Below are 56395 nucleotides of genomic sequence, written 5' to 3' on the forward strand. Positions count from 1 at the left end.
GCCAAGTGCCAGCGCAAGGCCGCGTGCCAGAGGCACGCCACCAGCCAGTGCCCCCGTCTGCCCTGTCGTTTCGGCAAATCCGGGCAGGTCGGGCATGGTTCCCGCACCCCACGGCCATACGGCAAGGTCCATCCGGCTGCGTCTGAAAAGAACGTTCGCCTCCGTCATGGCGCGGGCCAGACGCGGGCAGTAGCTGTTCAGGTCGGCCTGCCCGGTGTCCGGCGTCATGCCGCATACGTCCTGCGGCCCGTCGCGCAGGACAGGCGGTTCAGTCCCCGCGCAGAGATGGCGAAACCCCTTGCCGCCCAGCAGGCTGTAGCCCTGTGTACCAAGCGCCCTGTCCAGCATTTTCCGGGCCGCAGTTTCTGTGGCGGCGTCAAGGAGTGGTGCCGGGTTGTAGTAGTTGCCCCGCGGGCCAAGACTGACAAGATTGAGTCGCCACACCGTCTCATGCGGGGCCACGGGGTCGCCTTGGGCGAGGGCCTCTACCGGGCCCCGTGCGATACTGGCAGCGGCTTCGCAACACAGCAGGGCCGAAAGTCCGGCCTCCGACCCCGGCACGGCCTCCGGCTGGATGACATGACAAAGGCCCGCCACGGAGTGGCGGGCCAGAGTGTCGCAATGGGGCGTGTGTGCCGCTGCGAGGGGCGTGACCCCACCCGCCGGAGGCGGCGGGTCGGCCATGCCGTCAATGATGCAGACGACAAGCTTCGCCATCACAGCACGCGGTAGCAGACCGGGTCGGCCGTGAGCAGACCGGCCTGACGAATCTGTTCGATGGCGTCGCTGATGGCGCGTGCCCCTGCCTCATGCGTCATGAACACCAGCGGCACGCCGCGCTTGTCCTGCCCCTTCTGGATGGCCTGTGCGATGCTGATGCCATGGTCGGCCATGGCACCTGCAAGGTCGCGCAGTACGCCGGGGTGGTCGGGCACCATGACGCGAACGTAGTAGGCGCTCACCGCGTCGTCGGGTGGCAGGATGCTGGCCTTGGGCGGCACCTGTCGCTGGAAGCCGGTGTTGTGCGGCGGGGTGGCGCGTGCCACCGCCATGAGGTCGGCAAGCACGCTGCTGGCCGTGGGCAGGCTGCCCGCGCCCTGACCGTGCAGGAAGACCGGCCCAACGGCGTTGCCTTCGATGCGGATGGCGTTGTACGCGCCGCCCACACGGGCGATGAGGTAGGTATGGCGCACGAGGGTGGGAAAGACCCCCGCTTCGAGTCTGCCGTCCACCTCACGCACCTGCCCAAGCAGCTTGATGCGGAAGCCGAATTCGCGAGCGAACTCGATATCCATGCGGTCTATGCCGCGAATGCCCTGCACGGGCATCTCGGCGTAGGGGTATTCGAGCCCGTAGGCGAGACGGATGAGCAGCACCAGCTTGTGGGCCGTGTCGTGCCCGTCGATGTCGAGCGTGGGGTCGGCCTCGGCGTAGCCGAGTTCCTGCGCCTGCGCGAGGGCCGTCTCGAAGTCGAGCCCGGCACTCGTCATCTCGGAGAGGATGTGGTTGGCCGTGCCGTTGAGGATGCCCACCAGCGAGGTGATGCGGTTGCCCGCGAGGCTCTCCTTCAGGGTCTGCACGATGGGTATGCCCCCGGCGACGCTGGCCTCGTAGTACAGCCCCACCCCCTTCTCCTCTGCAAGGCGGAAGAGGCCGAAGCCGTCTTCGGCCAGCAGGGCCTTGTTGGCGGTGACCACATGCTTGCCGTTCTCGATGGCGCGCCGGATGAGTTCGCGCGGCTTTTCGATGCCGCCCATGAGTTCGACGAGCACGTCGACTTCAGGGTCGTCCGTAAGGACGGCGGGGTCGTCCGTGAGGCTGGCCCCGTCAGGCAGGTCACGCGGCTTCGAAAGGTCGCGTACCAGCACATGCTTCACCTGAACGGCACGCCCCGTGCGCTCGACGATCCACTGGCGGTTCTCTTCGAGGACGCGCAAGAGGCCGCTGCCCACGGTGCCGCAACCGGCCATGCCGATGACCAGCGGTTTCATGCTATTCTCCACAGGGCTTGCCGGACAGCAGGTGGCGTATGCCGCGCAGGGCCTGCTTCGTGCGCTGTTCGTTCTCGATGAGAGCGAAGCGGACATGGTCGTCGCCGTGGGCGCCGAAGCCGAGACCCGGCGAAACGGCCACATGGGCCTCACGCAGCAGCAGCTTGGAGAACTCCACCGAGCCCATGGCGCGGAAGGGTTCCGGAATCTGCGCCCACACGAACATGGTGCCCTTGGGGGCGGGGACTTCCCATCCGGAACGGTTGAGCCCTTCGATGAGCACGTCGCGGCGCTTGCGGTAGGTGTCCACGATCTCGGTCATGCATTCCTGCGGGCCGTTGAGGGCAACGGTCGCCGCAATCTGGATGGGCTGGAAGATGCCGTAGTCGAGGTAGCTCTTGATGCGGGTGAGGGTGTTGACCATCTCGCGGTTGCCCACGCAGAAGCCCACACGCCAGCCGGCCATGGAGTAGCTCTTGGACATGGAGAAGAATTCGACACCCACGTCCTTGGCGCCGTCGGCCTGCATGAAGCTGGGGGGCATGTGCCCGTCGAAGGCGAGGTCGGCGTAGGCGAAGTCGTGGATGACGTAGATCTTGTGTTCCTTGGCGAAGTCCACGACCTTCTGGAAGAACTCGGGGGTGGCGAGTTCCGTGGTGGGGTTGTGGGGATAGCTGAGGAACAGCAGCTTGGGCTGCGGCCATGTCTGGCGGGTGGCCACCAGCAGGTCTTCGAAGAAGTCGCGCCCGCGTCCGATGGGGATGCGGCGCACGTCCGCACCGGCGATGACCGGGGCGTAGGTGTGGATGGGGTAGGTCGGGTCGGGCGCGAACACCACGTCGCCGGGAGAGAGCATGGCGAGCGAAAGGTGCGAGAGACCTTCCTTGGCGCCCATGGTGACCACCGCCTCGGTGTCGGGGTCGAGATAGACCCCGAAGCGGCGGGTGTACCAGTCGCAGATGGCCTTGCGCAGGTTGGGGATGCCCCGCGACACCGAGTAGCGATGGTTGTTGCCCTTCATCGAGGCTTCGACCATCTTGTCGACGATGTGCTGCGGGGTGGGCATGTCGGGGTTGCCCATGCCGAGGTCTACGATGTCCACTCCCTGGCGGCGAAGCTGCATCTTCAGCTCGTTGACCACGGCGAACACGTAGGGGGGCAGGCGGTGCATACGCGGGAACTGGCTCTGGCTCATGGCCTCAGGCCTCCGGACCGTTGGAGTTTTGCATTTGAGGCAAGCACCATATATACGGATGAAGCCTTGTGTAAAGCGGTGCGGCGCACATTGCCCCGCCGGAGATGAAGGCCGGAGGTTGTCATGGGGTCGGAAGTGTGCCGGGTCTTCCTCATCGGGGGCAGGGCCAGCGGCAAGAGTACGGTGGGCAGGGCGCTCGCCGCAAGGCTTGGATGGGATTTCGCGGATACCGACGCCATGGTGACGCGGCGTGCCGGGTGCGACATCGCCACACTGGTGGCGGAACGCGGGTGGGATGCCTTCCGTGACATGGAGAGTGACGCCCTGCGTGATGCCGCAGCGCGTGAACGTGTCGTCGTCGCCACAGGCGGGGGCATGGTGCTGCGTGCGGAAAATAGGGCGCTGCTGCGCGAGGCGGGGGTCACCGTGTTCCTGTCGTTGCCTGTCGAGGTCGTGGCGGCGCGGCTTGCCCGCAACCCGGAACATGGGCAACGCCCCTCACTGACCGGAAAGGCCGTGGCGGACGAGGTGGCGGACGTGATGCGCGAACGGGCACCTCTCTATGCCGAGGCGGCCCGCCATGTGGTGCGCGGCGATGCGCCCGTGGCGTGCATCGTCGAGGACATCACCGCGCTGCTTGCCTTTTCGTGAGGCAGGGTATCTGATACAAGGCAATCCCATGGACACTGTCGTCTGCGTCCGGACGGCAAACGAATCAACGAAAGCGATGGAAGGCACCATGCAGATACGCAAGATACTCGTTCCCGTCGACGGTTCCGAACATGCCCGCCGCGCCACCGTGTACGCTGCGGAGTTCGCAGCGATGGTCCAGGCTTCGGTGCTGCTCGTGCATAGCCGTATGAGCATCCCCCCGCTGCTGGGGCAGGCCGCCTACGATGAGGTGCGCAACTCCCTCAATGCGAGGGCCGAGAGCCTTCTCGAACCCTACCGCGAGATACTGCGCGGCGCGGGCATCTCCTTCGAGGACCGCATCCTCGAAGGCCCCGCCGAGACCGCCATCGTCGACGCCGTCCGCGCGGAGAAGTGCGACCACATCATACTGGGCTCGCGGGGCGTCTCCGAACTTGAGGGGTTGCTTCTGGGCAGCGTCACGCGCAGGGTGCTGCAACTGGCCCCGTGCCCTGTTACGGTCGTCCGCTAGGACGCCGTCCCCGTTGCGCAGGCGGTCGTCCGTCAGTCAGGCCACCGTCCCGTCGCACAAGGCGGTCTCCGCCGGAGGGTGCCCCTGAACTTTTGGGAGGCATCCGTCAGTGCTCTGTACGGCCGTCCCTTATGAGGGCCATTCCGGGCGCACGCCTTTCACAGCAACACGAGTCTTCACAGGAGACGACATGAGCGGCAACACACTGGGACGTCTTTTCAGGCTGACGACCTACGGCGAATCGCACGGCGCAGGGCTTGGTGGCGTCATCGACGGCTGCCCGGCAGGCATTGCGCTGGACGAGGCCGTCATCCAGCGTGAACTCGACCTTCGCCGCCCCGGTGGCAACTCCGCCTCGACCACCCGGCAGGAACCCGACAGGGTGCGTCTGCTTTCGGGCGTGTTCGAGGGGGTGACCACCGGAACGCCCATCGCCTTCCACGTGGAGAACGTCGACCAGCGTTCGCGCGACTATGGCGAGATAGCCCGGTTGTACAGGCCGGGTCATGCCGATTTCACCTACGACGCCAAGTTCGGCGTACGCGACTATCGCGGCGGCGGTCGCGCCTCCGGGCGTGAGACCCTCTCGCGCGTGGCGGGCGGTGCCATCGCGCAGGCGCTGCTGGCCCGCCATGGCATCGCGGTGCGGGCCTTCACCGTGGAACTAGGCGGCGTACCCGCCGACCTCGTGGACGTGGCGGGGGCGCAGCAACGTCCGTTCTTCTCGCCCGACCCCGATGTGGTGGAGGCGTGGGAGGACATGGTGCGCACGGTGAAGGGCGAAGGCGATACCCTCGGCGGCATCGTGCAGGTCGAGGCCACGGGAGTCCCCGCCGGTCTGGGCGAACCCGTGTTCGACAAGCTGGACGCCGTGCTTGCCTATGCGCTCATGTCCGTAGGGGCGGTGAAGGGCGTCGAGGTCGGCGCCGGGTTCGAGGCCGCGCGGATGCACGGCAGCGACAACAACGACCCCATCGTGCCCAGCGGTTTCTTCACCAACCATGCGGGCGGCATTCTCGGCGGCATCTCCAACGGAGAGACCATCGTCCTGCGCGCGGCGGTGAAGCCCATCCCCTCCATCGCGCAAGAGCAGATAACCATCGACCGCGATGGCAAGCCCTCGGCCCTGTTCATCGCCGGACGGCACGACATCAGCGCGATTCCGCGCATCGTGCCTGTGCTCAAGGCCATGACCGCACTCGTGCTGGCTGACATGCTGCTCATGCAGCGCCGCATGGCAACGCCGCAGCCCTAGGTTTCTGCACCGGAGAGCGTCTCCACAGCCTGCGGTTCTGGCCTCAGTCTCACCCCGCACTCGTGCGGCCAGCATGTACCGGCCTTGCAACGATTTGCCGGACTTGACGCGAAGGGGCGGGGCATATAGGCAGCAGGCACCCTTGTTCACGTCCAGCAACCCGCGAAGTACCATGCAGACCGGAAAGACCGCCACCACGGAAGAGCAGACCGCCGAAGCCCTTGAAGAACTGGAGGGCACCCTCGAGCGCGTCATCTTCCACAATGCCGAGAACGGCTACACGGTGTTCCGCTTCCAGCCCAAGGGCAAGGGAGGCGATGCCGTCAGCGTGGTGGGGCACATGGTCGACCCGCAACCCGGCGTGGGCTTGCTGCTGCGTGGCGGGTGGGTGAACAACCCCAAGTTCGGTCGTCAGTTCCGCATGGAGACCTTCGAGAGTGTTCTGCCCGCCACCGTAGAGGGCATCCGCCACTATCTCGGGTCGGGGCTGATCAAGGGGGTGGGCGAGACCATGGCCGCGCGCATCGTCGCCCGGTTCGGCGAGTCGACCTTCAGCGTGCTGGACGATGCGCCCGACCGCCTCATCGAGGTCGAAGGCGTGGGGGCCAAGACGCTGGAACGCATCAAGACCAGCTGGGCCGAGCACCGGGGCATCCGCGACCTCATCATGTTCCTGCAACCGCATGGCGTGAGCACCGCCTATGCCGTCCGCATCTACAGGTACTACGGCACGCATGCGCTCACCGTGGTACGCGAGAATCCGTATCGCCTCGCCATGGACATCCACGGCATCGGCTTCATCACCGCCGACGGGGTGGCCACCAAACTCGGTTTTTCCAAGGACAGCCCCCTGCGCGCCGAGGCGGGGGTGCTGTACATGCTAGGTCGTCTGACGGAAGACGGGCATGTCTACTTTCCCTTCGACGGACTGGTGACGCATACGGGTGATAAACTCGACATCCGTTACGACCTTGTCGAGGACGCCATCCACTCGCTTGAGCGAGAGGAGAGGGTCGTGCTCGAAGACCTTGGCGAAGGCGTAGGGGTCTTCCTCACCCGTTTCCACCACTACGAGACGAAGATAGCCTACTACCTGCGGCGCGTACTGGCTTCGCCCAAGGCCGTGCACTTCGAGAATCCCGACGCCGTGGTGGACAAGGTACTGGGCAAGCTCGACATCGCCCTTGCGCCGGAACAGCTTGAGGCGGTGCGCACCAGCACCCGCAGCAAGGTCATGGTGCTCACCGGGGGGCCGGGTACGGGCAAGACCACCATCATCAACGCCATCATCCGCGTCTTCGCCGAGGTGGGGGCACGCATCCTGCTTGCCGCGCCCACCGGACGCGCCGCCAAGCGCATGTCCGAGACAAGCGGGCGCGAGTCGCGCACCATCCACCGCCTGCTGGAGTTCAGCCCCAAAGAGGATGGCTTCGCCCGTAACGAGGACAACCCCCTCGCCTGCGGGCTGCTGGTGGTGGACGAAGCCTCGATGATGGACACCATGCTCATGTACCACCTGCTGAAGGCCGTGCCGCTAGGGGCGACGCTGCTCTTCGTGGGTGATGTGCACCAGTTGCCGTCGGTGGGGCCGGGCAACGTGCTGCGCGATGTCATCGTCTCCGGCGTGGTGCCGGTGGTGGAATTGCGCGAGGTGTTCCGTCAGGCCGCCGAGAGCGAGATCATCTGCAACGCCCACCGCATCAATCAGGGCGAGGTGCCGCCTCTCGAATCATCGCGCGACAGGCTTTCCGACTTCTATTTCATCCGGCAGTCCGACCCCGCCAAGGTCGTGGAGATGATCCTCGAACTGGTGCGCGACCACATCCCCCGTCGCTTCGGGCTGCATCCCGTCGATGACATCCAGGTGCTCACGCCCATGCACAAGGGGCTTGCGGGTGCGGGCAACCTCAACCTGCGCCTGCAGGAGGCCCTCAACCCCCAGACCCTCTGCGTGCAGCGGGGCGAGCGTCAGTTCCGTCTCGACGACAAGGTCATGCAGATACGCAACAACTACGAGAAGGATGTCTATAACGGCGACATCGGGCGTATCTGCTGCGTCAACGCCAAGGAGCGCGAGCTCACCGTCCGCTACGATGAACGCAATGTCATCTATGCGTGGGAAGAGCTTGACGAGATTGTGCCCGCGTACGCCATCTCGGTACACAAGTCGCAGGGGTCGGAGTATCCTGCTGTGGTCATTCCGGTGCTCACGCAGCATTACGTCCTTCTGCAACGCAATCTCATCTACACCGGGGTCACGCGGGGCAAACGGCTTGTGGTGCTCGTCGGCGAATCGCGTGCGCTTGCCATGGCGGTGAAGAACAACCGGATGCAGAAGCGTCATACATGGCTGGCGCACAGGCTGGCGCAGGGGCTTTCCACCCCCGGCGCGCTCCTCTGATACCGTCACATGAAGGCTGCCAACATGAGACGTCTCTTCGTGCTTTCGTTCCGTCTGCTTTCCTGCCTGTTGCTGGCGATACTGCTTGCGGCCTGTGGTGCCTCCCGTCCTGCGACTCCGCCCGTCACTCCCCCCTCACGCGAAGGGCATGTGGCCGACCTCGACCGCTTCCCGCAGGACCTTCGTGTCTATGCCATGAAGGCGGGGGCGGACAGGCAGCTTCTGCCGTTCACTGAACAGGCCGCACAGGATGCCCGCTGGAACCGGCGCTTCTTCGCCCCGTGGCGCATGACGCGCATCTCCGTGCCGGTGAAGGATGTGGCCGCGCCGTTCGGGACGGACGGGCGTCCGAGAGGCTACGCCGAGAACCTGCTGCCGTGGGATGTGACCCGATGGGGGGCGCTGGCGTCCGGTGCCGCGCTAGACCTCTACCCCTCGCAGGCGTGGAAGGGCATCGTCGTCTCCAACAGCGCCCTGCGCGAGGTGCCCACGCTGCGTCCCATGTTCACGGCCCCCACCCGCGCCGGACAGGGATACCCCTTCGACATGTTCCAGCGTACCGCCGTATGGATGGGTACGCCCGTGTTCGTGGGGCACGCCACGGCGGACAGGGCATGGCTGTATGTCGAGACCGCGTTCGCTGCCGGGTGGATGCCCGCCGCGGATGTCGCCCGTGTGGATGATGCGTTCATGACCCGTTACGAATCGGGCAGTCTTGCCGCCATCCTGCGGGATGACACCAGCCTCAACGGTGCGGACGGCACCCACCTCGCCACCGCCCACATCGGTACCGTATTGCCGTTGTCTGGCGCTTCGCAGGTGGGGCGCACTGTGCTGGTGCCCGTGCGCGCACCCGAAGGGCACGCCGTGGTTGTGCCTGTGCTGCTCACCAGCGGAGAGGCGGCGCAGAAACCCGTGCCCCTCACACCGGGCAACATGGCTGAACTCGGCAACCGGATGATGGGCCAGCCCTACGGATGGGGCGGGCTGTACGAAGACCGCGACTGCTCATCCACCCTGCGTGACCTCTTCACCCCCTTCGGGCTGTGGCTGCCGCGCAACTCCGCATCGCAGGCCAAGGCCGGGCGCTACGTGGATATCGCGAAACTTGATGCCGACGACAAGGAAGCACGCATCGTGGCGGAGGGGGTTCCCTTCATGACGTTGCTGTGGCTTCGTGGGCACATCACGCTGTATCTCGGGCTGCATGAGGGACAGGCAGCCATGTTCCACAACATGTGGGGCATCCGTACCCATCGTGGCGGCGTCGAGGGTCGTTACGTCCTCGGGCGGGCCGTGGTCACCTCCACGCGGCCCGGACTCGATGTGCCGGGCAACGACAATGCGGATGGACTGCTTGGACGCATGCAGGGCATGAGCATCCTTCCCGGCGGGGCGCAATAGCATGAAGGGCGCGACGACCTCGTTCCATGCCGCCACGTTCGGCTGCAAGGTCAACCAGTACGAGACGCAGTCGCTGCGAGAGGCGTGGCTGCGGCGTGGTTTCACCGAGGTGGACACCCCGGAGGGGGCTGACGTCATCCTCGTCAACACCTGTGCGGTCACGGCCCGTGCTGTAAGCGATGTGCGGCGTGCCATCGCCCGGCTGCACCGTGCGGCCCCGGCTGCGGGTATCGTGGTGACCGGATGCGCGGCGCAGGTGCTGCGCGAGGAATTCGCAGGACTGCCCGGCGTGGTGGCGGTGGTGCCGCAAGAGGCCAAGGCCACTCTCGCGGCGTACGACCCCGCAGCGGCCATCATGCCCCCCGTCTCGACGCATGCCGCTCACGGCGATGCCGCTACGGCGCAGGCGTCGAGTGCCACCTCTGGCGATGTCGTCCCTGCACAGGCGTCGGTCTTCCCGGACTTCCGCATCGAGGGCTTTCGCCGTGCCCGCCCCGTGGTCAAGGTGCAGGATGGCTGTTCGCACCGCTGCACCTATTGCATCGTTCCGCTCACGCGGGGGGCTTCACGCAGCCGCGAACCGGGTGAGGTCGTCGCAGAATTGCGTCGTCTGCTCGATGCCGGGTTCCGCGAGGTGATGCTGTCGGGCGTCAACCTGCGCCTGTACGGGCGCGACCTCTCCGGTGCGGGCGACTTCTGGGACCTGCTGCAACGGGTCGAACGCGAACTGGCCCCGGAGTGGGCCGGAAGGGCCCGCCTGCGCATCAGTTCCCTTGAGCCTGGGCAACTCGGGGTACATGCCCTCGACGTGCTCGGCGGGAGCAGGCTCGTCTGCCCGCAGTTGCATCTTTCGTTGCAGAGTGGCAGCCCCGATGTGCTTCGCCGTATGGGACGCGGGCACTACAGCCCTGCCCCCCTGCTTGATTTCTTGCGCGACCTCGGCGGAACATGGCCGGTCTTCGGCCTCGGTGCGGACATCCTGATGGGCTTTCCGGGCGAGAGCGAAGACGCATTCGCCGAGACGCTGGACTTCGTCCGTGCTTTGCCGCTCACATACGCCCACGTCTTTCCGTATTCGCGGCGTCCCGGCACTGTGGCGGCCTCTTTGCCGGAACACCTGCCGCAGGAGATACGCAAGGCACGTGCGGCGGCGGTACGTGACGTCGTGGCGCAGAAGCGGGCGGTCTTTGCCGAACGTCTTGCCGGGTTGCCTGCCCTTTCGGTGGTGCTTGACGGGGCGGGTGCACGCAAGGGAATATCAGAGTATTATGCCGAATGCCGGGTGCGCCGTGTGCCGCACGGGCATGACCACCGGGCCGTGCTGACTGTTCGCCCGGTGGGAGTGGAAGCCGGCTGCGTGGTCACCGAAGCCGTATAGGGCTCGTTCTCACGGCCCGGAGTATGCGCCGCTCCGTGCCGGATTCCATGGCGCGTGTCGTCATACGGCACTGGAGGATATGGTATGCTGCGCAGCATGACGGGCTTCGGCCGATGCTTCATTGAAGATGCGGGCTGGACGCAGACGTGGGAGGTTCGTAGCGTCAACGGGCGTCACCTCGATGTGAAGTGGCGTCTTCCCATGCTCCTGCGGGGGCTTGAGGCGCGTTTCGAGAAGGTGCTGCGCCGCTTCGGCACCCGTGGCAGGGTGGATGTGACCCTGTCGCTTCAGGCCCTCGGCGAGGGGATGCAGGGCGTGCGCTTCGACGCCGGACAGGCGGGTGCCATGCTCGACGCCCTGTCCGACCTTGCCGCCAGCCGGGGCGATACCTACGCGCCCGACTACAACCGGCTGCTGGGGCTGACCTTCCTGTGGGAGGACGCCGGGGCCGAACCCGATGAGGAGATGGTGGCTGCGCTCGAGGCGGGACTTGCCGCCGCGCTGGAGGACTGGAACGAATCGCGCGAGGCAGAGGCACGCGCCCTGTCGCGCGACATGGTGTCGCGGCTCATCCGCATGGACGAGTGGGTGTCGCGCATCGAGGAACGTGCCCCCGACATCAAGGAAGAGCGTTTCACGCTGCTGCGCGACCGTCTCTCTGAAGCGCTCGAGGGCATGGGCTCATCGCTGGAGGAAGGGCGCTTCCTGCAGGAGATGACCTTGCTCGCCGACAAGCTTGATGTCAGCGAGGAACTCACGCGGTTGCGCGCCCACCTCGACCGCCTGCGTGAACTGCTCGATGGCGGCGGCGATGCGGGCAAGCGGCTCGATTTCACGTTGCAGGAGTGCTTCCGCGAGATCAACACGTGCGGCAACAAGATTCAGGACGCGCAGATTTCGCGCCTTGTGGTCGATTTCAAGAACGAACTCGAAAAGTGCCGCGAACAGGTACAGAACATCGAATGACCATGCAGGGCAACAAGCTCGTCAATCTCGGTTTCGGCAACTTCGTGGTCGCCTCGCGCGTGGTGTCCATCGTGGACCCCGACTCATCGCCCATGAGGCGTCTGCGTGAGGATGCCCGCGACCAGGGGCGTCTCATCGACGTGACGCAGGGCCGCAAGACGCGCTCCATCATCATCACCGATTCGAATCATGTGATCCTCTCCGCCATACAGACGGAGACCATGGGCCAACGCTTCACGCAGGAGGACGAAGACTGATGGGTCGAGAACGCTCCGGCATCGTGCTGGTGCTGTGCGCCCCTTCGGGGACCGGCAAGACCACCCTGACCAGAAGGCTGCTGACGGAGTTTCCGCGTTTCGCCTTCTCGGTCTCCTACACCACGCGTAAACCCCGCAATGGCGAGGTGGACGGCAAGGACTACCATTTTGTCACCGTGGAGGCGTTCCTGCGCCTGCGCGACGCCGGATTCTTCGCCGAATGGGCCGAAGTGCACGGCAACTTCTACGGTACGCCCCTCAAAGCCACACTCGACCTTCTTGATGAAGGCCGCGACGTACTCTTCGACATCGACGTGCAAGGTGCGCGGCAGTTGCGTGCAAGCCTGCAACGCGGGCGCTACGTCTTCATCATGCCGCCATCGCGCGACGAACTCGAGCACAGGCTGAGGGCGCGCGGCACCGACGACGAGGAGACCATAGCCCGCCGTCTCGCCAACGCGGCCAAGGAACTGCGCGAGGCGCGCCGCTTCGATGCGTGGATAGTCAACGACGACCTCGAACGCGCCTACGATGAGTTGCGTGCCGCCTACATCGAGGAGACGCTGTCCCCGGAATGCCGTTCGGCGTTCCTTGACGGATTGCTGCAGGGGTGGAACGACTGATGGCCGAACTCGTTGTCGCACTGGATTTTCCCGCCGCAGACGTGGCGGTGGACATGGCAGGCAGACTCCGCGGCACCGCGCCGTGGATGAAGGTAGGCCTCGAACTCTTCTGCGCCGCAGGTCCCGATGTCGTGCGTGCCGTGGCAGACCTCGGCTTCAGGGTCTTTCTCGACCTCAAGTTCCACGACATCCCCAACACGGTGCGCGGTGCGGTGCGTTCGGCGGTGCGTTCCGGGGCGGACATGGTCAACATCCATCTCATGGGCGGCGAACGTATGGCCCGTGCCGCCGTGGAAGGTCTGCACGAGGGTGCCCAGACGACGGGTTCCGTACCGTTGCTCTTCGGGGTGACCGTGCTCACCAGCACCGCACAGGGTGAACTGCCGGGCATTTCGACGGACATAGGCGAGTACGCCGCCTCTCTCGCGGCATCCGGTGCTGCGTGGGGCTTGAACGGGGTCGTCTGTTCGGGGTATGAAGTGGAGAGCATCAAGAAGCGTTGCGGCGCATCGTTCCTGTGCCTCACTCCGGGCATCCGTCCCGGTGGCGGGGCAGGGGGTGACGACCAGCGCCGGGTGATGACACCCGCACAGGCGGTGTCCGCCGGTTCTGACTACCTCGTTGTGGGCAGGCCCGTGACTGGGGCTGCCGACCCCGCTGCCGCAGCGCGCGCCATCATGGCGGAGATGGCTGCGGTCAGGCGATAGCGGGCGATAGCAGGCGGGGCTGGCAGGGCATACCCGGTCGCGCACAGGTCTGACGGTCTGCCCCGGATGCGGTTGCCGCGATGAAGACGCCGAACGAGTTGGTCACACACGTTGCCACGCAAGGAGCGCACAATGACACAGACGCCCGTAACCCTTGACCAGAAGGTCGGTGAGAAGCGCGACCGCATGCGGGGTGTCTTCTCGACGCAGGAGATAAGGAAGGTCGGCACGGGCACCACAACCCGCAAGACCATCCAGAAGTCGTTCTGGTACGTCGACGAGGGTGACGACGGTGTCATCGAGGTGCAGCCGCTGAACAGCAACTACGTGCCCTCCGGCCCCAAGCGCAAGATCGACCGTGACGAACTGCTCGACAAGTTCGCACCCGAGCCCGAGTTCTATGTCCAGACGGTCTTCCCGAAGATGCGTGAGCTCAACAAGACCATCGCCCGCGCCGACAGGCATCGCCAGAAGGGCGAGACGTTCAGTGCCGAGTTCGAATACAACAACGCCCTGAAGGTCGACGAGGAGAATGTACGCGCCAACTTCGGCATCGGCCTCACGTATCTCGAGCGCGGCGAGACGGACAAGGCGGACAACATCTTCGAGCGGCTGGTCAAACTGGATGCGGCGTTCGAGGAAGAGCACAAGCACCTTTTCAACGAGTTCGGCATCAACCTGCGCAAGAGCAAGATGTACGATCAGGCCGTGGAATACTATGGCAGGGCGCTTGAACTCTCACAGGGTGACGAGAACCTGCACCTCAACGTCGCCCGCGCCTATCTGGAGAAACAGGACTTTCCACATTGCCTCGAGCACGTCCTGCGTGCCCTCATGATCAACCCCGCCCATGAGGCCGGGCTCAAGTTCCTCGCCTGGATGGAGGCCAAGAAGCTGGTGCCCGAAGACCAGCGCGCCGCCGTCGCCGAGGCGGTCGCCCGTGCCCGCTCCACTGGCGGGACTCCCGCGTCTGCAGCGAACGAGGGCTGAAGCCATGACCGATGCGCAGGGGTTTCTTGACGAACTGGCACGAAAGCCACCGAAGTTGCCGTTCGACCCGGGGTTGCTGCGCGAGGTGCTGAAGCTCACATCGGATGATTCCCGCGCCCCTGCCAACCGGCTGGCCGAAGTGGTGGGGCGCGATCAGGCCCTTTCCACACGGCTGCTGCGCATGGCCAATTCGGCCTATTACGGGCTCCAGTCGGAGGTACCGTCGGTGCAGCGGGCCGTGGCGGTGCTGGGCATGGCCGAGGTACGTGCCCTGATTCTCGCAGTGGCGGCCTCCGGCATCGCTGGCAGGCGCAATCTGCCAGCCACGTTCGACCTTTCCGGGTACTGGCGGCATCAGCTGTGTGTGGCGGCCTGCTGTCGCATGTTAGCCCGGCGCGTGTCTCCCGGTGAGGCCGATGTGCTCTACACTGCGGGGCTACTGCACGATATCGGCAAGCTGCTCATGGCGGGGCTGTGTCCTGACGCGTGGCAGGCGGTGCAGGCGCTCATGGCTGAAGAGCACCTTGAGACTGCCGAGGCAGAAGAGCGCCACTGGGGACTCGATCATGGCGTCATCGGTGCAAGGCTGCTGTCATACTGGGATCTTCCGCCCGCACTGACAGAACCCGTCAACTGGCATCATGCCCCGCAGTATGCGGGGGCTTACGAGCGCAACGCCCGGCTTCTCAACCTCGCCGACCGGCTTTTGCTGATGTACGAGCGCGGCGACGGGGTCATGCCTGTGACGCTGGCTGACGACCTTGCCACGTTCGGGCTCGATGCCCATGTCATGGCAGCGGACCTTTCGGTACTTCTCGAAGGCGAACGCATCGGGCAACTCGTCGCCCATCTCGCCGCATAACGCACGTTCTCTTCACACCTTCCCGGTGCATGGCATCGGCACATACATACGGACACATGAAACGCTGGATATACCGACCGGAGGTGGAAGGCGCACTGCCGCCATCCGCCTCTCTCGCCGAACGTCTCGGCATCTCGGACCTGCTGCTTCGCCTGTTGCTGCGGCGCGGCCTTTCATCCGTTCAGGATATGGACGTCTACCTCAGCCCGCAGTTGCGCCACCTCGCCCCGCTGGAGGAATGGCCCGGCCTTGCTGAAGCGGCTGGCGTCATCACGGCGGGCATCACCGCCGGGATGCCCTTTGCCGTATGGGGCGACTATGACGTGGACGGGGTGACCTCCACAGCCCTTGTGCATGACGTACTCGAGTTCCATGGCGTGGATGTGCGCCACCATCTCCCCGACCGGCGGGCCGAGGGCTACGGGCTGAATGTGGAGTGGATAGAGAGGCTCGCTGCCGATGGGGTGCGTCTGCTTCTCACGGTGGACTGCGGCATATCCGATGTCGTGCCCATCTCACGAGCCCGTGAACTGGGCATGACCGTGGTCGTCTCCGACCACCACCTGCCGCCGGAGGTCTTGCCGCCCGCCCATGCCATCTGCAATCCGCGTCTCGCCTGTTGTCCGTGTCCGGCGCTGGCGGGCGTGGGGGTCGCGTTCTTCGTCATGGCGGCGGTCAATGCCGCATTGGGAGAACGCTCCGGCAGGCGTTACGACATGCGCGAGGTGCTCGACCTTGTGGCGTTGGGGACGCTGGCGGATGTGGTCGACCTCGGTGGTCAGAATCGCATCCTCGTCAAGAACGGACTCCTGAAAATAGCCGAAGCCCGCAGGCCGGGCATGGCGGCGCTCAAGGCGGTTGCGGGCTACAATCCATCGGCCTCGCTGGGGGCGGGGCAGGTGGTGTTCGGGCTTGCGCCGCGCATCAATGCGGCTGGTCGCCTTGGCGAGGCGGAGATGGCACTGCAACTGTTGCGTGCCCGCAAACATGGTGAGGCGGCGCAGCTTGCGCAGCGCCTTGACGCCATGAACACCGACCGCCGTGTGGAGGAGGACCGCATCCTCGAAGAGGCGAAACGGCAGGCCGAGTCGCAAGCCGCGTCGCGCATGGGGTTCGTGCTCCATGGCGAGGACTGGCACCCCGGCGTCATCGGCATCGTCGCCTCGCGCATCGTGGAGGCCTACTACAGGCCCACACTCATCCTGTGCACAGAAGGGGAGACGTTGAAGGGGTCGGGGCGTTCGGTGTCGGAATTCGACCTGCATGCAGGGCTTTCACAGTGCGCCGACCTGTTCCTTGGCTTCGGGGGGCACAGGCAGGCCGCCGGCATGAGCCTGAAGACCTCGGCGCTCGATGCATTGCGCGAACGGTTCGATACCGTGGTGCGTCAGGCCCTCGGCGATACGCCGTTGACGGCATCGCTGAAGCTGGATGGCGACCTCGGCTTCGAGCACGCTTCGGATTTCACGGTGCTCAAGGAACTCGAGATGTTGCAGCCTTTCGGCACAGGCAACGCCGAACCCGTCTTCGCGTCGCCTCCGCTTCTTGTGCGCGGGTTGCGACGCTTCGGCAAGGCACGGGAACATGTGGAACTCGAACTCACCGACGAGTCGTGCGGGGTGACGCTGCATGCCAAGGCATGGCGGCAGTCCGGAGAATTCTCCGACAGGCTGCGTGGAACGCGGATACGCCTCGCCTACACGCCGCGCATCGACAGGTATTCCGGTGCGGCGTCCGTCGACTTGCGGATACGAGACTGGCAACCCGCGTGATGCTGTCATGAGTACGGCTGGCTAGCTGGCCAATGGGCGGAAGGCCATCAATCCCCGGCGCACAGGCAGTCGATGCCGCGTGTGCCGGGTTTCTTTCTTCAGGCAGGTTCCGTGCGGAGGGTGCACAGGGCGTTATAGGCGCTTTCGGCGTTGTAGCTGCTACGCACCAGCGGTGCGGAGAACACGAAGGGAATGCCCATGCCCCGGCCACACGCGGCGAAGCTTTCGAAAGTATCAGGATGCACGTAGCGTTCGACGGGGGGATGCTGGCGCGAAGGGCGCATGTACTGCCCGATGGTGACGATGTCACAGCCGCAATCGGCGAGGTCGGCGAGAACCCCCTCGACCTCTGTGTCATTCTCGCCAAGGCCGACCATGAGTCCACTCTTGGCCACGCCACCTGCAGCCTTCACACGTCGCAGCAGTTCGAGGCTTTGCCTGTAGTCGGCCTGCGGGCGGATGCGGGCGTAGTGTGCGGGGGGGGTCTCCACATTGTGGTTCACGATATGCGGTGCAGCCGCCATGACAGTGCGCAAGGCTGCATGGTCGCCCCTGAAGTCGGGAATGAGGACTTCGACCGTGGCGGCGGGCAACGCTGCGCGAAGCCGTGTGATGGTGGCGGCGAAGTGTGCCGCCCCGCCATCGTCGAGGTCGTCGCGCGTCACGGACGTGACGACCACATGCCGCAGGGCGAGTCGTGCCGCAGCCTCGGCGACGCGCCGGGGTTCATCGGGGTCTGGCGGGGACACATGGCCCGGCGTGATGTTGCAGAACGCGCAGTTGCGGGTACAGACGTTGCCGAGGATGAGGAAGGTGGCCGTGCCCGACGAGAAGCACTCGAACATGTTCGGGCACTTGGCGCTGTTGCATACGGTGTTCAGCCCGAGCCCTTCGACCAGTGCGCGGGTGTCGGCAAAGGTGTGGCTACAGGGCAGCTTCACCCGCAGCCACGGCGGGATGCGTAAAGATGGCGAGGAATTGTCGGGTGAGGACATCCTTGACCTCCTGCATGGTGACTGAGTCGTCGTCCAGTTCGCGGTGGAGTGATGTGGCCTCCGCGTCGGGAAGGCCGCAGAGCGTGATCAGATTGAAGAGGGACAGGTCGCGCCCCACGTTGAGGGCGAGACCGTGGTAGGTCGTCCAGCGGCGCACGGCGACGCCGATGGAGCAGATCTTGCGGTTGTCGATCCACACACCCGGGCGTCCCTCATGCCGTGAGGCCTCAAGGCCGAAGGTGTGAAGGGTTCGCAACACGACTTCTTCGAGGTCATGGAAGAAGCTGCGTAGTCCCCCCGGTCGTCTTTCGATGCGGAAGACCGGATAGGCAACCAGTTGCCCCGGAAAATGGCAGGTGATGTTGCCACCTCGCGACGACTGGGCGAGTTCGATGCCCCGTTCGGCGAGAAAGCCACGCCCCGCGTGCAGGTTCTCAATGCCGCCGTTGCGGCCCAGCGTGATGACGGGCGGGTGTTCGACGAGATAGAGGGTGTCTTCGCCCCCTGTCGAAACCTCGCCGAGGCGGGCCGTCTGCACGGCCTCCGCCTCGGCGTAGGAAAGTGAACCGAGATCAATCGTCAGCATGGCCTTCGCCGTTACCACCGTTGCCGCCCTCATCGTCGCGTTTCATGCGTCGGTGAGGAGCACCGGCAGGGCCTTCGCCCTTACGGTGGGGTCTGGGCTGATGCTGCGAGAAGCGAGGCCCGCCGTGCCTGTCGCCGCCGAAGCCCTCTTTACGGAACGGGGGCTTGCGGTCACCGAAGCCACCCTTGCCACCGTCCCGGTCGCGCTGGGGACCGTTGCCCCCCTCGTCGCGGGGCTTGCGCCCGAAGCCGGAACCAAGCGGGTCATGCCTGAACGGGGGCTTGCGCACACCTTCGGCATCACCCTCGCGCCTGAAGGCGGGCTTGCGGTCCCTGAACCCACCTTCGCCGCCGCGGTCACGGTCGTCACGGCCTTCACGGCGGAAGCCGCCCTGCGGCCTGTCGCCGAATTCGCGGGGCTTGCGTCCGAAGTCGTCACCGTCCCTGCGGAAGGCGGGCTTGCGGTCGAAACCTTCGCCGCCCTCGCGCCTGAAGGCGGGCTTGCGGTCCCTGAACCCACCTTCGCCGCCGCGGTCACGGTCGTCACGGCCCTCACGGCGGAAGCCGCCTTGCGGCCTGTCGCCGAATTCGCGGGGCTTGCGTCCGAAGTCGTCACCGTCCCTGCGGAAGGCGGGCTTACGGTCGAAACCTTCGCCGCCCTCGCGCCTGAAGGCGGGCTTGCGGTCCCTGAACCCACCCTCACCGCCACGGTCACGGTCGTCACGGCCTTCACGGCGGAAGCCGCCCTGCGGCCTGTCGCCGAATTCGCGGGGCTTGCGTCCGAAGTCGTCACCGTCCCTGCGGAAGGCGGGCTTACGGTCGAAACCTTCGCCACCCTCACGCCTGAAGGCGGGCTTGCGGTCCCTGAACCCACCCTCGCCGCCGCGGTCCTCACGGCGGAAGCCGCCCTGCGGCCTGTCGCCGAATTCGCGGGGCTTGCGCCCGAAGTCGTCACCGTCCCTGCGGAAGGCGGGCTTACGGTCGAAACCTTCGCCGCCCTCGCGCCTGAAGGCGGGCTTGCGGTCCCTGAACCCACCTTCGCCGCCGCGGTCACGGTCGTCACGACCCTCACGGCGGAAACCGCCCTGCGGCCTGTCGCCGAATTCGCGGGGCTTGCGTCCGAAGTCGTCACCGTCCCTGCGGAAGGCAGGCTTGCGGTCGAAACCTTCGCCACCCTCACGCCTGAAGGCGGGCTTGCGGTCCCTGAACTCACCCTCGCCTCCGCGGTCACGGTCGTCACGGCCCTCACGGCGGAAGCCGCCCTGCGGCCTGTCGCCGAATTCGCGGGGCTTGCGTCCGAAGTCGTCACCGTCCCTGCGGAAGGCGGGCTTACGGTCGAACCCTTCGCCACCCTCGCGCCTGAAGGCGGGCTTGCGGTCCCTGAACCCACCCTCGCCGCCGCGGTCACGGTCGTCACGGCCCTCACGGCGGAAGCCGCCCTGCGGCCTGTCGCCGAATTCGCGGGGCTTGCGTCCGAAGTCGTCACCGTCCCTGCGGAAGGCGGGCTTACGGTCGAACCCTTCGCCACCCTCGCGCCTGAAGGCGGGCTTGCGGTCCCTGAACCCACCCTCACCGCCACGGTCACGGTCGTCACGGCCTTCACGGCGGAAGCCGCCCTGCGGCCTGTCGCCGAAGCTCCTGCGTTCGCCGCCTCCGCGCCGGTCGGAGCGTCCTTCGTCGTTGCGGGCGAAGTTCTTGGGAGTTCTCGAAAAGCCGACGCGCTCGCCGTCTGCGAAGGCCTCGTCATCAGAGCCCTCGGCGTTCGCCGCGTTCGGGGCAAGTCCCTGAACGACACCTTCGTCATCGACCCAACCCGCGAAAAGTCCGCCGGACTTGCCATCGGTGCGCGGTTCTTCAGGCCATGCGGCCTTGACCAGCGCGCCGGAGATGAGCGGGCGCGCATCGTACAGCAGGGTCAGGCCTTCTGCGCTGCAACCGTAGCGTACGGGCTCGCGGCGTCCCGGAATGGGGAAGACGGCAGAGATGACACGCACCATGTCTCCTGCGGGCGGGGTGGTGGCGTGACTCAGGAACACGAAGCTGAGGCTCGCGGTGTCGCGTTCGAAGCCCGCTTCACGAGAAATGTCAGTGAGCCACTGCGGCGCGTCGTGCACGCTGAAGGTGAAGTGACACCAGCTCGACCTTTTGGCGGCGAGCATGGGGCATTCATCATGATGCGGGCAGGGCGCTTCGGGCGCGAGTCCGTTCTCGATGGCTGCCTGACGGAGCATGGTCACCAGCTTGCCGCCAAGGCGGGACCCCGGTTCGACGAACAGAGCCTTGCCGCCGGGGGCGAGACTGTCGCGGAGTGCCTCGGCCACTTCGAAGAGCCTGTCTTCGAGCAGCTGGTCGGCGCGGGGTTGCAGTTCGTTAAGGACGTTGCCGCCCATGACGAGGATGTTCTTGCCATAGTTCTCGCGCAGGGCGTTCTCGACGGTGCCCCGCAGCGTGTGCAGCGTCCAAGGGCATTCTTCGCCCGCAATCTTGCGGAACAGGGCGCGTCCGACATCAAGCACGTGGGGCGAGATGTCGCCGCAGGTGAGCGTCAACGCGACAGTGCGCAATTCGGGGCGCGCAATCCACAGGGCGATGGGCAGGGTGAAGGGGCCGCTGCCCACGTCCAGCACATGCCCCCCGGCGCATTGTTCGGGGGTGGGCAGGTCGAGCGAGGGTAGCAGGCGGCCCAGCCGGAACACGTTCCAAGGCAGGAAGTGCCGAACATAGGCCGAGAAGAGGCGGGGCGAGGCCCAGTACGATTCCGAGAGATTGCCGCGCTCGGAGGTGAGCGAAGCCGAAAGTTCCTGTATGGCGTTGGGCAGGTCGCGGCGATGCGCGCTGCGCAGCGGCATGACGGCGTCGATGGCTTCGGGCAGGGCGTCCATCACCTTGCGAAGCTCGGCATCGAGCGGTTTGAAGAGTCTGTTCATGGAAACTCCGTTCAGAAGTGGAAATGCATGTGCCGCAGGAAAGCGGCGGAAAAGTCGGGCGCAGCCGTCAGGTCGACGACAGTGCAGCCTTCGCGCCATGTGTTCAGGGTGTCGCGCAACGGGGGCGAGGTGAGCAGAAGTTCGGCCCCCCTGAGGGATGTGTTGCCCACCGCGCGCGTCCTTCCACCCGAACCGGGCGGGATGAAGCCGAGACCTTCGAGGTCGGCGGGCAGCGCGTGCTGTCCCAATGCCCCTGCGAGGTGGATGCCCGAAAGGGCGTGTGAAGGCATCTGGGCCGTGGCGAGCAGGCGTTCGAATGCCAGCGAGAAGGCCGCCTTCACTTTGAGTATCTCTTCGATGTCTCTCGCAGCGAGGTAGAGGCCTCGCGCGAGTGGTAGACAGGGTTCGCCCCGGTGGCTGACGATGGAACGGGCCATACGTGCCGCCAGTGGGGAGGAGGGAGATTGGATGAAACGCCCGTCCACGTCAAGCAGTCCGGCACGCAGAAGGGCGTGTACGAGAGAAATATATCCCGTTCCGCTGATGCCGTCGGCCTCGCCGCCGTCAAGGACGTAGGGGACGAGCCCGCCGGGAGTGAGGGTGAAGGAGGTTATGGCCCCCCTCTGCGCCACGGTGCCGAACGTGAGGCCGATGCCTTCAAGCGCGGGGCCGAGGGCTACGCTGGTGACAAGGGTGCGCTCAGGGGACAGCGCCAGCACGAACTCCCCGTTGGTGCCAAGGTCGGCCAGCACGAAGGGGAAGGCGGGGGCATGGTCGGTGAGCACTGCAAGGTAGCCCGCCGAAAGGTCGCCTCCTACGAACGGGGCGGGCAGGGGAGGAATCCATGCGGGCGGCAGCCCCGGCAAAGCCAGGGCGGTCCCCCCTCGCATCTCGAGACGGTAGGGCGCGGAAGCCAGCCCTTCGACGCTTTCATCGGCGAGGATGGCTGTCATGGCCGTGTTGCCCGCCACGCAGAGTTCCTCGACCCGGCTTTCGTATCCACAGGCGGTGGTTGGCTCGTCTCCTGAACCTGCCGGCGGCACAGCGTCGGCGGTTGCTGGCGTACCCTCCACATCGGCGACGATGCGTCGCAACGCCTGCAGCACCAACTCGCGCAGCCTGCCGCGTCCCTTGTCCGAACGTGCCATCGCTATGCGCGACATGACGTCGCTTCCCGCCCCCATTTGCGGGTTGGTTTCACTGCCCTGTGCGGCGACCGTGCCGTCGGGGGCAAGCAGACTCCATTGCAGTGAGGTCGTACCTAGGTCGACGGCGAGGCGGAACGGCCCGGGGTGTTTCGGGCGTGATGCATGCCGGTGAGGCATGACCGGGAGAGGCACATGCACCACCATGCCGTGGGCAGGCGCATGGCGACAGGCAAGCCGCCAGCCTGCGGAGATGTCTTCGGCGGAGAAGAACTCTCGGTCGTCTTCATGCGGTGCAGGTGCGGCTTCAGTGATGCGTACCCGGCAGCGACCGCAGCGTGCCAGCCCGGAGCATAGCGGGGGCGAGGCAAGTCCTGCATCCACCCATATCAGCCGGGCGAGAGTCGACGTCTCGCCGAGGGTCTGTCTGATGGAACGGTCGGTTGCATCGATGATGGTGCAAGATGTCACTGGCGTTGTCTCCGGATGGGGCTGCATGAAGCGTAGATGCCTGTGGCGGCGTGCAGCTGAAGTGAATCATTGCCTAACATATGCCGATGATGTACCTTTCTGATATATGTACTAGTATATCCGCATAACGGGAATAGCGACATGCTCGGTTTTGGAATCTTCATCGGTTTCGTTCTGCTCATGGGCGGGTTGATGTACACGCAGGCCCGCAGCGGACGGCGTGAGACTCTCCTGCAAGCCATGCGCGAACAGAAGCGTGTCGCTATGCTTGAATTGCGTACGGTGCAGGACAGCGTCGTGCAACTCAAGCAACTCGAACTGCAACTGCGTCGTCGTGTCGATGCCATCGAAGAAGAGCAGGACAGGTTGCAACGCATGGCCGAGGCCCGTTTGGGCGTATCACACGAAACACTCGTGGATGCATTGCTGGCCGATGGCGTGCTGAGCACCGATTCGCTGGCACGCCTCCGCGCCTATGCTTCCCAGACCGCTTCCGGGCAGGCATTGCCCGATATCGCCGTCATGCTTGGCCTGCTCACCCCGGAAGCCCTCTCCGCAGCGCGCCGCAAGTACCCCGGGCTCGAATAGCCAGTACACTGGCCCCTATCTTGCAACGTAAAAGAGGGCGGCAGGATGCGCCCTTTCCTTGACCCGGAAGATGGCTGGCCCTATTCTACGTTCGTCGCATTGCGATTATACATGTCTTGGAGCTGACGTACCACCATGAACAAGATTCTGGCACAGGACGAGGTAGACGCCCTTCTGCGCGGTCTCTCCGGCGGAGAGATCGAGAGCGAGACGGACATACAGCATGATGACTCGGGCATCGTGCCCTTCGACCTTGCGAATCAGGATCGTATCATCCGTGGACGGATGCCCGTCCTCGAGATCGTCAACGACAGGTTCGCCCGGCTGTGCACCAATGCGCTCAGCAACGCGGTCCGCAAGCGTGTGGAACTGAATCCCATCTCCATCGACATGACCAAGTTCGGCGACTTCATGCGGTCGCTGCCCGTGCCCACCAGCATCAACATCTTCAAGATGGAACCGTTGCGCGGCAACGCCATCATCGTCGTCGACTCCCGGCTGGTGTTCGCACTGGTCGAGAACTTCTTCGGCGGGTCCGGTAGCCAGCCCAAGATAGAGGGTCGCGAGTTCACGCGCATCGAGCAGGCCATCGTGGACAGGGTGATTCATATCGCCCTCGACAACATGGAAGAGTCGTGGCGCCCCGTGCATGACGTGCACCTTGAACTGGTGCGTTCCGAGATCAACCCGCAATTCGCCGCCATCGTGCCGCCCAGTGACGTGGTGGTGGTCATCACCTTCGAGGTGGAACTCGACAGCGCCATCGGGTCCATGGTCATCTGCCTGCCCTATGCCACCATCGAGCCCATCCGTTCCAAGCTTCACGCCAGTTTCCAGACCGAACGCCTCGAAGTCGACCATGCATGGGTCGCCCGTCTGAAGGAACGCCTCATGGAGACGCCGGTGGAACTCAAGGTGCGCTTCGGCGAGACCAAGATCACAGGCAACCAGTTGCTGCGGCTTCAGGTGGGTGATGTGCTGCTGCTCGATACCGACACCGACGACATGCTCGAGGTGACCATCGCGGGCGTCACCAAATTCTGGGGGCTTGGCGGCACGGTCAAGGCCAACAAGGCGTTCCAGATCGTCAAGGAAGAGGAACCCCGCTACACGTGATGCCGTGCGCAAAGGGGAGGCCTGCCCCCCGTCATGGGAATACCGGGCGGGACGAAAGGGCTTGCGCCGTCTTCGGAGCGCGACAGTGAGGCCTTGGCGACGCAGTCCCCCGACCATGGAACGTGGGTGCATATCCCCGATGCCTGATGGTGTCGGCAGTCAGTGACGGCAGTGGAGATCTTCTTTCCACGACGCCTTCTTCAAAGCCCGTAAGGGCTTTTTTCGCGTCCTGTGCCATGCGGCATGAACATGTTTCCATCTGGTTCCTGATGGGAAGCGAGCCTGGTCTTGAGTGCTGTTGGTTAGCCTTTAGGCCGGTGCTGGGCCGTTTCAATCCCATTCCTGCACCTGACGTACCGAAGGGCATCGTGCCGCCCCTCCTGTCGGACGGGCCGTGAACGCCAATGGGCACTCGGCGTGTCTGACGGGTGGACCACAGCTGCCTGCCAGCGGTATGGCCACATCCCGTGTAGGGCGGAGGTCTTCGCCCCCGAGGCTCGTGCAGGGGAGAAGGGGTGCGCAGAGGAGGCATGGGACGGCGATGCATCGTCCCTCGCAGATGGGGCCAGCGGGAAGAGGGGGGCGCGAAAAGGGTGACGTCAGCGGGCGTAGGGGTAGTCGCAAGGTGGATAATAGACTTCCGAAAGTGTGAGCCCACAGGCTGGCGCGGTGGCAGGGGCCCGCGAACGGTCGAGGGTCGCCATGATGCCCGGCACGTCATCGGCGGCGAGGGCACCGCGTCCTACAGCCACCAGCAGACCCATCATGTTGCGCACCATCTGCTTGAGGAACCCGTCCCCCTCGAAGGACCACACAAGCTCAAGCCCGATGCCCGCCAGCGGATGTCCAGCCGTTGCGGGAGGCTGGTCAGGGTGCGTGCCCGTGCATCGCCATGAGGTGTATGGTTCGCTACACGTGAGCAGGGCCCCGGCTGGCAATGTCCCTGAGGGGCAGCGCCTGATGGCATGGACGGTTCGCACCGTCGAGGTGACGTCGGTCCCCTGATTCTGGAAGGCTGCGAAGTCGTGCGTGCCCGCAAGGTGGCGCGCCGCCCTGTCCATGGCATAGACGTCGAGGGGGCCGGTGGCCCACACCTGACCGTGAAGCTTGGGGGGGATGAACCGGCGCGTCAGCCACAGCCTGTAGGTATAGCGTTTGCCAAGGGCATCGAAGCGGGCATGGAAGTCGTCGGCTGCGCGGCGCACATCGAGGATGCAGATGTCGTCAGGCAACTGGGCGTTGATGGCCTTCTGCCAGTCGACACCAAGCTTGTGGTCGGGGATGTCCACGTGCGCCACCTGCCCGTCGGCATGGACTCCCGCGTCGGTACGTCCTGCGGCATGGAGTCGGACCTGTTCACCTGCCATGCGCGAGACGATGGGTTCGAGCACTCCCTGAACGGTGCGGGGGCGCGGGCGTGTGGCATGTTCCTGAACTTGCCAGCCATGCAGGTCTGTGCCCTTGTAGGCGATGGTCAGTCTGAGGCGGGCCATGCTATTCAAGCGGCAGTTGCATCCGGGTGAGGGCTTCGGAGAGACGGGCGGCTTTCTTGGCGTCCACGAACGTGAGAATCTCTCCCGCCTGTCTGCCTCGCATGCCCGCCAGTATCTTGACGGCGATGCGCTCGTCGAGCGTTTCGAGCACCGCAGCGGCCTGTTTGGCCTTCATGTTCGTGTACACATCGACAAGATGCCGGAACTTCTCATCCTTCATGCCTTGCGCTTCCTTGATCATGGCTTGCAGCTTCGATTCGAGCGATTGCAATTCCTCAAGGCGCGTGTCGACCTGATGTTGCAACTGGCGCAGTTCCTGCTCGCGGCGTGAAAGGTCTTCCTGCTTGCGCTGGAGCGTTTCGCGGTTCATGAGGTCGCCGGCGGGCGTCGGGATTTCGGGTTGCGTCGTTTGCGGAGGTGTCGCCTCGGCTGCCATGGCTACGCCCATGCCGGGCGCGGAAGCCTTTCCACGCGCAGCCGGTGCGTCGGCGGGTGGTGTCTGCGGGGCAGGTATCTCCTGGGCCTTATGGGGTGCCGTGAGCGATGCCACCGAGGTGAGAGCCTCTCCGAGAAGGGGCCGCAACATTTCCGGCAGGTCAAGGGCGAGACCGAGCAGCAGCGACAGCTTGATGGCTGCCACGAACACCAGCCAGCGGCAAAGCCTAGAAAGACGGAGCCCTGAACCGGAGGGTTGCCGTTTCATCGTAGGTGCGCTGTTCGGCGAGCTTTTCTGCGCTGGCATGTCGTTCCGCCTGTTTGGTCTTGAGTTTTTCGAGCAGCTTGCGTTCCTGTGCGCGCTGCACGAGCAGCATTCGCGCATCCTCTCTTGCCTGGGCAAGCATCACGAGATTACGCAGCGCGGCGACGAGGTCGGACTTCAGGGCCGTGACGTAGTGGTCGAGAAGCCAGTGTTCGTTGGGAGAAGTGACGTTCTCGTACAGTTTCTTCTCATTTTCGGCAACCTGCGCGCGCAAGGCGTCCACTCTGGCTTCTGCGCGTTCGTGTTCGCGCTGGGCCTGTGCGAAGCGGAGTTTCGCCTGTTCTTCCAGCTGTGCCCGATAATCGAGGATTTGCTGAAGCTTGAAGTGAAACGGAGGCATCGGTCATCCTGTTGCTCATGGTGGGGACATATTCCCGACAGATGTCCGGACTATAGCAAGGAACGGGCCGTTACCCCATGCTCGCGGCAAGAAGCACGGTGCCCTCGCATCCCGCGATGCATGCTCCCATGAAGTCACCGTTGATGCCGTCCTCGCGGCGCGCAAGGTGCGCCAGCGCCGTGACGATGGCACCGCATATGGCGATGGTCGTCACGGTCGTGATGGCGGGTGTCGTCAGCAGTAACGCGAGCATTCCGCATGTCGCGGCTACACCGATGGCTATCCTGTCTGCACCGGCACAGGTCAGCCTTCCAAGTGTCGAGCGGCTGCCGGGGGGGACCAGCGCAGCAAGGATGACACATGCCCCGCGTCCGACAATAGGGGCGGCGATGAGAACCCCGAGCCTGCCAGATATGAAGATTTCATGGGCCCCGATGTATTGGCCGCCGAAGCCGAGCAGTAGCCCCATCACCCCGAATGCCCCGATGCGGCTGTCCTTGAGGATGTCCCAGAAGCGTTCGCCTGTGGCTGAGCTGCCCCATGCGTCGGCAAGGTCGGCGACTCCGTCCCAGTGCAGCCCACGTGTGACCCACAGGTTGATGAGAACATAGAGCCATGCCTGAATGGCGGGATGGCTGGCGGCAAGCCCTAGCGCAAAGGGCAGCCAGCATGCGCCCCCGACGACGAGCCCCGCCAGGGGAAACCAGCGCACGGCAGCCGCCATGTCGTCGGCTGTCGCGACACGCGCCGGTACGAGTCGGGTAAGAAAGCCACAGGCAAGCAGGGCATGGTGAAGGAACGTAGGCATAGGCTGACTCGTGTGAGGTTGCGGTGAGGGGCTGGTGGCTTGGTTGTATCGGGGGCTGGTGCTTGGTCGTATCGGAGGGCTGGTGGCTGAGGTCGTCTGGCTTATGCTCATCGAAGTGTGGGCGTGCTCTTTCTGCCAGACCATGGATGGGACGAAGGCGCAATGCCATTCCATTTCGAAAGGTGTTTCAGTGGTGAAGAGGGTGGGGCGGTCGAGGCGCCACGTCGGCCTCGAATCCACGAGCATTCCACCTCTTGCACTCGAGTGCGAGACCTTATGGCACCCCCATGGACGCCCTGCCATACGTTCGGTTCAGGATATGGTGTTCGCCCCATTGTCATGGCGGGCATCCACAAGTCTGGCGCGGGGCAGGGTGTGCTACTTCACGTCCGGGAATGTCACGCTATCCCCCGTGTGCAGGTCGAGCAGCGTAGCTGCCGAATCACGGTTGGCTGCAATCTCCCAGTATCCCTGACTTCCGCATAAAAGCCCGATGTGCCCCGTTGGTAGTGCCGCGTAATGGTCCACGGCCACCAGTGGAGTACGGCGTCCTTTGTGCCGCATCTCGTGCGCGGGCATGTCTGCGGCAGACGGTATGTTCAGGATGCAATTGCCGAAGTGGTCGACATGAAGGATGCGGGCTACGAGTCCCGAATCCGTGGTTTCGGGGCGTATCCATACGGGGGAATGCATGGCCGCCGTAGGCATCTCCTCGCCGAGGGCCTCGGGTGGCGTGCCCGTAGCCAGCTTTGCTGCGGCTGGGGCCATGATGTCACGGGCATGGAATGTGGCACTCGGGTTGCCGGAGACGATGCCGGGGCGTAGTCGCCATACCCGTGCGTCTCCGTTGCCGTGTTGGGCAGCCGCAAGGCAGAGTAGCCCGTTGTCTGGCGCGATGAACGTCCGGTGCCCCATTCTGAGGCATAGTATGGCCCGTTGCGATCCCACGCCGGGATCGACAACGGCCAGACAGATGGCGTGGAAAGGTAGATATGGCACCGATGCGGCGAGGTACAGGGCCCCTGTCTCTACGCGGAAATGCGGCACGCCGTGCGAGAGGTCGATGCAGCCGCATCCCGGTGCAAGCTGGTGTAATACGCCCCTCAACTGACCGACATAAGGGTCGGCGAGCCCGAAATCGGTCAGAAGCACGAAGCAGGGGGGCATGGAAGCGGCTCCGTGGAGGCGTTCACGCTCCAGCTATTTGTTGCGCGAGAACGTGATGTTGAACGAGAGCGCGTAGAGATGGTGGAAGAAGTCCACATACTCTACGAACACGTCGTCCGGCACCGAGATACGCGCAGGGGCGTAGTTGAGAATGCCCTTGATGCCCGCGTCCACAAGATGGTTCGCAGCACGCTGGGCCCGTTCGGGCGGGGTGGTGATGATGCCTATCTCGACATTGAGGTCTGCCACACGCTCTTTGAGACGTTTGGTGCAGATGACTTCAAGACCAGAGATTTCTTCGCCGATTTTGAAAGGGTCGCAGTCGAAGGCTCCGACGATGTGGAAACCCCGGAGTTTGAATTCCTTGTGGTTGAGCAGCGCCCTACCCAGGTTGCCCACGCCCACGAGCACCGTGCGCCATTCACGGTTCACACCGAGGGCGCTGGTGATGGATTCGATGAGACTCTTGACGTAGTAGCCTACGCCACGCACCCCGAATTCGCCGAAATAGGCAAGGTCCTTACGTATCTGTGACGCATTGACGTTGCACGCCTTGGCGAGGGGTTCGGAGGAGATGACCTCCACCCCTTCACGTTGCAGGTTTTCGAGAACCTGCACGTACACCGCCAGACGCTGGATGGTGGCGCGTGGGATGTGTTCGCTTTTGATGTTGGTCATCGTTCGTTAACTTCACTTTTTGCAATGCACATGACACCGTTCTTATAATGCAGAAAAAGGAGGCCGTTTGCAACGGCCTCCTTTCAGTCTGCCGGAAGTGTCCGTTAGCCCATGAAGGGGTTGGCGAACAGGAGGATCAGGTTGACGACCAGGGCGTAGATCGCCAGGGATTCGACGAAGGCGAGGCCGAGGATCAGGGTAACCATGATCTTGCCGCCAGCTTCAGGGTTGCGGGCGGTGCCTTCGCACGCGGCCTTGAGACCCATGCCCTGACCGATACCGCAACCGGCGGCGGCGATGGCCATACCGATGGCAGCGGCGAGGCAGGTGAGACCCAGAGCGCTGGAATCCATCTTGCCGTCAGCGGCGAAAGCGAGGGCAGCGAAGGAAACCATGGCCACGGTGTTGAGGGCGATCATCAGAAACTTACGCATGACTGAACTCCTTTAACTGTTATTAGTATCGGTCGTGAGACCATTCCCTTCGATTTAGTGGGCGTGCTCGAATGCGCCCTTCAGGTACACCATCGTCAGCATGAAGAAGATGAAGGCCTGAAGAACCTTGCCGAGCAGGAACAGGAAGTAGACCGGCAGGGTGCCCACGATGGGAGCCATCAGGAAGAAGAGCACCATGACGATTTCTTCACCGCGAATGTTACCGAAAAGACGGAGCGTGAGAGAGAGCGGACGTGCGCAGTGGGAGATGATTTCCAGCGGCAGCATCAGCGGGGTGAGCCACGTCATGGGGCCCATGAAGTGCTTGATGTAGCCGGGACCCCAGCGCTTGAGGCCCTGATAGTTGTAGTAGCCGAAGACGAAAAGCGCCATGGCCGCGTTGGTGTTGACGTTGGCCGTAGGCGCGTCGCAACCGGGAACGAGGCCCAGAAGGTTCTGGAAGAGGATGAACAGGAAGATGCCACCGAGAAGCGGGAACACCTTGCGTCCATCTTCGCCTATGTTGCCGACGACGAAATCTTCAAGACCGCCGATGACGACCTCGAAGACATTCTGGAGGGCACCAGGGACGACCTTCAGGCTGCTGCGGACGATGAGTCCCAGACTGAAGAGTATCGCCATGGCACACCACGTATAGAAAACGTGCTTGAATTCGACGGTCGCCCCGCCGATGGTAATCGTGTCCACATTCAGGAGCGTGGACCAGAGTACCGGATGCGGCAATCCACCTGCCATTCCCTTACGCCTCCTTCACATTTTGTCCGGCGAGTCTGAGAAGTCCCCAGACCGCTATGGCCGCCACGATCGTGGAAAGCCCTGCCACGAGAGCCGAGACGGAAACCTTGAGCCAGACGATAAGGCCGAACAGTATCAGCCCTGTAAGGCCAAGCCGCCCGTAGAACCTGAACAGCATACCGTACATCATGGAGCGGTCGTAAGGTTTGTACACGACCTGCTGTACGAATTTGGCCACGGCGTAGAAGTTGAAAGTACTCAGCACGGCCCCCACGCCGAACCAGAACAACCAACCGTTGATCCAGCCTAGACCAAGACCCGCCAGGAGAGAGACAGCTGTGACCAGAAGCTGGTTGCGGAGCACCACACGTACCTCTTGGGCACGGAAGCCCCTTCGCCAGAGCATCTCATCGATCCTTCGGACCGAACTTCTCAGCATCTTCCCTTTCCTGATCCCTGATGAGCTTCCGCGTGTCCAGATAGACGTTCTTGAACCCGGCAGCGACGCCGACGATCAAGAGTGCCACGGTAAGCCAAGGCCTTGTCCCCAACCAATCGTCCAGATAGTACCCGAAGATGCCACCTACGAAGGTGCCTGTAACCATGTGCAGGCCGATTGCGCTTGCCCGCGACAGGTTGTCCATGTACCTCTGGTCGTTGATTTTGAACCAGTTTTTAAAGAGCATAGCCGTCGTCTCCCTGCCGGAGCCCTTGGGTGGTCGGCGGCCTACTTCGTGCAATCGTTCACAAGTGAAGCCGTGTCTACCACAGCCCGCGTGAGGCGTCAACGAAGCAGCGCCGTTTGGTCTCATTTTTTTGCGTTTTCCCCTGCGGTCAACGTGTTTGATTGTTTGAACAAAAAACGAGGGTGTCATGCGTCGTCAAGAGAGGATGATGGCTGAAGAGTCGATGGTGTGGCAGGTCGTGGAAGAGGCCCGCTGGATGGTGCTGTCGCTGGTCGAGGCGGCGAATCCCTATGCCGTGCCCGTTCTCTTCGCGACAGGTGAAGGCTGCCTTTATGTCCACGGGGCGCGAGAGGGGCGCAAGGCTGCGTTGCTCAGTCGCGGTGTCGCGTGCTGTTGCGTCTTCGTCGCGGAGGCGGAAGTCAGACCCGCCCCTGAAGGGGCACCGTGTTGTGCATTCTCTTTACGCTATCGCAGTGCCGTCGCCACGGGAAGGGCGGAAGCCGTCGACGACGCGGATGAGGCTGCGCGCATAGCAGGACTGTTCTGTGAACGGTACGGGGCGGGTGACCGGAGTCTGGGGGACGCCGCTGTCGATGCCACGATGTTCTGGCGTATCGCGGTCGACAGCCTCGTGGGCAAGAAAGCCAATTGCTAGCGTGCGTGCGGGGTCTTCGCGTGCTTCAGTCTGCGGTGTCGATCAGTGGGCGCCGCCTTGCAGCAATGGCTTGTAATTGAACGAGTTCACCCGTTCGGAGTTGTGGCATTCGGAGCAGGCGTCCATAGTCGGCTTGCTGATGAGGGTGGGGTCGCCCGTTCCGCTGTGTGCGCCCCCTGGACCATGGCATACCTCGCATCCTGCATCCGCAAGGTGGGGCGTTGTCTCGAAACTGACGAAGCCGCCGGGACGACCGTAGCCCGTGGTATGGCAGGCGAAGCACTCGGCCAGTTCCTGTGGGGAAAGCTTGTCGCTCATGGTTTTGATGTGATCCGCTGAACGGGCTTTCTTGGCGTAGCGTTTGAAGTTGTCGTATTGCGACGGGTGACAGTCGGCGCAGGCGTCAGTGCCGACGTAGGTGGGCTGCCCTGCCTGCGGTGGCGAGGCTTCGGCTGTCGTCCCGCCATGTGGAGAGACAAAGGGCAGGACCAGCAGCAGAGTGATGGCTGGGAGGGCGCGTCGCACGTGAACTCCTGTGTGGCAGAGGTTGACGATGCGCATACCCGTTCGGGACGGGTGCACGGAAACATGCTTCCCCATATAGCCGGATGGGGCGCTACGATGTGGCGACCATAGTCTGATGTCGCCTCTCCCGTCTACGGGATAATGAGCTAACAGAGTAATATCTTGAGGTGTTCTTGCCGGGTATGAGACGGTTGCCCTGTGCCGCTCGCGCGAAGCCCGGGCCCATGCGGCGTTTTGCCGCGCAGGGGGCAGCGGGCGATACAGCGACTCAGTCCGTGACAGCGGATGCTATGCAGAAAAACCGGGAGCCCTCCCCCGGCGATCCGGTCTGCCGGTCGGTGTGTCAGGCAAGGTGCCGGGTGTCGGGAGGGAGGGCGCAGGTCTGTCGATGTGGAGAATGGACGGAAGGATAGCGAACGTCAGATGACTCCGGAAGGCCCACAGGGCATCACGCCAGGACGCAACATCATGTTGAAGAGGGCTTTCGAGGGCCTGTCAGGATGTGCTTCGGGGGCGGCCATGCGGGGCATCTCTGCCGAAGTCGTACGGATGGGCATCAGTGCCCGGCAGCCCATACCTCTATCTCTATCTTGATCGTATCAAGGCCCAGAGCCGAGACGTAGGCAACAGTCATGGACGGGTGCACGTCACCGAAGAATTCGATGTAGATCTCGTCGAAGAACTCCCAGTCGATTTCCTCTGTGGACCAAATGTTGACCTTGATGACATCGTCAGCACCAAGTCCTACGCTCTTGAGCAGGTTCGATATGTTCTTGAACGTGTTGATGACCTGATGATTGAAGTCTTCAGGGATGTTTCCGTCAAGGTCAGCACCGATCTGGCCAGAAAACGTATAAAGTGTCGCATTCGGTTCGACTTTTGTGATGTGGCTATAATTGCCGACTGCTTTGCTTATCCCATTGGATGGCATTCTTGTGACGATAGCATTCTTCATGAGCGGGCTCCATTTTGATTGTAAACAGATGGTAATAGGCCTTCATGGTAATATGCTATACAGTCGTGCTGATTGTGTCGTCTACTTCTTTGTTTGAGAGCAGGACAACCGTCTCGACGTGTGGCGTATGCGGAAAAAGGTCGACAGGGCGCGCTTCGTGCAGTGTATAGCGCTGCATGAGCAGGCCCACGTCACGAGCCATCGTCGCTGGATCGCATGATACATAGACGATGCGTGCCGGTGCCGTCTGAAGAAGTGCGTCTATCACATCAGGATGCATGCCGGCGCGAGGGGGGTCTGTGACCACCACGTCAGGGATGGGTTCTTGAGCTTTGCCTTTGCTGCGAGAACGGAGCAGTGCCCGTACATCCCCGGCGACGAAATCGCAGTGGGTGCAGCCTGCTGCCTGCGCGTTCCTTTGGGCTGCTTCGACGGATGCAGGCGTCGCCTCCATGCCGCAGATTGTCGCTGCGTGTTCCGCCAGCCACAGGGCAATGGATCCCACACCGCAGTAGAGGTCCCAGACATGTTCGCGTCCGCTCAGGCCTGCCATGCGCTCCACTTCGCCATACAGGAGTTCTGTGGCGCGGGTGTTGGTCTGCAGGAAGGTGTCGTGCCCGAAGTCGAGTTCGATGGCGCCCAGCTTTTCTGTCAGTACAATCTCACCTTCGGTGAAGACGGTCGCGTCGCCGTAAGCCACTTGCGAGTTCTGCGAGCGGATGGAGTGGACGCAGCCCGTGACCTCCGGCACTGCCTGACGCAGGGCGGTGAAAAAGGCACGCGCGACATGTTCGGCCTCCGGGTGCGGGGCGGTGATGCACTGGACGAGGCACTGCCCCCCCCTTGCGGGCTCACGCACGACGAGAAAGCGCCAGAAGCCGCGATGAGCCGCGTCGTCCCAGCCGGGAAGACCCGATGCGCGTGCGATGTCACGTGCCGTCGTGACGACGCGGCAGGTTGTGGCAGTCTGAAGCCCGCACGACGTCACATCCACGACCTCGTGCCCCCCCCGCCGGCGCAGTCCCAGATGAAGCATCTCCCGGTCATCCGTGGTGAAGGCGAACTCCATCTTGTTGCGAAAGCCCTGTTGCAGCGGCGAAGGGAGCGTGGGCAGTACATTGGGGGCTTCGATGCGCCCGATGCGTTGCAGGCTGTCACGGACGAAGCGTTCCTTCCACGCCAGTTGGGCCGGGTAGGGCAGGTTCTGCCATGTGCAGCCGCCACAGTCGCCGAAGTGCGGGCAGAACGGGTCGCACTCGTCTGCGGTGTGAGTGACAACGGCAAGGCATTCAGCCTCTGCGAAGCGTTTGCGCACAGTCGTGAGGCGGACATGAAGCTGCTGGCCAGGCAGACCGCGGTCGACGAAGATGACGCGCCCTTCATGGCGGCAGACGGCCTTGCCGCCCGGCGCGAGGGCATCGACCGTGACGTCGAGCGTCATGCCGTTTGCGAATGTTTCCATGATACTATTTCCGTGCTGCGCCTCAAGGCGCGGCTGCTTGTGCCGTCCGTCACAAAAAGAGTCTTGACTTTTCCGGCAATTGAGGCAACTAGTTGCCCATCCGAGCACATACGTCAAGCCCAGCCAAGGAGCCGAGCGATGATCAGCGAACTTATCGAGAACGCGATGCATTCGAGCCCGCAGGGATTCGTGGGCGTTTCCCTGATAGGCATCTACTTTTGCGTGATTGTGGCCACCGCCTTCTATCGCATCAGCAAGGGCGATCACCTCGGCGGGCACCACTAGGCCGAGTCGTCGCGACGCCAGGCCGTCAGGCATCATGCATCATGCGGGGTCGCTCCTTTGGGAGCGACCCCGTTTCTGTTTACGTCAGGGCGTGTGGCGTCTTGGCTGAGCCCATGTGGGCTGCCCGGCTACGACTGCCGGACGCATGTTCTCGAGGTCACAGGTCCGCGGCGCAGGTCACGCGCGCGCAGTCCACGGCCCGGTCATGCAGGATGTCCATGAGATACTGTCCGTAATCGTTCTTGAGCATGGGGGCAGCCAGACGCTCCAGTTCTGCGGCGTCGATGTAGCCCATTCGGTAGGCTATCTCCTCGAGGCACGAAATCTTGAGCCCCTGTCTATTCTGGACGGCGCGGACGAACGAGGACGCCTGATGGAGTGATTCGAAGGTGCCGGTGTCGAGCCATGCGATGCCACGCCCGAGGAACTCGACCTTGAGCCTGCCTTCACGCAGGTACAGGTTGTTCAGGTCGGTTATCTCGAGTTCGCCACGGGCAGAGGGCTTCAGCGTGGCTGCCATGTCGGCTACGGCACCATCATAGAAATAGAGACCTGTGACAGCGTAGCGCGACTTGGGCTTGGCGGGCTTCTCTTCGATGCTCAACACCCTACTGTCGGCATCGAACTCGACCACGCCGTACCGTTCAGGGTCGCGTACCTTGTAGCCGAACACCGTGCCGCCTTCGGTGAGGTTGGCGCAGCGGCGCAACAGGCTGGGCAGCCTGTCGCCGTAGAAGAGGTTGTCACCGAGAATGAGACAGCATGGTTCTCCGGCAAGGAAGTCGCGTGCCAGCAGGAAGGCTTGCGCCAGACCGTCGGGGCTTGGCTGTACGACATAGGTGAAGCAGACACCGAACTGGCTGCCGTCGCCAAGGAGCTCCTGAAAGCGCGGCTGGTCGCCGGGGGTGGTGATGATACATATGTCCCGGATGCCAGCCAGCAGAAGCATGGACAACGGGTAGTAGATCATGGGCTTGTCGTAGACGGGCATCAGCTGTTTGCAGACACCACGTGTGATGGGGGCAAGGCGAGTGCCTGAACCTCCGGCAAGAACAATGCCTTTCATGCATACCTCGTGCAGAAGAATGGGCACACTCTAGCCGTAACAGGGCAGAAAGAAAAGGGCGGGGCGGATTGGTAGGTCCGGGGAGAACAGCCTTGGGGGAGGGCCTTGGTGCGGTGGTTCTCCCCGGACCTGAGACGAGACACACTCAAGAGGGGATATACCCCCGCCGGAAAAAGATGTCTGTTAGATTTTTTCTTGGAATGGACATTCACTTCGGGAGAACCCGCCTGCACCCTACCCTGGAGAGGAGGGGGGCGGGCGGGGGGATGCTATGCTATGGATGCTTGGGAATGTCGTGCGTTGCGACAGGTAGGGGGGGGCAAGCGGGTCGCGCGCTGGAGGCGTGTCCGGGGATGAGCCCCTTCCACATCGCCGCCGCTGCGTTTCTTCGTGAATCTTGTCAGATGGTTGTCTTGGAGTCGGCAGGTGCGGCAGTGCGTGGTGAAGATAGGGCTTGCCACGCGCGGGGCATGAGTGTAGGTAGAAACGCTTTCGCGATGAGGGTGCCGCTCTGGAAGGCGGTTGACTTTTCCTTTCGGAGGGGCTAAAAGTGCCCTCTCTTTTTCTGGAGGTTACGATGTACGCGATTATCGAAACGGGTGGCAAGCAGTTCCGCGTCGAGGAAGGCAGCAAGATCTTTGTCGAGAAGCTTGCGTCCGAAGCCGGCAGCGAGATCGTCATCGATAAGGTTCTGATGCTCGGCGGCGGCGACGTCAAAGTCGGCGCTCCTTATGTCGAGAATGCTAAGGTCACCGCCGAAGTGGTCGAACACGGCCGCGGCGAGAAGGTCGTCATTTTCAAGAAGTGGCGCCGCAACGACTCCCGCAAGAAGCAGGGGCATCGTCAGGACTTCACTGCCCTGAAGATCAAGGCTATCACGGCCTAGCTATCAAGGAGTAATCTGTCATGGCACATAAAAAAGCAGGCGGCAGCTCCCGCAACGGTCGCGACAGTCAGGGGCAGCGCCGTGGCGTGAAGCGCTTTGGCGGTCAGCTGGTTCTCGCTGGCAACATTCTTATCCGTCAGCTCGGCACCAAGGTGCACCCCGGCGAAAACGTCGGCATGGGCCGCGACTACACCCTGTTCGCCAAGGTGGACGGGACGGTGCGTTACGAGAAGTTCACCCGCAAGCGCAAGGTGCTTACCCGGGTGCACATCGACGCCGTGTAGGTTCGCCTGCACGCACAGCCTTACCAGCATGGGGGCGGAAGTCGCGCTGCGTCTTTCGCCCTTTTTGCGTTCATGCGCCGTCTTGTGCGGCTCTTCAACGGCGGCTATAGTCGCCGGATAACCATAACGATTGCAAAGGCAGGCTCCCATGCGCTTCGTAGACGAGGCGACCATCAATGTACGTGCGGGTAAAGGCGGCAATGGCTGTCTTTCGTTCCGGCGTGAGAAGTTCATCCCCCGCGGGGGGCCGGACGGCGGTAACGGCGGCGATGGCGGCAGCGTCATCCTGCGGCCCACCAACAGGCTGCTCAGCCTGTACGACTTCCGGTTGCAGCGCAACTACGAAGCCCGCAACGGGCAGTCGGGCATGGGCAGCCAGTGCGACGGGCGCAAGGGCGAGGACCTTGTCCTTGAACTGCCGCTGGGCACGCTCGTCTTTGAAGTCGATGACGAAGGGCACGAGCAGATGATCGCCGACCTGAGCGACCCGGACGGTGTGTTCGTGGTGGCACGGGGCGGTCGTGGCGGCAAGGGCAACGAGCATTTCAAGTCGTCCACCATGCGCGCTCCCCGTTTTGCCCAGAAGGGCGAACCGGGCGAGGAGCGGCGGCTCAGACTTGAGCTGAAGATACTCGCCGATGCCGGTCTGCTTGGCTTGCCCAACGCAGGCAAGTCCACGTTCATCTCGCGCATATCCGCGGCCCGGCCCAAGATCGCGGCGTATCCGTTCACCACGCTCACGCCCAACCTCGGCGTGATGATCGACGAGGTCGACCCCGACCGCCGCATGGTCATCGCCGACATCCCCGGTCTCATCGAAGGTGCCCATACCGGACAGGGACTCGGACACCGTTTTCTCAAGCACGTGGAGCGCACCCGCTTTCTCGTGCATATCCTCAGCATAGAGGATATCGACCCGGAGAATCCGTGGACGGGCTTCGACCTCATCAACGAGGAACTTGCACGATTCGACGAGGTGCTGCGCGAACGCGAGCAGATCGAGGTCGTCAACAAGATCGACCTGCGCACCCCGGAAGAGGTCGACGCGCTGCGCCAGCAGGCTGCGCAGCAGGGGCGGCGCATCTTCTTCATCTCTGCCATGCACGGTGAAGGTATCGAAGAGGTCGTGGATGCCATGTGGCGTCTGCGCGACACCATCGATATGCACGAACCGCTGGTGCACCTGCAGGAAGTCGAGGAAGAGGACGAGGAGTTCGAGGATATCGAGGTCGTATACACCCGCGAATAGCGGGAGGAGCCATACCGATGGAGTGGACGGAGGAACGCGCCGCAGCCCTGCGCGAGGCGCGTTGCGTAGTGGTCAAGGTGGGCAGTGCCGTGCTGACCACCGAAACGGGCGTCAATCTTGCCGTCATCGACAGTCTCGCCGCCCAGCTTTCGGCCTTGCAGGAATCTGGCAAGCGGGTGGTGCTCGTCTCTTCGGGTGCTGTGGCTGCCGGGCGCAGTGCCTTGCGCGACTGCTGCGAGATTGCCGGAATGCCGCATAAGCAGGCGGCTTCGGCCGTAGGGCAAAGCCGTCTCATGCATCACTATGACGAGGCGTTCGCCCGTTACGGGCATCTCTCGGCGCAAGTGCTTCTCACCCGGGACGACCTGCGGAACCGTGAGCGTTTTCTCAACGCACGCAACACGTTCCAGGCGCTTCTCGACTGGGGGGTCATCCCGGTCGTCAACGAGAACGACACCGTGGCGGTGCAGGAACTCAAGTTTGGCGACAACGACTGCCTTGCCAGCCTGCTGCTCAACGTCGTCGAGGGCGACCTGTACGTCAACCTCACCTCCGCGTCGGGTGTCTATGCCGACAACCCGCAGACCAATCCCGAAGCCGGTATCCTGCCGTGCATCGAGGACGTGCACACGCTCGACCTCGATGTGATGTGCGGAGGCAAGACGTCTGTCGGTACCGGCGGCATGTACTCCAAGCTGCTGGCTGCAAGCCGCGCCGCACAACTGGGGGTGCCGACGCTCATTCTTCCGGGGCGTGAACCGCGCATCCTCGAACGTGCCTTCTCGGGTGAACCCGTGGGGACATGGGTGCGCCCCGAGGCACGAGTCGTGTCGCGCCGCAAGTACTGGCTGGCGTACCAGTCCGAACCTTCGGGGACGGTGACGGTGGACGAGGGTGCGGCCCGTGCGCTGTTGCAGCAAGGTGGAAGCCTGCTTCCGGGCGGCGTCTGCGATGTCTCCGGCGCATTCGAACCCGGGGCGCTTGTGCGTATCGCCGGGCCGGACGGAACCGTCATTGCCGTGGGTTTGTCGAATTACGGCGACCGTGACCTTGTGCGGATAAAGGGGCATCGACGTCACGAGGTGGCTGCCATTCTCGGTGATGCCCATTTCCCGGAAGTGGTGCACCGCGACAACATGCTTCTGGACGCCGTGGTATAGCCCGCGAAACATCGACGTGTGGCACCCGTCGAAGGGTTTGCTGCTCACGTATGGATAGAGAAGGTTAGAGGAGCCGTCATGACACATCCCCCTTGCATTCTCACCATCGCCGGTTCCGATTCGGGCGGTGGTGCCGGTATTCAGGCCGACCTCAAGACCATGACCGTGCTTGGTGGATTCGGCATGAGCGTCATTACCGCGCTCACGGCCCAGAACGGTCTTGGCGTGACGGGCATCCACGCCCCCGATGCGGATTTCGTTGGTCTGCAACTGTCCACGGTTCTCGAAGGTTTTCCGGTGGCCGCTGCCAAGACCGGTATGCTGTTCTCCGCCCCTATCATCGAGAAGATGGCTGAAGGGCTTGCCGGAAAGACCTTCCCGCTGGTGGTCGACCCCGTATCCATAAGTCAGAGTGGACATCGCCTGTTGCAGGAGGACGCAGTGGAGGCCCTTGTGCGACACATGCTGCCACTGGCAGACCTGCTGACCCCCAACCGGCCCGAAGCCGAGATGCTGGCCGGGATGCCCATCGATACGGCGACCGACGTGCATACGGCCATCGACCGTATCCTCGCCAAGGGGCCGCGTGCCGTACTGCTCAAGGGGGGGCATTTCGAAGGCGACGGACAGTTGGTCGACTGGCTGGGCCTTCCGGGTGGAACGCCCGTGGCTTTGCCACAGCCGCGTGTGAACACCCCCAACAACCATGGCACCGGATGTACCCTTTCGGCGGCCATCGCCACATTTCTTGGCCTTGGGCATCCGTTACGCGAGGCTGTCGTGGCTGCACAGCAGTACCTCAACCGCTGTCTGGCCGAGAGTTACACGCCCGGCAAGGGCTTCGGGCCGCCCAATCACGCGGCCCCCTGCCAGTGCCGCGGCTAGCGTGCCTCGACGGAACGCGTCGGCATGTTCTCCGAGGCGTCTCATGGATGGCCCTTGGATGCTGCGCTGCGGCCTCGTCAGGTCGAGGCCGACGAATGCGTCTGCCGTGAGAAGCCGCGTTGGGGGCGTCGCACCGTCATTGTCGGGCCTATGCGCCATCCGGTCATGATTCGCCGTGATGCCGTGCCGCACCTCTGGACGCAGGTGCACGTGCCATTGCAACTCGAGAGTCCCCGTCGCCTGCGCTCCGGGGACTCTGCATATGTTTGCGGACCGCAATCCCGTGCCGCATCGCACGACATCATCGTCGGTGACAGCGTCCTGCGCTGTCAAAGTGCACTTTCAAACTGGCGCTGTTGCCCGGCGGGGCGTAGGGGGCTGGGGCACTAGTCGAAAGGGGCACGCCTTCAGGGTGGAAGTGCGCCTTGCAGAGGTCGCCGCAGGCCCTTTCGCCTGCTGCGCGATCGCAGGCCGTCCTCTCCGCTGTGCACTATACCCCTCGCCATCGTCGGACTTGGAAACGTACGGGGGTTGCGCTAGTGTGCGCGGGTGCCTCATCGCTGCGGTGAGACACCTTCGTTCCGGTGCAATCCGGCGCGAAGGTGTACGACACACCATTTTCAGGAGAGCCCATGTCCGCCTGCCATGAAACGTACTGTGCTCCGCCGGAGCGTGTAACCCCTGACGAATTGCAGCGGCAGGTCGCTCTTTTCCGGTCGATACCGCTCACTGAACTGCTTGACGCGGTGGGTGAGGTCGTGCTGGTGCTCAATACCTGTCGGCAGGTCGTCCACGCCAACCGGAATCTGCTCAGCCTTCTGGGCCTTCAGGAAGCCGCGCATCTTTTCGGGCAGCGCCCGGGCGAGGTCTTGCAATGCGAACATGCGTGCGAGGGGCCCAACGGTTGCGGCACGGCGGAAGGATGCCGCCCGTGCGGGGCGTTGCAGTCTATTCTTGCCGGTATCGGCGGAGAGCGGGTCGAGGGCGAATGCCGCATCACCCGGACGTTGCAGGGGCGTCTCTCGGCCTGTGATTTCAAGGTGTGCGCCACACCCATGACGCGCGAGGGCGACCACTTCGTCATCCTGTCCATGTCCGACATCAGCCATGAGAAACGCCGTAGCGCACTGGAGCGCATCTTTTTCCACGACCTGTTGAACATGGCGGGGGGCTTGCGCAGCATATCCGGCTTGCTCGTCGAGGATGTACCGCTGGATGTGCGGGCGGATATGCTGCTGGTGCATCGCTATGCGACGGCGCTGGTCGAGGAGATTCTGGCCCAGCGGGTGCTCGTGGCTGCCGAGAACGATGAACTTGGCGTCGAATTGCGAGACGTGCAGGCACGTGAGGTGCTGCGCGACGTCATCGAACTCTACCGTACCCACGAGGCATGCATCGACAAGCGCCTTGTCATGGAACCTTGTGGCGGGCACCTGCTCATTTCCACCGACAGGGTCCTGCTGGCGAGAGTGCTTGGCAATCTCGTGAAGAACGCGCTTGAAGCCTCGCCGCGTGGTGGTGTGGTGACGGCAGGTTGTGAAGCCACACCCTCCGGAGTGACGTTCCGGGTGCATAATGCCGGATTCATCTCCCCGGAAGTGCGGGCACAGATGTTCCAGCGCTCGTTCTCCACCAAGGGACAAGGACGTGGCCTTGGCATGTACGGTGTGCGCCTGCTCACGGGCAACTACCTTGGCGGACGGGTCGAGTGCCTGTCATCCCGTGACTCGGGTACGACACTGCTGGTGATTCTTCCCCGGTATCTGAAACACCGGCAGGACGGCAAGGAGAGGCCGGATGCCGATTGACGCGACCGGGTCGCAAGGACAGGGCAGACCGGGAGACGGAGACGACGCGCCGAATGCCGCATCGCCCGGTATCCGGAAGCCCGGGGCTTCCCCTGCGAAGGGCGGCTTGCCGCATCGAGGCGGCATCCGCCCCTTGCGTGTACTGCTGGCAGAGGATGACCCGCTTGTGGCGCATCACATCCGTGGTCTTGTACAGCGGATAGGTCAGGAGGTCGTGGGAACGGCAGCCACTGCAGGGGAGGTCATGTCCCTTGCTGCCCAGACCCGCCCTGATGTCGTACTCATGGACATCTGGCTTGAGGGCGGTTCCAGCGGCATCGAAGCCACGCAACATCTCGTGGCCGAACATGATTTGCCCGTGCTGCTGGTCTCCGGCACCTCCAGCAGCGACATCGTGGATGATGCCATCGCTTCGGGGGCTCTCGGGTTCATCAGCAAGCCCGTCACCGCCGCAGAGTTGCAGGTCAACCTGCGTATCGTCCGGCACAGGCAGGACCTGCTGAACCGGCTTCGTGAGAGTGAGGAGCGGTTCCGTTCCATTTTCGACAATGCAGCCGTCGGAATCTATGTCTGCACGCTCGAAGGACGTCTTGTCACCGTCAACGCCACCTTCGCCCGCATGCTGGGCTACACGGGGCAGGCCGAGATGCTGCGGCTTGTGCGCGACTTTGGCGAACAGGTCTACGACGACCCCGGTCGCAGAAGGCATCTGTGTGAGCGCTTGCTGGCAGGCGAGCCCGTGGAAGGTGTGGAATCGCTCATCTATGGGCGTGATGGTGAGGCCCTGTGGGTGAGCGAGCATTGCAGGCTCGTGCGTCGGGAGGATGGTGTAGCCACGCGGTACGAGGGTATCGTCGTCGACATCACTGCCCGCAAGGATGCGGAACAGCGCGAACGAACGACCATGGAACTCTTGAGAAGCACCATGGACGCCCTGCCGGACCTTGTCATATTGCAGGACTTCGACCGTAACGTCATCATGGTCAACAGGTCCTGTGCCTCATCGGGCATGGTGGCACCCGGAGACGTGGTTTGCGAGACCCCGGGCGACATGGCGGGCGAGACTCCCTTCGACATGTTCCGTCGCGACGGTGATGAACATGAGGGTCTCGTGAGGCTGTCCGGCACCGGGCGTGTGTGGTGGTCGCGCGTGGCCCCTTTCCGGAGTCCGGAAGGAGAGATTGTGGGGGCTGTGGAGATTTTGCGGGCGCATGATGGAGAGACGGATGCGTAAACATGCCTTCGTGAAGGTCGATTGCAACTGTCTTCGTCGTGCCACCAATTTCAAGTGCAAGCATTGTGGTGTGATGGAATACCGCAGCGAACGCGAGATACGCAATCTGCCGCTTTCGCTGGCCCGATGTGAAGACGCAGGGGCCCCGGCCCCGAGTCCCGAAGAGAAGCTTCGCGGTATGTTCGGGGGAGGGTTCGATTGCCTTGCTACGGGCGAGGAGGGCGAAGACAGCCAAGAGTGATTGCATTCCGTGACTTGTCCGGTAGAATGGTGATGTGGGCCTGTGGGAGGGCGACACTCAATCTGGCCGGGGTGGTCATGGGTATCAGACAGAAACTGTTTCTTCCGTTTGCGTTGGCAGTGTTCATCCTTGGGGCAGGTGCCTACTGGGTGCTCTCAGGTGAACTTCATGCTCTCAAAAGTGTCTTTCTTGAACGCATAGCCGAATCGAAATCGAGCGAACTTGCCCAGAATGTCGAGCTTCTCGGCACGCAAGCACTGGAGCAGGCTTCGCTTTTCTCCGCGTTGCCCGTCGTGCAGGAGGCCTATGCCATCGCCATGTCGGGGAACATCGCCGACGAGCGTGATGCCAAAGGCCAAGAGGCGCGTGAACTGCTGCGCCGTGAACTCAAGGGGCACCTTCAGTCGTTCGAGGCGATCAACGGGCGCAAGTTCAAGCTGCATTTCCACCTGCCCAACGGGCGTAGCCTCGTGCGCCTGTGGTCGGCGAAGCAGGTCAAGCGCGACGGTCAGGGGGTGGACGTTTCCGACGACATCTCGACGTTCAGGCAGACCGTGGTCGAGGTCAACCGAAGCGGTCAGCCGCGCAAGGGCATCGAGGTCGGGCGCGGCGGTTTCGACGTGCGTGGCGTTTCTCCGGTGCGTGATGCCTCCGGGAAGCAGATAGGTTCCGTCGAAGTGCTGGTGGAGTTCGCGCCCTTGCTCGAAGTCGCATCGCGCGGGCAAGGCGAGGACCTTATGCTCTTCATGAACACCAGCCTGCAGGACATCGCCAACGGGATGTCGGACAGGTCCAAGCACCCTCTGGTCGGCAGCGACTTCATGCTGGCCACGGGCAACCCGAAATCACCCGCGTTCGCCAAGGTCTCGCCGCAACTGCTGACGGCGGGACGCACCGGCGTCCACGTCGAGGATGAAGGCGGAACCGCGCTGATGTCGTTCCCCGTGAAGGACTACAAGGGTGAACAGGTCGGCGTGTTCGTCTTTGTCATGGACAACTCGGCTGCGGCAGCCATCTTCGATACCTTCGCCAAGGTGATGCTCGTGGCGTTGCTTGCCCTTCTCGTCGTGCCCGGCATCATCTTCTCCACCTTGCTCACCCGCGTCGTGGTCAGACCTGTGGGCAACGTGGTGCGGCTCATCCGTGACATCACCGAAGACAGGGCCAACCTGAACGACAGGCTCGCCGATACCGATTCCGGCGAGGTTGGCGAACTGTGCCGCTGGTTCAACCGGCTCATGGGCAAGATAGAGGACATCCTCTGTTCTGTGGAAGGGTACAAGAACATCGTCAATGCCATCCCCGACCCCGTCTTCGCCGTCGATGACGACTATAATATCCTGCTGGCCAACAACGCCGTCGCAAGGCTTGCAGGAAAGACGGATGGCGAACAGGTACGCGGCATGCGGTGCAGTTCCATCTTCAACACGTCGGTGTGCGGCACCGACAGGTGCCCCATCTGCCAGGCACGAACCAAGCAGGGGCGCTACGAGGCCGAAATCATCGAACTCAACATCCACGGGAAGAGCCGCTGGATTCGTCCGTATGGCGATATCCTACACGATTGCCACGGGCAACGGGCAGGTTACCTCGAGGTGGCCAGTGATGTGACGGAACTCTATCGCAAGGAGACCGAACTCAAGGGGCACATGTCGCGGATGCAGGCGGTCAACACCGAGGTCGTCGAAGTGGCTTCGCAGGTCGCCGAGGCCTCGGCCAGCATCGAGGAACAGACGCGACAGGTGCTTTCGAGTGCCGATTCGCAGCGGCACCTCATCGCCGAGAGCGTGGGGGCCATAGGCCAGATGAACGACACCATCATGGAGGTGGCCCGCAGCGCCGCACTCGCTTCGCAACAGGCCGGAAGCGGACAGACCAAGGCGCAGGAGGGGTCGCGTATCGTGAGCGACGCGGTGCAGGCCATCGGCACGGTCAGTCAGCTTTCGGGCGTGTTGCGGACCAACCTCACCGAGTTGGGCGGGCAGGCCGAATCCATCGGGCAGATCATGAACGTCATCTCCGACATCGCCGACCAGACCAACCTGCTGGCGCTCAACGCCGCCATCGAAGCGGCGCGGGCGGGTGAAGCCGGAAGGGGATTCGCCGTCGTCGCGGACGAGGTTCGCAAGCTTGCCGAGAAGACCATGAATGCCACGCAAGAGGTGCGCCGTTCCATCGAGACCATCCAGAGTGGTGCGGCCCGCAACATCTCCAGCATGGAGGAGGTCGCCAGCGCCGTCGGTCAGGCCACGGTACTGGCTGAACGCTCGGGTACGGCCTTGCGGGAGATCGTCGCACTGGTCAACGACACTTCGTCGCAGGTGACGGCCATCGCCACCGCTGCCGAGGAACAGTCGGCTTCGAGTGAGGAGATAAAGCGCAGCGTGGAGCAGGTGAGTGCCCTTTCCGAGGAGACGGCGCAACGGATGGAGGATGCCGCCAGGGCAGTCAACGACCTGACGGGGTTGGCGCAACGCCTCGGTCATCTCTCCCGCAGCTAGTCACTGAATGCAACGGAAGCCCTGAACCGCCGCACGGCGGTTCAGGGCGCTGACCAGCCTCGCTTCTACGGATGCGAGGCTGGTCCTTTTTGGTGCAAGACGCGTCTTGCCCGGAAGACCTGACAGCCCGGAAAACGTGAGGCCGTGGCCGTGTCGCATGGTGGGCTTGGGCCCCTGTGGGGTCTGCATACGTATCGCGGGGAGTCTTGCACAGGGCACCGCCCTCCTTGCCGTGCCTCCGGATGGCCCCGGTGATGCCGCGGCAGGGACGCCGTGCGCCCAGGGTCGTCTGCTGCGTATGCAATGTGGGCGCAAGAAGCATGAACGGTTGCGAAGTGACGACAGTGCGTGATGGGATGTGCACGTAGGCTTCAGTCCCTGAACGCCATCATGAGTTTGCGGAGAGAAGCCAAGCCGCGTTGGATCCTTCGAAAGCGTGGGGGAGTCCATCCGGGACACCCTGCGTGGCCTGCGGTGCATCAAGAGAGAGTAGAGCTGATTCAGGTTATAATCATGCACTATGGGATGGCGTTTGTTGACACCAGTTGATTCGAGATGCTAATCGCGCATTGATGTGTTGCAAAGTTACCGGAAATGGTCCGGTGCGTGCGACACTCAGGTGGAGCACCCTGATGCAGAAGACCACCTTCACACTCGGCGAAGCCGCCGAACTGCTCAGTTGCCACAAGGAGACGCTGCGCCGTGCCATCAAGGATGGCGCGTTGCGGGCGGCCCGTCTTGGGCGCGGCTATCGCATTTCGCGTATCGACCTTGAGGCGTTCTGGACAGCTCAAGGCGGTGGCGAGCTTTTCGGAGAAACGGTTGGCGAAGACCAGCCCGTCTCCCCTGCGCAACCGCGTGAGGAGAAACGGCGCAAGGAACCGACCGGGCCACGGCAACTGACCCTGCCCACATCCTAGAAGAGGAGGCTGCATGGGTTCCGACATGACCTGCAGGGCGATGGAGGATCTGGTGTTGCGCAACGATGCCGGAGAAGACATCGCATTCAAGGGGCGTCTGTTCTCCGAGTGTTCGTGGTACGATGAGGAGCAGGGCGTTCTGACACGGCAAAAGCTCTTCATCACCGAAGACAACGAACAGGTCTACTACATTGTCACCGGTTCCGGCGCCGAACGCTCACGGCGTGCCTATCGTCTGCGCCTTGAAGGTGACCAGTGCGTCATCTGCAATGGCACCAGCGAGATGGTGGTGCAGCTTGATTTGCTCATGCTGGCCGTGCGGGGCTTGTGCGGGTTCGACCTTGCGGGTGAGCAGCTTCTCGCCAGTATCGAAGAGACGCTCAAGGCTGCCAACGGCTAGACGTTTCTGGCAGTTTTTTTTCTTTGGTCACCGGAAGTCACATTTCGGTGTCGCTCTTCCGTAATGGCGCAATGCCGTGTATGGTGGATTCAGTACCTTTCGAGAACACCGAGGGAGGTTGCCGTGTCCATCAGCAAGAAATTTCTCAAGACCCGCCCCGTATGCAAGGTGCGCTTCGTACTTCCCTCTTCGCAATGCGAAGGGGTGGAGACCGTGTGTCTTGTCGGTGAGTTCAACGGCTGGAACGAACAGCGCAATCCCATGAAACGTGGTCGTGACGGAAGCTTCAGCGTCGAGGTCGAACTTGAGACCGGGCGTGAATACCGTTTCAGGTATCTTCTCGACGGGTGTCGCTGGGCGAACGACAGCGATGCAGACGGCTACGAATACTGCCCCTTCGCCAATGCCGACAACGCGCTTGTGAGTGTATAGCGCCGCCGGGAAATGGCGTCGGAACACACCCTGGCATCGTCTCGCCTTTGCGAGAGTCGTTGTCGGTCGTGAGATGCTGTTCCCCATTGAGACCCCCTCCGCATGGGGAGACCAGTGGCATTTCCGGTCGGGCTGTGCATGGACGCCCGGGGCGTGCGGCAAGCACGACAAGCCCTCTGCATCACCTCGCGTCACATCGTTTCGGCCCACTGCCGTGTGGGGCTGCCGCTACTTCTGTGCACCGTGTTGACGGCTGCCAGTGAAGTGTCGTGACTCTCGGGTGTACGCCACGAGCCCTGTGCCATCCGAACGCGCGTTATATACGGCATAGTTGCAAGTCGTCGCTCCCCCTTGTACAGTCCCGCTAGGGAGCGGCGCATAACCGGTGCCGTATGAGTCATGACTGAGATACAGCGCGACATAGACCTGATGGGCATGCCTCTGGAGGGGGTCGTCGCGTATTGGCTGTCGCTCAAGAAGCTGGTGGGTGGCAGCCGCAGTTTCAAGTCACTTGAGCAGGAGGCCGAATTCACGCCCGAACCCTTCGTGCGTCACCTGCTCGAACTCGCCTTCGCTTCTCATCTGGACTCGTCTCGCGTGCGCGAACTTGCCCTCACCAAGGGAGAAGTCGTGTGCGCGACGCTCGACAGGCGTTTCGACCTCATGCGCATCGCGGTCATGGATGTGGCGTCCGGAGAGAACCCTCATCGTACCCTGGCTCGTATGGGCGCGCGGTTCCATGCCTTGCCTGTCGAGGCCGACCGTGCGCTCGCCTACGCACAAGAACTGCTTCGCCTCGCTCTCGAAAAGGAATCCTCCGAACCCTTCTTCAACGTCCACCACCGGCAGAATGATGACAAGCTGCTGGTGACTCTTCTTTTTTACGTGATGCTGGCCCGCCACCATGGAAGGATAGCCTGTCGCCCCTTTGTGCCTCACATGGGGGCACGCTTTTTCGGTGACGCGCTCGCTCTGGTCGTTGACGGATTCGACGCGCCGTTCGTCCGCAAGTGGATGAAACGGCACAAGCAGGTACTTCTCGAAGAACTGCGTGGCAAGGTGCGGGTTTCCGTCGACATGTGTCTTGGCATCCGTGACAGGCTCGATTACGACGACCTGTTCCGGGTCGCGCGTTCCCACATGCGTTAAGGGGGTGGGAACATGCCAGAACGATCGCACCGGCGCCTTGTCCATCTGGCATTCCGCATGTTGCAGGGTGCGGCGTTGGGGGCGGGGGCCCCGTTGGGCTGGCTTGTCATCCGCACGCTTCTTGACCTGTCCCCGTCACATCCGGACTATGACTTCTGGCTTTTTCTCTACATCTCGGTAGGGTCCATACTCGTCTTCACCGGCATGGGAGGCTGGGTCGGCAGAGAGGAGTTGCGACTTGAACGGCTGTCGCTGGTCGACCCGCTGACGGGACTCTACAACAGGCGTTCGTTCGAGACGGCGCTTGAGAAGGAGATGGCCCGGTGGCGTCGTCGAGAGGCCCCCGTGGCCCTGCTCATGCTCGACCTCGACCATTTCAAGCTGGTCAACGATACGTGGGGACATCAGGCGGGTGACAGGGTGTTGCAGACGCTTGCCCGTCTTCTGTCCTCTACCGTCCGCATCGAGGACTTGCCCGCGCGGGTCGGGGGCGAGGAGTTTGCCGTCATCATGCCCGAGGTGACAGGTGATGAGGCGTATCAGGCGGCTGAACGTCTGCGCCTTGTCGTGGCCGGGCATCTTTTCGACATCGGTGTCGAATCCATCGAGGTTCGTGTCTCCATTGGTGTGGCGTGCACTGAGATGCAGAACGTGGCTGATGGGGCGACACTGGTACGTCTCGCTGACGAAGCGCTGTACCGCGCGAAGCAGCGCGGGCGCGACAGGGTGGAAACAGCATGGTAGTCGCCACCGGAGGGGGGCATCTGCATTCTGCGTTTCGGCAGAAAGCCGCTACTCGGGACCTGCCCGAATGGGCCGTCTTTCTTTTCGGCCGACTCCTCTGTCTGCCTCCTGATGCGCTCACGTCATTGCCGCCTGTCGTCCTCTAGCCACGGCTGTCAGGGCAAGTCCCCCCGTCTACCATTCTGCGTCCTCTTTTCCTTCTCGCCTCGTCTCCCCTGCCATGCCTTCTCTACCGGGGGGATGCGGCCCTGAAACGTTGTGCCCTGATTGTCATGCGTGGCGAAAACGGGCATTATCATGCGTCGCCTCATGCCCGATGACATTCAGGCGGATACCCGCCAGGAGGATACCATGCAGCTTCACGGATTCGAACTCATAGACGAGACCAACCTCGAAGAACTCTCAAGCCGCGTACGCCGGTGGCGACATGTCGTCACGGGTGCGCAGCTTCTTTCCTTCTGCAATGCCGACGAGAACAAAGTGTTCGGTGTCAGCTTCCGCACTCCCCCCGGCGACTCCACAGGCGTCGCGCATATCCTCGAACATTCGGTTCTTTGCGGTTCCGAGCGTTATCCGGTCAAAGAACCGTTCGTGGAACTGCTCAAGGGGTCGCTCCAGACATTCCTGAACGCCTTCACCTACCCTGATAAGACGTGCTACCCCGTGGCAAGCACCAACCTTCAGGATTTTCGTAATCTTGTTGATGTGTACCTCGACGCGGTGTTCTTTCCGCGTATCGATGAGAACATCTTCCGGCAGGAAGGCTGGCACATCGATGCCGAGACGGCTGACGGCCCATGGAACTACAAGGGCGTCGTCTATAACGAGATGAAGGGCGTCTATTCTTCGCCCGAGTCGGTACTTTCGGAACAGTCGCAGCAGGCGATCTTTCCGGAGCATGTCTACGGGCTGGATTCGGGCGGCAACCCCGAGCGCATCCTTGAACTGACGTATGAGCAGTTCCGCGACTTCCATCGTCGTTTCTATCACCCCGGCAACGGCCGTTTCTTCTTCTGGGGCGACGACCCAGAAGAAGCCCGCCTTGAGCATATCGGGCGGGTGCTGTCGCGTTTCGATAGGCTTGATGTGGATTCCGCTGTGCCTCTCATGGGGCACCGTGACACGCCTCGCCTTCTTGAGGTGCCCTTCGCCGCCGGGGAAGGCGATACCCGTGGCATGGTCACGGTGAACTGGCTTCTTGACGAGACCGTCGATGCAGAGCGCAACTTCGCTTTGCACATGCTCGAACACATCCTCCTGGGGATGCCCGGTTCGCCGCTGCGTCGTGCGCTCATCGAGTCGGGTCTGGGTGAGGATGTCGCCGGTGTAGGTTTGGAAGCCGAACTGCGCCAGATGTACTTCTCCGTGGGGCTCAAGGGCATCGACCCGGCGGATGCCGAGCGGGTCGAGGTGCTTGTCATGGATACGCTTGCCTCCCTCGCAGAGGAGGGGGTTCCGTCCGACGCCATCGAAGCCGCTTTCAACAGCGTGGAGTTCTCTTTGCGCGAGAACAACACCGGACGCTACCCGCGTGGTCTCGCCGTCATGGTGCGTTCTCTCACGACGTGGCTCTATGACGGAGACCCCCTGGCCCTGCTGGCGTTCGAGAAGCCCCTTGCCGCAATCCGTGACGCCATAGCCGCCGGAGGCTACTTCGAGGCGCTCATCAGGCGCTGCTTCCTCGACAATGCCCACCGCGCAACGGTCTCGCTAGTGCCCGACATGACACTGGAGGCGCGTCGTGAAGAGGCCGAGAACAAGCGCATCGAGAAGGTGCAGTCCGCACTTTCGCCCTCCGATAGAGAAGCCGTGGTCTCTCTTGCGGCGACGTTGCGCGCCCTGCAGGAGGCTCCTGATTCGCCGGAGGCGCTCGCCACCATACCGCGTCTGGGTCTTGAAGACCTTGCGCGCGAGAACCGCCCCATTCCCATCGAAGAACGCACATCGGGCGATGTCACCGTCCTGTTCCATGACATCGACACGTCCGGCATCGTCTACTCCGAACTGCTGTTCGACTTGTCTGCCGTTCCTGCAAGGCTTCTGCCGCTGGTTCCGCTCTTCGGGCGGGCCCTGCTCGAGATGGGAACGGCGCGTCACGACTTCGTGGCGCTGGGGATGCGTATCGCCGCGAAGACCGGCGGTATCGAGGCGGATACGCTCTTCGCCACCACCCGCGCCGGACGCAAGCCTGTCGCTCACATGGTGGTGAGCGGCAAGGCCACCCGTGACAATGCCGCGGCCCTGGTCGACATCATGCACGAAGTGCTGCACGAGGCGCTGTTCGATGACGCGGAGCGCTTCGGGCGCATGGTGCTGGAGGAAAAGGCCCGTCAGGAGCATTCGCTGGTGCCTTCGGGCCACGGCGTCGTATCCAGCCGTTTGCGGGCCAGTTTCTCCATGGCTGGCTGGCTTGACGAGGTGACAGGTGGCATCACCTACCTCATGGCCCTGCGCGAACTCGCCGAACGTGTGCGTGACGACTGGCAGGGGGTGCGCGACGACCTTGAAACGCTTCGCACACTTGTCTTGCGTCGAAGCGGGGCTCTCTGCAACCTGACGGCGGACAGCGCCACGGCGGCAGTGGCCATGCCCCTTTTCGACGGGCTTGTCGCGGGACTGCCCGATACAGCAGCCGATGCCGTGGTCTGGGCACCGGATGCACTGCCTGCTGCAGAGGCGCTGGTCGTTCCCGCGCAGGTGAACTACGTGGGCAAGGGCGCCAACCTCTATGACCTTGGCTACGCCTATCATGGTTCGGTGAGCGTGGTGCTCAAGCACCTTCGCATGGCGTTCCTGTGGGACCGGGTGCGCGTGCAGGGCGGGGCCTACGGCGCGTTCTGCGCGTTCGACCGCATGAGCGGGGCCTTCACGCAGGTTTCATACCGCGACCCCAATGTGGAGCGCACCCTTGATGTCTACGACAAGTGCGCCGAGTATCTGCGCACGGTGGAACTCGATGACGCCGCACTCACAAGCGCCATCGTCGGTGCCATCGGCGACCTTGACATGCACATGCTGCCCGACGCGCGCGGTGAGGCCTCGATGCTACGCCACCTTACCGGTGATACGGAAGATGTCAGGCAGACGATGCGCGAGCAGATGCTGGCGACCACGCAGCGGCACTTCCGGGAATTCGCCGATGTGCTGGATGCGGTGGCACGCACGGGCAGGGTGTGCGTCCTCGGTGGAGGCAGTCTCGACGCCGTTGCGGCAACGCGCGGCTGGCAGGCTTTGCGGGTGCTGTAGTGAGCCGTATTCTTGCGCTTTATCTTCCGGAAGGGTACACCTTGCACAGACACCAACCCAAGAGGGATGATGCCCAATGAAGGAACCCATCGCCGTATTTCAGGATTATATCGCGCGCAACAGCCTCAAGGTGACGCCGCAGCGGATGCTCATCGTCGATGTCTTCCTGAAAGTAGGCGGGCATCTCACCACCGAAGAGGTCTATGAGCGTGTCAAGGCCGTCGACCCCTCTGTGGGGCAGGCGACCGTCTACCGAACGATGAAGCTCCTGTGCGACTCAGGTCTCGCCAAGGAAGTGCATTTCGGGGACGGTGTGGCGCGTTACGAGCAGAAGTACGGTAGCAAGCACCACGACCACCTCATCTGCGAGAGGTGTGGCGCCAATATCGAAGTGCTCGACGACGACATCGAACGCTTGCAGGAAGAGTTGGCCAGACGGCACGGCTACGTGCTGACCTCGCACCGGATGTATCTCTATGGCATCTGCGCCTCATGCCGCGAGCGTCGCTGACCGGAAGCGCATGTGAAGACTGCTGTGAGCGGGGGAGGAACCTTGGGGTTCTTCCCCCTTTCGTTTGCAGAAGGACGCCATCGGGCGGGGGCTAGGCATGCGTGCGCTGTCTGCTTCGAATACGCTTCCGGGCATTGTCGCCGTTGGGCAAGTGCGGGTGAACGACACGCGCCGTCCCGAAGACAGCAGGGGGAATGTGTTTGTCGGGGCCCTTCACGCATCGCCTCGGAGGGCTACGACGCGTGGCGTTCATAGGGTGTGCGCCCCTAGGCAACGCCGACTGGACGAATGGAGAAGCGCAAACGCGGGTTTGCGAAAGGGCGCTAACACAGGTTTACGATGCAAAGTGATGTTTGCAGCTTGCCGAGTCGTCCTGCACATTAACATTCTTTAATTAAAAGCTGTTAATGAATCTCTCTTTCTGGCACGCTTCTTGTTCAAAGAAGCACAAACGTGGCGTGTCGTTACGCCACATGTCAGCAAGGAGGGAACAATGGCTGAAAATGAAAGCAACGTCGTGGTCGACCACGGGCAGTCGCGTCTGTCCGACCTGTGGACCAAAGAGGACTACTGGGCCATCTGGCTTGGTTTCGTCATTCTCATCGCAGGGATGTGGTTGTTCCTCGCCAATCCTTCGCCCGAATTCGCGCAGAAGGTGGACAAGGCCAACGCGGTCATGGCGGCAGAGGCCGAACGCGCGCCCTTCAAGACCCTTGCCTACTACAAGGCACAGGATGACAAGGGCAAGCTCAAGGCCATGGACTCCGCCACCGGCAAGTCCATCGGAGCCTTCCTGAAGGCGCCCGGAGGCTGGACATCGAATCCTCTCGAGTCCTTCGTGCTTTCCAAGGAAGCCGCCGAGGAGCGCAACGCCGCGGCAAAGTCGAAGTTCGAGGCCGCAAAGGCCAAGTCCGATGCCGCATTCGCTGCCGCGCAGGTGGCTGAGGCAGCCGCCGCAGAAGCCGGTTTTGCCGACACCGCACTCAATGACGCCGCGCAGGGCAAGATCGCCGAATGGCGCGCAGACCTTGCCAAGATGAAGTCCGCCGAGAAGAAGGTGAAGACCAAGGCCTTCAACATCTCCACGTCGCTGCCGATGCTCATGGTGGTCATGGGGCTGTTCTTCGCCATCGGCATGAAGTTCATGGGCCATGATGTTCCCAAGTTCCTTGTCGGCTTCATCGGCGTGTTCGTGGTTGCCGTCATCGCGCAGATGATGGGCCACCAGAGCACCATGAAGTACTGGGGCATCGGCACCGAAGCGTGGGCCATCATCATCGGGATGCTCATCGCCAACACCGTGGGCACGCCCAATTTCATCAAGCCCGCCCTGCAGGTCGAGTACTACATCAAGACCGGTCTTGTGCTGCTGGGTGCCGAAGTGCTGTTCGACAAGATCATCGCCATCGGCATCCCCGGTATCTTCGTGGCATGGGTCGTCACCCCCATCGTGCTCATCTGCACCTTCATCTTCGGTCAGAAGATCCTGAAGATGCCTTCGAAGACGCTGAATATGGTCATCTCCGCCGACATGTCGGTGTGCGGCACCTCTGCTGCCATCGCCACGGCTGCGGCCTGCCGCGCCAAGAAGGAGGAGCTCACCCTGTCCATCGGCCTGTCGCTGGTGTTCACCGCCATCATGATGATCGTCATGCCTGCCTTCATCAAGTCCGTGGGCATGCCGCAGATTCTCGGCGGTGCATGGATGGGCGGTACCATCGACGCCACGGGTGCCGTTGCCGCTGCCGGTGCGTTCCTCGGCGAGAAGGCCCTGTACGTGGCTGCCACCATCAAGATGATCCAGAACGTGCTCATCGGTGTGGTCGCCTTCGGTGTGGCCGTGTACTGGTGCGCCCGCGTCGAATGCACTTCGGGCCGTAGCGTG

55 protein-coding genes (2 of these 55 only partly in view) are annotated in these 56395 nt (G+C 63.1%); 34 read left to right on the forward strand and 21 right to left on the reverse strand.

Annotated features, from left to right (window positions below; all coding sequences use genetic code 11):
• The 3 genes in view from DVU_RS04210 to DVU_RS04220 are tightly spaced (at most 1 nt apart) and all read right to left on the reverse strand, a layout consistent with a single transcriptional unit that may run on beyond the window.
• Positions 1-717 carry the 5' portion of an alkaline phosphatase family protein gene (locus DVU_RS04210; RefSeq protein WP_014524286.1) on the reverse strand. The gene continues 420 nt to the left of window position 1, outside the view, so the window shows 717 of its 1137 coding nt (coding positions 1-717); its start codon is at positions 715-717; the stop codon falls past the left edge of the window.
• Positions 717-1991: a homoserine dehydrogenase gene (locus tag DVU_RS04215; RefSeq protein WP_010938189.1), complete on the reverse strand. Its 1275-nt coding sequence runs from the start codon at positions 1989-1991 to the stop codon at positions 717-719. Before DVU_RS04215 ends, DVU_RS04210 begins: the two co-directional genes overlap by 1 nt.
• Before the next feature lies 1 nt (position 1992).
• Positions 1993-3186 carry an aminotransferase class I/II-fold pyridoxal phosphate-dependent enzyme gene (locus tag DVU_RS04220; protein ID WP_010938190.1) on the reverse strand — a complete coding sequence of 398 codons (1194 nt, stop codon included), beginning with the start codon at positions 3184-3186 and terminating at the stop codon, positions 1993-1995.
• 123 nt (positions 3187-3309) lie between these two features.
• On the opposite strand from DVU_RS04220, the gene aroL reads away from it, so the two are divergent.
• The 13 genes from aroL (at position 3310) to recJ (ending at position 16963) form a co-directional block, all read left to right on the forward strand.
• A complete protein-coding gene (gene aroL, locus DVU_RS04225; RefSeq protein ID WP_010938191.1) occupies positions 3310-3837 on the forward strand; it encodes a shikimate kinase AroL in 528 nt (175 codons plus the stop codon).
• Between the two features lie 88 nt (positions 3838-3925).
• Positions 3926-4348, forward strand: coding sequence for a universal stress protein (locus DVU_RS04230; RefSeq protein ID WP_011792648.1), 423 nt, complete (start codon positions 3926-3928; stop codon positions 4346-4348).
• Positions 4349-4538: 190 nt separating this feature from the next.
• Positions 4539-5603, forward strand: a complete 1065-nt coding sequence (aroC, locus tag DVU_RS04235) for a chorismate synthase (protein ID WP_010938193.1) — start codon at positions 4539-4541, stop codon at positions 5601-5603.
• Between the two features lie 172 nt (positions 5604-5775).
• A complete protein-coding gene (gene recD2 / locus DVU_RS04240; RefSeq protein WP_010938194.1) occupies positions 5776-8004 on the forward strand; it encodes an SF1B family DNA helicase RecD2 in 2229 nt (742 codons plus the stop codon).
• Positions 8005-8028: 24 nt separating this feature from the next.
• The gene (locus DVU_RS04245; protein ID WP_014524287.1) at positions 8029-9408 is read left to right on the forward strand and encodes an NlpC/P60 family N-terminal domain-containing protein; all 1380 of its coding nucleotides are present in this window, start codon (positions 8029-8031) and stop codon (positions 9406-9408) included.
• 1 nt (position 9409) lies between these two features.
• Positions 9410-10786: a MiaB/RimO family radical SAM methylthiotransferase gene (locus DVU_RS04250; protein WP_010938196.1), complete on the forward strand. Its 1377-nt coding sequence runs from the start codon at positions 9410-9412 to the stop codon at positions 10784-10786.
• 84 nt (positions 10787-10870) lie between these two features.
• Positions 10871-11752, forward strand: a complete 882-nt coding sequence (locus tag DVU_RS04255) for a YicC/YloC family endoribonuclease (protein ID WP_010938197.1) — start codon at positions 10871-10873, stop codon at positions 11750-11752.
• Entirely contained in the window at positions 11749-12009 is a 261-nt protein-coding gene (locus DVU_RS04260; RefSeq protein WP_010938198.1) for a DUF370 domain-containing protein, read from the forward strand. The genes DVU_RS04255 and DVU_RS04260 overlap by 4 nt, the downstream gene beginning before the upstream one ends.
• Complete coding sequence (gene gmk / locus DVU_RS04265) at positions 12009-12632, forward strand: guanylate kinase (RefSeq protein ID WP_010938199.1); 624 nt, start codon at positions 12009-12011, stop codon at positions 12630-12632. The genes DVU_RS04260 and gmk overlap by 1 nt, the downstream gene beginning before the upstream one ends.
• A complete protein-coding gene (gene pyrF, locus DVU_RS04270; RefSeq protein ID WP_010938200.1) occupies positions 12632-13339 on the forward strand; it encodes an orotidine-5'-phosphate decarboxylase in 708 nt (235 codons plus the stop codon). Before gmk ends, pyrF begins: the two co-directional genes overlap by 1 nt.
• A gap of 132 nt (positions 13340-13471) precedes the next feature.
• Entirely contained in the window at positions 13472-14329 is an 858-nt protein-coding gene (locus DVU_RS04275) for a tetratricopeptide repeat protein (RefSeq protein WP_010938201.1), read from the forward strand.
• A 4-nt stretch (positions 14330-14333) separates the two neighbouring features.
• Positions 14334-15191 carry an HDOD domain-containing protein gene (locus tag DVU_RS04280; protein ID WP_010938202.1) on the forward strand — a complete coding sequence of 286 codons (858 nt, stop codon included), beginning with the start codon at positions 14334-14336 and terminating at the stop codon, positions 15189-15191.
• A 56-nt stretch (positions 15192-15247) separates the two neighbouring features.
• Positions 15248-16963: a single-stranded-DNA-specific exonuclease RecJ gene (recJ, locus tag DVU_RS04285; protein ID WP_010938203.1), complete on the forward strand. Its 1716-nt coding sequence runs from the start codon at positions 15248-15250 to the stop codon at positions 16961-16963.
• A 98-nt stretch (positions 16964-17061) separates the two neighbouring features.
• Here recJ and lipA read toward each other — a convergent pair whose 3' ends face one another.
• Genes lipA through DVU_RS04305 form a run of 4 tightly spaced genes read right to left on the reverse strand, consistent with a single transcriptional unit; the run spans position 17062 to position 23086 of the window.
• A complete protein-coding gene (gene lipA, locus DVU_RS04290) occupies positions 17062-17958 on the reverse strand; it encodes a lipoyl synthase (RefSeq protein ID WP_010938204.1) in 897 nt (298 codons plus the stop codon).
• Complete coding sequence (gene lipB / locus DVU_RS04295; protein WP_010938205.1) at positions 17888-18544, reverse strand: lipoyl(octanoyl) transferase LipB; 657 nt, start codon at positions 18542-18544, stop codon at positions 17888-17890. Before lipB ends, lipA begins: the two co-directional genes overlap by 71 nt.
• Positions 18531-21470, reverse strand: a complete 2940-nt coding sequence (locus DVU_RS04300; protein ID WP_010938206.1) for a small ribosomal subunit Rsm22 family protein — start codon at positions 21468-21470, stop codon at positions 18531-18533. Before DVU_RS04300 ends, lipB begins: the two co-directional genes overlap by 14 nt.
• Positions 21471-21481: 11 nt before the next feature.
• Complete coding sequence (locus tag DVU_RS04305) at positions 21482-23086, reverse strand: ASKHA domain-containing protein (RefSeq protein ID WP_014524290.1); 1605 nt, start codon at positions 23084-23086, stop codon at positions 21482-21484.
• Positions 23087-23227: 141 nt separating this feature from the next.
• Between DVU_RS04305 and DVU_RS04310 the strand changes: the two genes are divergently transcribed.
• Positions 23228-23674, forward strand: a complete 447-nt coding sequence (locus DVU_RS04310; protein WP_011792639.1) for a hypothetical protein — start codon at positions 23228-23230, stop codon at positions 23672-23674.
• A gap of 135 nt (positions 23675-23809) precedes the next feature.
• On the forward strand, positions 23810-24790 hold the full coding sequence (gene fliM, locus DVU_RS04315; protein ID WP_010938209.1) for a flagellar motor switch protein FliM: 981 nt from the start codon (positions 23810-23812) through the stop codon (positions 24788-24790).
• Between the two features lie 599 nt (positions 24791-25389).
• On the opposite strand, the gene DVU_RS04320 is transcribed toward fliM, so the two are convergent.
• The 10 genes from DVU_RS04320 to DVU_RS04365 all read right to left on the reverse strand — a co-directional run bounded on the left by DVU_RS04320 (position 25390) and on the right by DVU_RS04365 (position 31912).
• The gene (locus DVU_RS04320; protein WP_010938210.1) at positions 25390-26283 is read right to left on the reverse strand and encodes a tRNA pseudouridine synthase A; all 894 of its coding nucleotides are present in this window, start codon (positions 26281-26283) and stop codon (positions 25390-25392) included.
• A gap of 1 nt (position 26284) precedes the next feature.
• A complete protein-coding gene (locus DVU_RS04325) occupies positions 26285-26986 on the reverse strand; it encodes a MotE family protein (protein ID WP_014524291.1) in 702 nt (233 codons plus the stop codon).
• Complete coding sequence (fliJ, locus tag DVU_RS04330; protein WP_010938212.1) at positions 26946-27383, reverse strand: flagellar export protein FliJ; 438 nt, start codon at positions 27381-27383, stop codon at positions 26946-26948. The genes DVU_RS04325 and fliJ overlap by 41 nt, the downstream gene beginning before the upstream one ends.
• Before the next feature lie 70 nt (positions 27384-27453).
• Positions 27454-28191, reverse strand: coding sequence for an adenosylcobinamide-GDP ribazoletransferase (locus DVU_RS04335; RefSeq protein ID WP_010938213.1), 738 nt, complete (start codon positions 28189-28191; stop codon positions 27454-27456).
• A 378-nt stretch (positions 28192-28569) separates the two neighbouring features.
• Positions 28570-29358, reverse strand: coding sequence for an SAM hydrolase/SAM-dependent halogenase family protein (locus DVU_RS04340; protein ID WP_010938214.1), 789 nt, complete (start codon positions 29356-29358; stop codon positions 28570-28572).
• A 33-nt stretch (positions 29359-29391) separates the two neighbouring features.
• Positions 29392-30036 (reverse strand): redox-sensing transcriptional repressor Rex, encoded by a 645-nt coding sequence (locus DVU_RS04345; protein ID WP_010938215.1) that lies wholly within the window; start codon positions 30034-30036, stop codon positions 29392-29394.
• Between the two features lie 104 nt (positions 30037-30140).
• Positions 30141-30470, reverse strand: coding sequence for an ATP synthase F0 subunit C (atpE, locus tag DVU_RS04350; protein WP_011792634.1), 330 nt, complete (start codon positions 30468-30470; stop codon positions 30141-30143).
• 54 nt (positions 30471-30524) lie between these two features.
• On the reverse strand, positions 30525-31226 hold the full coding sequence (gene atpB, locus DVU_RS04355) for a F0F1 ATP synthase subunit A (protein ID WP_010938217.1): 702 nt from the start codon (positions 31224-31226) through the stop codon (positions 30525-30527).
• Positions 31227-31230: 4 nt separating this feature from the next.
• Positions 31231-31665: an ATP synthase subunit I gene (locus DVU_RS04360; protein WP_010938218.1), complete on the reverse strand. Its 435-nt coding sequence runs from the start codon at positions 31663-31665 to the stop codon at positions 31231-31233.
• Positions 31634-31912, reverse strand: coding sequence for an AtpZ/AtpI family protein (locus tag DVU_RS04365; RefSeq protein WP_011792632.1), 279 nt, complete (start codon positions 31910-31912; stop codon positions 31634-31636). Before DVU_RS04365 ends, DVU_RS04360 begins: the two co-directional genes overlap by 32 nt.
• 187 nt (positions 31913-32099) lie before the next feature.
• Here DVU_RS04365 and DVU_RS04370 point away from each other — a divergent pair, with 187 nt between their 5' ends.
• On the forward strand, positions 32100-32567 hold the full coding sequence (locus DVU_RS04370) for a pyridoxamine 5'-phosphate oxidase family protein (RefSeq protein WP_010938220.1): 468 nt from the start codon (positions 32100-32102) through the stop codon (positions 32565-32567).
• A gap of 42 nt (positions 32568-32609) precedes the next feature.
• Here the strand turns inward: DVU_RS04370 and DVU_RS04375 are convergent, their stop codons facing one another.
• The 3 genes from DVU_RS04375 to rlmD form a co-directional block, all read right to left on the reverse strand.
• On the reverse strand, positions 32610-33128 hold the full coding sequence (locus DVU_RS04375) for a cytochrome c family protein (RefSeq protein WP_164561641.1): 519 nt from the start codon (positions 33126-33128) through the stop codon (positions 32610-32612).
• Positions 33129-33648: 520 nt separating this feature from the next.
• A complete protein-coding gene (locus tag DVU_RS04380) occupies positions 33649-34047 on the reverse strand; it encodes a RidA family protein (RefSeq protein ID WP_010938222.1) in 399 nt (132 codons plus the stop codon).
• 55 nt (positions 34048-34102) lie between these two features.
• The gene (rlmD, locus tag DVU_RS04385) at positions 34103-35509 is read right to left on the reverse strand and encodes a 23S rRNA (uracil(1939)-C(5))-methyltransferase RlmD (RefSeq protein WP_010938223.1); all 1407 of its coding nucleotides are present in this window, start codon (positions 35507-35509) and stop codon (positions 34103-34105) included.
• Positions 35510-35647: 138 nt separating this feature from the next.
• Between rlmD and DVU_RS16690 the strand changes: the two genes are divergently transcribed.
• Complete coding sequence (locus tag DVU_RS16690) at positions 35648-35794, forward strand: hypothetical protein (protein ID WP_164561638.1); 147 nt, start codon at positions 35648-35650, stop codon at positions 35792-35794.
• A gap of 157 nt (positions 35795-35951) precedes the next feature.
• Here the strand turns inward: DVU_RS16690 and rfbA are convergent, their stop codons facing one another.
• Positions 35952-36860: a glucose-1-phosphate thymidylyltransferase RfbA gene (rfbA, locus tag DVU_RS04390; RefSeq protein ID WP_010938224.1), complete on the reverse strand. Its 909-nt coding sequence runs from the start codon at positions 36858-36860 to the stop codon at positions 35952-35954.
• A 577-nt stretch (positions 36861-37437) separates the two neighbouring features.
• On the opposite strand from rfbA, the gene rplU reads away from it, so the two are divergent.
• The 17 genes from rplU to DVU_RS04475 all read left to right on the forward strand — a co-directional run.
• Positions 37438-37746, forward strand: a complete 309-nt coding sequence (gene rplU, locus DVU_RS04395; RefSeq protein ID WP_010938226.1) for a 50S ribosomal protein L21 — start codon at positions 37438-37440, stop codon at positions 37744-37746.
• Positions 37747-37766: 20 nt separating this feature from the next.
• A complete protein-coding gene (rpmA, locus tag DVU_RS04400) occupies positions 37767-38030 on the forward strand; it encodes a 50S ribosomal protein L27 (protein ID WP_010938227.1) in 264 nt (87 codons plus the stop codon).
• Between the two features lie 148 nt (positions 38031-38178).
• A complete protein-coding gene (obgE, locus tag DVU_RS04405) occupies positions 38179-39279 on the forward strand; it encodes a GTPase ObgE (protein WP_010938228.1) in 1101 nt (366 codons plus the stop codon).
• Positions 39280-39296: 17 nt separating this feature from the next.
• The gene (gene proB / locus DVU_RS04410; RefSeq protein ID WP_010938229.1) at positions 39297-40439 is read left to right on the forward strand and encodes a glutamate 5-kinase; all 1143 of its coding nucleotides are present in this window, start codon (positions 39297-39299) and stop codon (positions 40437-40439) included.
• A gap of 78 nt (positions 40440-40517) precedes the next feature.
• Positions 40518-41324, forward strand: coding sequence for a bifunctional hydroxymethylpyrimidine kinase/phosphomethylpyrimidine kinase (gene thiD, locus DVU_RS04415; protein ID WP_010938230.1), 807 nt, complete (start codon positions 40518-40520; stop codon positions 41322-41324).
• A gap of 632 nt (positions 41325-41956) precedes the next feature.
• Positions 41957-43132 (forward strand): sensor histidine kinase, encoded by a 1176-nt coding sequence (locus DVU_RS04420; protein ID WP_010938231.1) that lies wholly within the window; start codon positions 41957-41959, stop codon positions 43130-43132.
• Positions 43122-44366: a PAS domain S-box protein gene (locus DVU_RS04425; RefSeq protein WP_010938232.1), complete on the forward strand. Its 1245-nt coding sequence runs from the start codon at positions 43122-43124 to the stop codon at positions 44364-44366. Before DVU_RS04420 ends, DVU_RS04425 begins: the two co-directional genes overlap by 11 nt.
• The gene (locus tag DVU_RS04430) at positions 44359-44607 is read left to right on the forward strand and encodes a hypothetical protein (RefSeq protein WP_014524293.1); all 249 of its coding nucleotides are present in this window, start codon (positions 44359-44361) and stop codon (positions 44605-44607) included. The genes DVU_RS04425 and DVU_RS04430 overlap by 8 nt, the downstream gene beginning before the upstream one ends.
• Before the next feature lie 77 nt (positions 44608-44684).
• Positions 44685-47108, forward strand: coding sequence for a methyl-accepting chemotaxis protein (locus DVU_RS04435; RefSeq protein WP_011792622.1), 2424 nt, complete (start codon positions 44685-44687; stop codon positions 47106-47108).
• Positions 47109-47740: 632 nt separating this feature from the next.
• On the forward strand, positions 47741-48028 hold the full coding sequence (locus DVU_RS04440; protein ID WP_011792621.1) for a helix-turn-helix domain-containing protein: 288 nt from the start codon (positions 47741-47743) through the stop codon (positions 48026-48028).
• A gap of 13 nt (positions 48029-48041) precedes the next feature.
• The gene (locus DVU_RS04445) at positions 48042-48428 is read left to right on the forward strand and encodes a hypothetical protein (protein ID WP_010938236.1); all 387 of its coding nucleotides are present in this window, start codon (positions 48042-48044) and stop codon (positions 48426-48428) included.
• A 123-nt stretch (positions 48429-48551) separates the two neighbouring features.
• The gene (locus DVU_RS04450; protein WP_011792620.1) at positions 48552-48860 is read left to right on the forward strand and encodes an isoamylase early set domain-containing protein; all 309 of its coding nucleotides are present in this window, start codon (positions 48552-48554) and stop codon (positions 48858-48860) included.
• Positions 48861-49259: 399 nt separating this feature from the next.
• Positions 49260-50009, forward strand: a complete 750-nt coding sequence (locus DVU_RS04455) for a hypothetical protein (protein WP_010938238.1) — start codon at positions 49260-49262, stop codon at positions 50007-50009.
• A gap of 12 nt (positions 50010-50021) precedes the next feature.
• Complete coding sequence (locus tag DVU_RS04460; RefSeq protein ID WP_010938239.1) at positions 50022-50753, forward strand: GGDEF domain-containing protein; 732 nt, start codon at positions 50022-50024, stop codon at positions 50751-50753.
• Positions 50754-51104: 351 nt separating this feature from the next.
• On the forward strand, positions 51105-53999 hold the full coding sequence (locus tag DVU_RS04465) for an insulinase family protein (RefSeq protein WP_010938240.1): 2895 nt from the start codon (positions 51105-51107) through the stop codon (positions 53997-53999).
• A 76-nt stretch (positions 54000-54075) separates the two neighbouring features.
• Positions 54076-54510 carry a Fur family transcriptional regulator gene (locus DVU_RS04470; RefSeq protein ID WP_010938241.1) on the forward strand — a complete coding sequence of 145 codons (435 nt, stop codon included), beginning with the start codon at positions 54076-54078 and terminating at the stop codon, positions 54508-54510.
• Positions 54511-55003: 493 nt separating this feature from the next.
• On the forward strand, positions 55004-56395 hold the 5' portion of the coding sequence (locus DVU_RS04475) for a YeiH family protein (protein ID WP_014524295.1). Its footprint extends 348 nt past the window's final position; 1392 of the gene's 1740 nt are visible here — the first part of the coding sequence; its start codon is at positions 55004-55006; its stop codon lies beyond the right edge, outside the window.

This window comes from Nitratidesulfovibrio vulgaris str. Hildenborough (genome assembly GCF_000195755.1).
Classification (GTDB): domain Bacteria; phylum Desulfobacterota; class Desulfovibrionia; order Desulfovibrionales; family Desulfovibrionaceae; genus Nitratidesulfovibrio; species Nitratidesulfovibrio vulgaris.

Bases quoted from the DNA above. Each gene is read 5' to 3' on its own strand.
- DVU_RS04215 (WP_010938189.1), bottom strand. From the start codon at position 1,991: ATGAAACCGCTGGTCATCGGCATGGCCGGTTGCGGCACCGTGGGCAGC.
- DVU_RS04220 (WP_010938190.1), bottom strand. From the start codon at position 3,186: ATGAGCCAGAGCCAGTTCCCGCGTATGCACCGCCTGCCCCCCTACGTG.
- aroL (WP_010938191.1), top strand. From the start codon at position 3,310: ATGGGGTCGGAAGTGTGCCGGGTCTTCCTCATCGGGGGCAGGGCCAGC.
- DVU_RS04230 (WP_011792648.1), top strand. From the start codon at position 3,926: ATGCAGATACGCAAGATACTCGTTCCCGTCGACGGTTCCGAACATGCC.
- aroC (WP_010938193.1), top strand. From the start codon at position 4,539: ATGAGCGGCAACACACTGGGACGTCTTTTCAGGCTGACGACCTACGGC.
- recD2 (WP_010938194.1), top strand. From the start codon at position 5,776: ATGCAGACCGGAAAGACCGCCACCACGGAAGAGCAGACCGCCGAAGCC.
- DVU_RS04245 (WP_014524287.1), top strand. From the start codon at position 8,029: ATGAGACGTCTCTTCGTGCTTTCGTTCCGTCTGCTTTCCTGCCTGTTG.
- DVU_RS04250 (WP_010938196.1), top strand. From the start codon at position 9,410: ATGAAGGGCGCGACGACCTCGTTCCATGCCGCCACGTTCGGCTGCAAG.
- DVU_RS04255 (WP_010938197.1), top strand. From the start codon at position 10,871: ATGCTGCGCAGCATGACGGGCTTCGGCCGATGCTTCATTGAAGATGCG.
- DVU_RS04260 (WP_010938198.1), top strand. From the start codon at position 11,749: ATGACCATGCAGGGCAACAAGCTCGTCAATCTCGGTTTCGGCAACTTC.
- gmk (WP_010938199.1), top strand. From the start codon at position 12,009: ATGGGTCGAGAACGCTCCGGCATCGTGCTGGTGCTGTGCGCCCCTTCG.
- pyrF (WP_010938200.1), top strand. From the start codon at position 12,632: ATGGCCGAACTCGTTGTCGCACTGGATTTTCCCGCCGCAGACGTGGCG.
- DVU_RS04275 (WP_010938201.1), top strand. From the start codon at position 13,472: ATGACACAGACGCCCGTAACCCTTGACCAGAAGGTCGGTGAGAAGCGC.
- DVU_RS04280 (WP_010938202.1), top strand. From the start codon at position 14,334: ATGACCGATGCGCAGGGGTTTCTTGACGAACTGGCACGAAAGCCACCG.
- recJ (WP_010938203.1), top strand. From the start codon at position 15,248: ATGAAACGCTGGATATACCGACCGGAGGTGGAAGGCGCACTGCCGCCA.
- lipA (WP_010938204.1), bottom strand. From the start codon at position 17,958: ATGTCCTCACCCGACAATTCCTCGCCATCTTTACGCATCCCGCCGTGG.
- lipB (WP_010938205.1), bottom strand. From the start codon at position 18,544: ATGCTGACGATTGATCTCGGTTCACTTTCCTACGCCGAGGCGGAGGCC.
- DVU_RS04300 (WP_010938206.1), bottom strand. From the start codon at position 21,470: ATGAACAGACTCTTCAAACCGCTCGATGCCGAGCTTCGCAAGGTGATG.
- DVU_RS04310 (WP_011792639.1), top strand. From the start codon at position 23,228: ATGCTCGGTTTTGGAATCTTCATCGGTTTCGTTCTGCTCATGGGCGGG.
- fliM (WP_010938209.1), top strand. From the start codon at position 23,810: ATGAACAAGATTCTGGCACAGGACGAGGTAGACGCCCTTCTGCGCGGT.
- DVU_RS04320 (WP_010938210.1), bottom strand. From the start codon at position 26,283: ATGGCCCGCCTCAGACTGACCATCGCCTACAAGGGCACAGACCTGCAT.
- DVU_RS04325 (WP_014524291.1), bottom strand. From the start codon at position 26,986: ATGAAACGGCAACCCTCCGGTTCAGGGCTCCGTCTTTCTAGGCTTTGC.
- fliJ (WP_010938212.1), bottom strand. From the start codon at position 27,383: ATGCCTCCGTTTCACTTCAAGCTTCAGCAAATCCTCGATTATCGGGCA.
- DVU_RS04335 (WP_010938213.1), bottom strand. From the start codon at position 28,191: ATGCCTACGTTCCTTCACCATGCCCTGCTTGCCTGTGGCTTTCTTACC.
- DVU_RS04340 (WP_010938214.1), bottom strand. From the start codon at position 29,358: ATGCCCCCCTGCTTCGTGCTTCTGACCGATTTCGGGCTCGCCGACCCT.
- DVU_RS04345 (WP_010938215.1), bottom strand. From the start codon at position 30,036: ATGACCAACATCAAAAGCGAACACATCCCACGCGCCACCATCCAGCGT.
- atpE (WP_011792634.1), bottom strand. From the start codon at position 30,470: ATGCGTAAGTTTCTGATGATCGCCCTCAACACCGTGGCCATGGTTTCC.
- atpB (WP_010938217.1), bottom strand. From the start codon at position 31,226: ATGGCAGGTGGATTGCCGCATCCGGTACTCTGGTCCACGCTCCTGAAT.
- DVU_RS04360 (WP_010938218.1), bottom strand. From the start codon at position 31,665: ATGCTGAGAAGTTCGGTCCGAAGGATCGATGAGATGCTCTGGCGAAGG.
- DVU_RS04365 (WP_011792632.1), bottom strand. From the start codon at position 31,912: ATGCTCTTTAAAAACTGGTTCAAAATCAACGACCAGAGGTACATGGAC.
- DVU_RS04370 (WP_010938220.1), top strand. From the start codon at position 32,100: ATGCGTCGTCAAGAGAGGATGATGGCTGAAGAGTCGATGGTGTGGCAG.
- DVU_RS04375 (WP_164561641.1), bottom strand. From the start codon at position 33,128: ATGCGCATCGTCAACCTCTGCCACACAGGAGTTCACGTGCGACGCGCC.
- DVU_RS04380 (WP_010938222.1), bottom strand. From the start codon at position 34,047: ATGAAGAATGCTATCGTCACAAGAATGCCATCCAATGGGATAAGCAAA.
- rlmD (WP_010938223.1), bottom strand. From the start codon at position 35,509: ATGGAAACATTCGCAAACGGCATGACGCTCGACGTCACGGTCGATGCC.
- DVU_RS16690 (WP_164561638.1), top strand. From the start codon at position 35,648: ATGATCAGCGAACTTATCGAGAACGCGATGCATTCGAGCCCGCAGGGA.
- rfbA (WP_010938224.1), bottom strand. From the start codon at position 36,860: ATGAAAGGCATTGTTCTTGCCGGAGGTTCAGGCACTCGCCTTGCCCCC.
- rplU (WP_010938226.1), top strand. From the start codon at position 37,438: ATGTACGCGATTATCGAAACGGGTGGCAAGCAGTTCCGCGTCGAGGAA.
- rpmA (WP_010938227.1), top strand. From the start codon at position 37,767: ATGGCACATAAAAAAGCAGGCGGCAGCTCCCGCAACGGTCGCGACAGT.
- obgE (WP_010938228.1), top strand. From the start codon at position 38,179: ATGCGCTTCGTAGACGAGGCGACCATCAATGTACGTGCGGGTAAAGGC.
- proB (WP_010938229.1), top strand. From the start codon at position 39,297: ATGGAGTGGACGGAGGAACGCGCCGCAGCCCTGCGCGAGGCGCGTTGC.
- thiD (WP_010938230.1), top strand. From the start codon at position 40,518: ATGACACATCCCCCTTGCATTCTCACCATCGCCGGTTCCGATTCGGGC.
- DVU_RS04420 (WP_010938231.1), top strand. From the start codon at position 41,957: ATGTCCGCCTGCCATGAAACGTACTGTGCTCCGCCGGAGCGTGTAACC.
- DVU_RS04425 (WP_010938232.1), top strand. From the start codon at position 43,122: ATGCCGATTGACGCGACCGGGTCGCAAGGACAGGGCAGACCGGGAGAC.
- DVU_RS04430 (WP_014524293.1), top strand. From the start codon at position 44,359: ATGCGTAAACATGCCTTCGTGAAGGTCGATTGCAACTGTCTTCGTCGT.
- DVU_RS04435 (WP_011792622.1), top strand. From the start codon at position 44,685: ATGGGTATCAGACAGAAACTGTTTCTTCCGTTTGCGTTGGCAGTGTTC.
- DVU_RS04440 (WP_011792621.1), top strand. From the start codon at position 47,741: ATGCAGAAGACCACCTTCACACTCGGCGAAGCCGCCGAACTGCTCAGT.
- DVU_RS04445 (WP_010938236.1), top strand. From the start codon at position 48,042: ATGGGTTCCGACATGACCTGCAGGGCGATGGAGGATCTGGTGTTGCGC.
- DVU_RS04455 (WP_010938238.1), top strand. From the start codon at position 49,260: ATGACTGAGATACAGCGCGACATAGACCTGATGGGCATGCCTCTGGAG.
- DVU_RS04460 (WP_010938239.1), top strand. From the start codon at position 50,022: ATGCCAGAACGATCGCACCGGCGCCTTGTCCATCTGGCATTCCGCATG.
- DVU_RS04465 (WP_010938240.1), top strand. From the start codon at position 51,105: ATGCAGCTTCACGGATTCGAACTCATAGACGAGACCAACCTCGAAGAA.
- DVU_RS04470 (WP_010938241.1), top strand. From the start codon at position 54,076: ATGAAGGAACCCATCGCCGTATTTCAGGATTATATCGCGCGCAACAGC.